This window comes from Stenotrophomonas mexicanensis, assembly GCF_032911605.1.
GTDB classification, from domain to species: Bacteria; Pseudomonadota; Gammaproteobacteria; order Xanthomonadales; family Xanthomonadaceae; genus Stenotrophomonas; species Stenotrophomonas maltophilia_A.
This window is the reverse complement of sequence record NZ_JAWJTG010000005.1, coordinates 57672-113686: the sequence shown is the minus strand read 5'-3', so window position 1 is coordinate 113686 and position 56015 is coordinate 57672. Positions and strand designations below refer to the sequence as shown.

At 63.2% G+C, this 56015-nt stretch carries 51 protein-coding genes, 1 tRNA gene and 3 pseudogenes (1 of these 55 only partly in view); 26 read left to right on the top strand and 29 right to left on the bottom strand.

What is annotated here, in order from left to right:
* Positions 1–394 carry the start of an aspartyl/asparaginyl beta-hydroxylase domain-containing protein gene (locus tag R1L06_RS04355; protein ID WP_029550749.1) on the bottom strand. Its footprint begins 512 nt before the window's first position, so 394 of the gene's 906 nt are visible here — the first part of the coding sequence; its start codon is at positions 392–394; its stop codon lies beyond the left edge, outside the window.
* A gap of 436 nt (positions 395–830) precedes the next feature.
* Here R1L06_RS04355 and R1L06_RS04350 point away from each other — a divergent pair, with 436 nt between their 5' ends.
* A complete protein-coding gene (locus R1L06_RS04350) occupies positions 831–1490 on the top strand; it encodes an RIO1 family regulatory kinase/ATPase domain-containing protein (RefSeq protein ID WP_317217009.1) in 660 nt (219 codons plus the stop codon).
* Positions 1491–1615: 125 nt separating this feature from the next.
* Here R1L06_RS04350 and R1L06_RS04345 read toward each other — a convergent pair whose 3' ends face one another.
* On the bottom strand, positions 1616–1954 hold the full coding sequence (locus tag R1L06_RS04345) for a P-II family nitrogen regulator (RefSeq protein WP_005411374.1): 339 nt from the start codon (positions 1952–1954) through the stop codon (positions 1616–1618).
* Positions 1955–2109: 155 nt separating this feature from the next.
* Here R1L06_RS04345 and ubiK point away from each other — a divergent pair, with 155 nt between their 5' ends.
* The 3 genes from ubiK (at position 2110) to R1L06_RS04330 (ending at position 5619) form a co-directional block, all read left to right on the top strand.
* Entirely contained in the window at positions 2110–2361 is a 252-nt protein-coding gene (gene ubiK / locus R1L06_RS04340) for a ubiquinone biosynthesis accessory factor UbiK (protein WP_065723617.1), read from the top strand.
* A gap of 125 nt (positions 2362–2486) precedes the next feature.
* Entirely contained in the window at positions 2487–2921 is a 435-nt protein-coding gene (arr, locus tag R1L06_RS04335) for an NAD(+)--rifampin ADP-ribosyltransferase (RefSeq protein WP_317217008.1), read from the top strand.
* 529 nt (positions 2922–3450) lie between these two features.
* Positions 3451–5619, top strand: coding sequence for an AAA family ATPase (locus tag R1L06_RS04330; protein ID WP_317217007.1), 2169 nt, complete (start codon positions 3451–3453; stop codon positions 5617–5619).
* Positions 5620–5756: 137 nt separating this feature from the next.
* On the opposite strand, the gene R1L06_RS04325 is transcribed toward R1L06_RS04330, so the two are convergent.
* The 4 genes from R1L06_RS04325 to R1L06_RS04310 form a co-directional block, all read right to left on the bottom strand.
* Positions 5757–6686 carry a restriction endonuclease gene (locus R1L06_RS04325; protein ID WP_317217006.1) on the bottom strand — a complete coding sequence of 310 codons (930 nt, stop codon included), beginning with the start codon at positions 6684–6686 and terminating at the stop codon, positions 5757–5759.
* A 296-nt stretch (positions 6687–6982) separates the two neighbouring features.
* Entirely contained in the window at positions 6983–7780 is a 798-nt protein-coding gene (locus R1L06_RS04320; RefSeq protein WP_317217005.1) for a hypothetical protein, read from the bottom strand.
* Positions 7781–7831: 51 nt separating this feature from the next.
* Complete coding sequence (locus tag R1L06_RS04315; protein WP_317217004.1) at positions 7832–8554, bottom strand: DUF6650 family protein; 723 nt, start codon at positions 8552–8554, stop codon at positions 7832–7834.
* 161 nt (positions 8555–8715) lie between these two features.
* On the bottom strand, positions 8716–9621 hold the full coding sequence (locus tag R1L06_RS04310; RefSeq protein ID WP_317217003.1) for a toll/interleukin-1 receptor domain-containing protein: 906 nt from the start codon (positions 9619–9621) through the stop codon (positions 8716–8718).
* Positions 9622–10362: 741 nt separating this feature from the next.
* Here R1L06_RS04310 and R1L06_RS04305 point away from each other — a divergent pair.
* The 10 genes and pseudogenes from R1L06_RS04305 to R1L06_RS04260 all read left to right on the top strand — a co-directional run bounded on the left by R1L06_RS04305 (position 10363) and on the right by R1L06_RS04260 (position 19488).
* Positions 10363–10719: a hypothetical protein gene (locus R1L06_RS04305; protein WP_153676133.1), complete on the top strand. Its 357-nt coding sequence runs from the start codon at positions 10363–10365 to the stop codon at positions 10717–10719.
* Positions 10720–10919: 200 nt separating this feature from the next.
* A complete protein-coding gene (locus R1L06_RS04300) occupies positions 10920–11582 on the top strand; it encodes an imm11 family protein (protein WP_006399598.1) in 663 nt (220 codons plus the stop codon).
* A gap of 41 nt (positions 11583–11623) precedes the next feature.
* Positions 11624–14299 carry an XVIPCD domain-containing protein gene (locus R1L06_RS04295; RefSeq protein WP_317217002.1) on the top strand — a complete coding sequence of 892 codons (2676 nt, stop codon included), beginning with the start codon at positions 11624–11626 and terminating at the stop codon, positions 14297–14299.
* A 206-nt stretch (positions 14300–14505) separates the two neighbouring features.
* Positions 14506–14622 (top strand): annotated as a pseudogene (locus R1L06_RS04290) (magnesium chelatase domain-containing protein); the annotation flags it as partial.
* 233 nt (positions 14623–14855) lie between these two features.
* Entirely contained in the window at positions 14856–15245 is a 390-nt protein-coding gene (locus R1L06_RS04285) for a radical SAM protein (RefSeq protein WP_317217001.1), read from the top strand.
* A gap of 18 nt (positions 15246–15263) precedes the next feature.
* Entirely contained in the window at positions 15264–15911 is a 648-nt protein-coding gene (locus tag R1L06_RS04280) for an SPASM domain-containing protein (protein ID WP_317217000.1), read from the top strand.
* Entirely contained in the window at positions 15908–16948 is a 1041-nt protein-coding gene (locus R1L06_RS04275) for a hypothetical protein (RefSeq protein WP_317216999.1), read from the top strand. The genes R1L06_RS04280 and R1L06_RS04275 overlap by 4 nt, the downstream gene beginning before the upstream one ends.
* Positions 16949–16961: 13 nt before the next feature.
* Positions 16962–17486, top strand: a complete 525-nt coding sequence (locus R1L06_RS04270; protein ID WP_317216998.1) for a hypothetical protein — start codon at positions 16962–16964, stop codon at positions 17484–17486.
* A gap of 257 nt (positions 17487–17743) precedes the next feature.
* Positions 17744–17956: a hypothetical protein gene (locus tag R1L06_RS04265; protein ID WP_317217018.1), complete on the top strand. Its 213-nt coding sequence runs from the start codon at positions 17744–17746 to the stop codon at positions 17954–17956.
* 35 nt (positions 17957–17991) lie between these two features.
* Entirely contained in the window at positions 17992–19488 is a 1497-nt protein-coding gene (locus R1L06_RS04260; protein ID WP_317216997.1) for a YifB family Mg chelatase-like AAA ATPase, read from the top strand.
* A 262-nt stretch (positions 19489–19750) separates the two neighbouring features.
* On the opposite strand, the gene R1L06_RS04255 is transcribed toward R1L06_RS04260, so the two are convergent.
* The 4 genes from R1L06_RS04255 to yidA all read right to left on the bottom strand — a co-directional run bounded on the left by R1L06_RS04255 (position 19751) and on the right by yidA (position 24524).
* A complete protein-coding gene (locus R1L06_RS04255; protein ID WP_317216996.1) occupies positions 19751–20323 on the bottom strand; it encodes a hypothetical protein in 573 nt (190 codons plus the stop codon).
* Positions 20324–20413: 90 nt separating this feature from the next.
* Positions 20414–20809: a hypothetical protein gene (locus R1L06_RS04250; protein WP_317216995.1), complete on the bottom strand. Its 396-nt coding sequence runs from the start codon at positions 20807–20809 to the stop codon at positions 20414–20416.
* A 119-nt stretch (positions 20810–20928) separates the two neighbouring features.
* On the bottom strand, positions 20929–23247 hold the full coding sequence (locus R1L06_RS04245) for a TonB-dependent receptor (protein WP_317216994.1): 2319 nt from the start codon (positions 23245–23247) through the stop codon (positions 20929–20931).
* Between the two features lie 443 nt (positions 23248–23690).
* Positions 23691–24524 carry a sugar-phosphatase gene (yidA, locus tag R1L06_RS04240; RefSeq protein ID WP_317216993.1) on the bottom strand — a complete coding sequence of 278 codons (834 nt, stop codon included), beginning with the start codon at positions 24522–24524 and terminating at the stop codon, positions 23691–23693.
* A 149-nt stretch (positions 24525–24673) separates the two neighbouring features.
* On the opposite strand from yidA, the gene R1L06_RS04235 reads away from it, so the two are divergent.
* The gene (locus R1L06_RS04235; protein WP_317216992.1) at positions 24674–25336 is read left to right on the top strand and encodes an exopolysaccharide biosynthesis protein; all 663 of its coding nucleotides are present in this window, start codon (positions 24674–24676) and stop codon (positions 25334–25336) included.
* 140 nt (positions 25337–25476) lie between these two features.
* Here the strand turns inward: R1L06_RS04235 and R1L06_RS04230 are convergent, their stop codons facing one another.
* Both R1L06_RS04230 and R1L06_RS04225 read right to left on the bottom strand, forming a co-directional pair.
* Positions 25477–26787 carry a PQQ-dependent sugar dehydrogenase gene (locus R1L06_RS04230; RefSeq protein WP_317216991.1) on the bottom strand — a complete coding sequence of 437 codons (1311 nt, stop codon included), beginning with the start codon at positions 26785–26787 and terminating at the stop codon, positions 25477–25479.
* Positions 26780–27220: a DUF2231 domain-containing protein gene (locus R1L06_RS04225; protein ID WP_317216990.1), complete on the bottom strand. Its 441-nt coding sequence runs from the start codon at positions 27218–27220 to the stop codon at positions 26780–26782. Before R1L06_RS04225 ends, R1L06_RS04230 begins: the two co-directional genes overlap by 8 nt.
* Before the next feature lie 310 nt (positions 27221–27530).
* Between R1L06_RS04225 and R1L06_RS04220 the strand changes: the two genes are divergently transcribed.
* Entirely contained in the window at positions 27531–29297 is a 1767-nt protein-coding gene (locus tag R1L06_RS04220; RefSeq protein ID WP_317216989.1) for a S8 family serine peptidase, read from the top strand.
* Positions 29297–29890, top strand: a complete 594-nt coding sequence (locus tag R1L06_RS04215; RefSeq protein WP_317216988.1) for a DNA breaking-rejoining protein — start codon at positions 29297–29299, stop codon at positions 29888–29890. The genes R1L06_RS04220 and R1L06_RS04215 overlap by 1 nt, the downstream gene beginning before the upstream one ends.
* A 127-nt stretch (positions 29891–30017) precedes the next feature.
* On the opposite strand, the gene R1L06_RS04210 is transcribed toward R1L06_RS04215, so the two are convergent.
* The 5 genes from R1L06_RS04210 to cyoA form a co-directional block, all read right to left on the bottom strand.
* Positions 30018–30689 (bottom strand): SCO family protein, encoded by a 672-nt coding sequence (locus tag R1L06_RS04210; protein ID WP_049421128.1) that lies wholly within the window; start codon positions 30687–30689, stop codon positions 30018–30020.
* 142 nt (positions 30690–30831) lie between these two features.
* Positions 30832–31164, bottom strand: a complete 333-nt coding sequence (gene cyoD / locus R1L06_RS04205) for a cytochrome o ubiquinol oxidase subunit IV (RefSeq protein ID WP_006399830.1) — start codon at positions 31162–31164, stop codon at positions 30832–30834.
* 1 nt (position 31165) lies between these two features.
* The gene (gene cyoC / locus R1L06_RS04200; protein WP_080281857.1) at positions 31166–31801 is read right to left on the bottom strand and encodes a cytochrome o ubiquinol oxidase subunit III; all 636 of its coding nucleotides are present in this window, start codon (positions 31799–31801) and stop codon (positions 31166–31168) included.
* Entirely contained in the window at positions 31798–33774 is a 1977-nt protein-coding gene (cyoB, locus tag R1L06_RS04195; RefSeq protein WP_006474876.1) for a cytochrome o ubiquinol oxidase subunit I, read from the bottom strand. The genes cyoC and cyoB overlap by 4 nt, the downstream gene beginning before the upstream one ends.
* A 5-nt stretch (positions 33775–33779) precedes the next feature.
* Entirely contained in the window at positions 33780–34685 is a 906-nt protein-coding gene (gene cyoA / locus R1L06_RS04190; RefSeq protein ID WP_049421129.1) for a ubiquinol oxidase subunit II, read from the bottom strand.
* Positions 34686–34868: 183 nt separating this feature from the next.
* Here cyoA and R1L06_RS04185 point away from each other — a divergent pair, with 183 nt between their 5' ends.
* From R1L06_RS04185 to R1L06_RS04170, 4 genes are read left to right on the top strand one after another with little or no spacing between them, the layout of a single operon-like run.
* The gene (locus R1L06_RS04185) at positions 34869–36284 is read left to right on the top strand and encodes an aminotransferase-like domain-containing protein (protein WP_049421130.1); all 1416 of its coding nucleotides are present in this window, start codon (positions 34869–34871) and stop codon (positions 36282–36284) included.
* 55 nt (positions 36285–36339) lie between these two features.
* Positions 36340–36618 (top strand): hypothetical protein, encoded by a 279-nt coding sequence (locus R1L06_RS04180; protein WP_317216987.1) that lies wholly within the window; start codon positions 36340–36342, stop codon positions 36616–36618.
* Positions 36618–37217, top strand: a complete 600-nt coding sequence (locus R1L06_RS04175) for a DUF6436 domain-containing protein (RefSeq protein WP_032127099.1) — start codon at positions 36618–36620, stop codon at positions 37215–37217. Before R1L06_RS04180 ends, R1L06_RS04175 begins: the two co-directional genes overlap by 1 nt.
* 9 nt (positions 37218–37226) lie before the next feature.
* Positions 37227–38741 carry an aminotransferase-like domain-containing protein gene (locus R1L06_RS04170; RefSeq protein WP_317216986.1) on the top strand — a complete coding sequence of 505 codons (1515 nt, stop codon included), beginning with the start codon at positions 37227–37229 and terminating at the stop codon, positions 38739–38741.
* A 53-nt stretch (positions 38742–38794) separates the two neighbouring features.
* Here R1L06_RS04170 and R1L06_RS04165 read toward each other — a convergent pair whose 3' ends face one another.
* Together R1L06_RS04165 and R1L06_RS04160 are read right to left on the bottom strand one after the other, a co-directional pair.
* A complete protein-coding gene (locus R1L06_RS04165; protein WP_317216985.1) occupies positions 38795–40096 on the bottom strand; it encodes an aminotransferase class V-fold PLP-dependent enzyme in 1302 nt (433 codons plus the stop codon).
* Positions 40096–42498 (bottom strand): TonB-dependent receptor plug domain-containing protein, encoded by a 2403-nt coding sequence (locus R1L06_RS04160; protein WP_317216984.1) that lies wholly within the window; start codon positions 42496–42498, stop codon positions 40096–40098. The genes R1L06_RS04165 and R1L06_RS04160 overlap by 1 nt, the downstream gene beginning before the upstream one ends.
* A gap of 201 nt (positions 42499–42699) precedes the next feature.
* Between R1L06_RS04160 and R1L06_RS04155 the strand changes: the two genes are divergently transcribed.
* From R1L06_RS04155 to R1L06_RS04145, 3 genes are read left to right on the top strand one after another with little or no spacing between them, the layout of a single operon-like run.
* A complete protein-coding gene (locus tag R1L06_RS04155; protein WP_317216983.1) occupies positions 42700–43527 on the top strand; it encodes an AraC family transcriptional regulator in 828 nt (275 codons plus the stop codon).
* Between the two features lie 13 nt (positions 43528–43540).
* Positions 43541–44620, top strand: coding sequence for an alpha/beta hydrolase family protein (locus tag R1L06_RS04150; protein WP_317216982.1), 1080 nt, complete (start codon positions 43541–43543; stop codon positions 44618–44620).
* 54 nt (positions 44621–44674) lie between these two features.
* Positions 44675–45346, top strand: a complete 672-nt coding sequence (locus R1L06_RS04145; RefSeq protein ID WP_317216981.1) for a VOC family protein — start codon at positions 44675–44677, stop codon at positions 45344–45346.
* Position 45347: 1 nt separating this feature from the next.
* Here the strand turns inward: R1L06_RS04145 and R1L06_RS04140 are convergent, their stop codons facing one another.
* The 3 genes from R1L06_RS04140 to R1L06_RS04130 all read right to left on the bottom strand — a co-directional run bounded on the left by R1L06_RS04140 (position 45348) and on the right by R1L06_RS04130 (position 49181).
* Positions 45348–46688: a TPM domain-containing protein gene (locus R1L06_RS04140; RefSeq protein WP_317217017.1), complete on the bottom strand. Its 1341-nt coding sequence runs from the start codon at positions 46686–46688 to the stop codon at positions 45348–45350.
* A 68-nt stretch (positions 46689–46756) separates the two neighbouring features.
* Positions 46757–48595, bottom strand: coding sequence for a M3 family metallopeptidase (locus R1L06_RS04135; RefSeq protein ID WP_317216980.1), 1839 nt, complete (start codon positions 48593–48595; stop codon positions 46757–46759).
* Between the two features lie 73 nt (positions 48596–48668).
* A complete protein-coding gene (locus tag R1L06_RS04130) occupies positions 48669–49181 on the bottom strand; it encodes a hypothetical protein (RefSeq protein WP_317216979.1) in 513 nt (170 codons plus the stop codon).
* Between the two features lie 82 nt (positions 49182–49263).
* On the opposite strand from R1L06_RS04130, the gene R1L06_RS04125 reads away from it, so the two are divergent.
* The gene (locus tag R1L06_RS04125) at positions 49264–49890 is read left to right on the top strand and encodes a YiiX/YebB-like N1pC/P60 family cysteine hydrolase (protein WP_317216978.1); all 627 of its coding nucleotides are present in this window, start codon (positions 49264–49266) and stop codon (positions 49888–49890) included.
* 54 nt (positions 49891–49944) lie between these two features.
* Here R1L06_RS04125 and R1L06_RS04120 read toward each other — a convergent pair whose 3' ends face one another.
* From R1L06_RS04120 to ubiA, 3 genes are all read right to left on the bottom strand, one after another.
* Positions 49945–50106 carry a hypothetical protein gene (locus tag R1L06_RS04120; RefSeq protein WP_164745118.1) on the bottom strand — a complete coding sequence of 54 codons (162 nt, stop codon included), beginning with the start codon at positions 50104–50106 and terminating at the stop codon, positions 49945–49947.
* A gap of 272 nt (positions 50107–50378) precedes the next feature.
* Positions 50379–51803 carry a short-chain fatty acid transporter gene (locus tag R1L06_RS04115; protein WP_317216977.1) on the bottom strand — a complete coding sequence of 475 codons (1425 nt, stop codon included), beginning with the start codon at positions 51801–51803 and terminating at the stop codon, positions 50379–50381.
* Between the two features lie 187 nt (positions 51804–51990).
* Positions 51991–52884, bottom strand: a complete 894-nt coding sequence (gene ubiA / locus R1L06_RS04110; RefSeq protein WP_317216976.1) for a 4-hydroxybenzoate octaprenyltransferase — start codon at positions 52882–52884, stop codon at positions 51991–51993.
* A gap of 149 nt (positions 52885–53033) precedes the next feature.
* On the opposite strand from ubiA, the gene R1L06_RS04105 reads away from it, so the two are divergent.
* A tRNA-Arg gene (locus R1L06_RS04105) sits at positions 53034–53110 on the top strand.
* Positions 53111–53217: 107 nt separating this feature from the next.
* Here R1L06_RS04105 and R1L06_RS04100 read toward each other — a convergent pair.
* The 4 genes and pseudogenes from R1L06_RS04100 to R1L06_RS04090 form a co-directional block, all read right to left on the bottom strand.
* Positions 53218–53685, bottom strand: a pseudogene (locus R1L06_RS04100) (RHS repeat-associated core domain-containing protein); the annotation flags it as partial.
* Positions 53686–53781: 96 nt separating this feature from the next.
* Entirely contained in the window at positions 53782–54117 is a 336-nt protein-coding gene (locus R1L06_RS04095) for a hypothetical protein (RefSeq protein WP_152904907.1), read from the bottom strand.
* Between the two features lie 709 nt (positions 54118–54826).
* Positions 54827–54994 (bottom strand): annotated as a pseudogene (locus R1L06_RS20470) (RHS repeat domain-containing protein); the annotation flags it as partial.
* Between the two features lie 592 nt (positions 54995–55586).
* Entirely contained in the window at positions 55587–55916 is a 330-nt protein-coding gene (locus tag R1L06_RS04090; protein WP_239667442.1) for a hypothetical protein, read from the bottom strand.
* Positions 55917–56015 lie beyond the last annotated feature (99 nt).

Sequence of the window (56015 nt, the reverse complement as noted above, 5' to 3'; positions counted from 1 at the left end):
CGGTGGTCTTGGGGCACATCGCCTTCGCCGACGGATGCGACGGGCCATACCACTTCAGGTAGAAGCGCTTCCAGCCACGGCGGAAGAACGAGTTGAAGCCGGCATCGTTGAACGTGCTGGAGGCGGCGATCTTCTGTGCATCGCGCAGCGCCAGCGCCTCGTCGCGGATCATCTGCCAGTTCTGGCGCAGCGGCTCCAGCTGCGGGAACTCCTTGGCCGGGTCCAGGAACGGCGTGGTCGGCACCTTCGAGAACATGTACATGACCACGTTGATCGGGGCCATGAAACTGGAGTGGTCCAGCAGCTGGCGCGACCAGCGCGCGCGGACCTTGCCACGGAAGTGGATGTACAGCACGCAGGCGACGAACAGCGCTGCAATGACGATTTTGATGATCAAAACACTTTCCTCCAGCCGCAGCCGGAACGGGAAACAGGGCGATGCACGGCCGGACGGCCAGCACCGGTGGGGACCGCGGCAGGGGACGGGGACGTGCCAGGAAGGGGCGGCCGCCGATGTCGCGAATTAACAGCTTATGGTCGGCAGGCCGTGCGTCGGGGTCAAGCTGGACGTGCGTGACGTTCAGCGGGCCGCGGATGAACGAAGCAGAGCGAAATGCAACCTATTGATTATGAAAGAATCACCGGCCAAGTGAGACATAATTGTCCGATTGGGCGCGACGAACTGTTCCAGCCACGACCCCGACATTTCTCCGACAAATCGTGGAATAGCGAACTGGCGAGTACTAAAATTAACGAAAACTTAGTAACTCCCTGTAACACCGGTTCGCTTGACGCTTTGCGCCACCCACCGGGTCGTCCGAGACCCCGACATGTATCTTCCTGCTCTCCCCCCCTCCTCCTGCGGCAATGACGCCGCCTCCCCGCTGCTGCTCAAGCGCGGCGAACGCTTCCTGGCCCCCGACGTCTACCGTACCTGCCTGGACGGGCGCGAGGCGGTCATCAAGGACTATTCCCGCTACCGCGGAACTCCCGTTTCACTGATCGCGCGGCTGATGGTGCGCCGTGAAGCCCGCATGCTGCAGCGCCTCGGCGGCTGGAAGCATGCCCCCGCGCTACTCGGCACCCTCGGTGGCCTGGCGCTGGGCATGGAGTTCATTCCCGGCCAGACCCTGAGCACCGCACAGGCCGTCGGCAATGAAGTGTTCGAGCAGCTGCAGCACGCGCTCAGCCGCCTGCACGCCGCCGGCATCACCCACAACGACCTGCATGGCACCAACGTGGTGGTCAGCAGCGGCGTACCGGTGCTGCTGGACTTCACCTCGGCCTGGCGGGCCCCGCGTTGGCTGCGCCGCAACCCGCTGAGCCGGCAGATGCGCCGCAGCGACATGAAGAACCTGCTGAAGATCCGCCAGCGCGTAACCGGCCAAGCGCCGAGTGCCGCGCAGGCTGCACTGGTGGCCGACCCGGGTTGGGTGGCGGCGGTGCGGCAGGGCTGGAAGCGGTTCTACAAGTGGGCGAAGCGCCGGTAAGCGCTTTGCTTTGGTAGGGGTCGAGCTTGCTCGACCGCTCTTATGTAGAGTCGAGCCATGCTCGACTGCTCTTCCTGCATCGCGCGAAATGCAGTCGAGCATGGCTCGACTCTACAGAAACCGGGTTACAACGCGTCCGCGTCCAGCTCACCGGTACGAATACGCACCACGCTGCCCAGGTCGTACACAAACACCTTGCCGTCACCAATCTTGCCGGTGCCGGCGGCCTTCACGATCGCCTCAACCACGGCCTCAACCTGGTCATCGGTCACCGCCACTTCCAGCTTCACCTTCGGCAGGAAATCGACCACATACTCCGCGCCGCGGTACAGCTCGGTATGGCCCTTCTGGCGACCAAAGCCCTTCACTTCCGTCACCGTGATCCCGGTGACCCCACGCTCGGCCAGCGCTTCGCGCACGTCGTCGAGCTTGAACGGCTTGATCACCGCCATGACCATCTTCATCGTCTATCTCCTGTCTTCCGGCGTGGAGGATAGCGCCTGAACACGGCCCGTGCGAAGCCGCTGCCGCCTGTCCGGGCAGTGGCTGCCAGCAGTATCCTTGTGCCCGAATGGCCTGCCCGCGCCGGATGCACGGGCCCACCCCCACGGAGCACCCCATGATCGACCTGAATCAAATCGATGACCTCGCCCGTCGCCTCAGCGACCTGGTGCCACCGGGCCTGCGCGAATCGCGCGAGGAACTGCAGGCCACCTTCAAGAGCGCGCTGCAGGCCGGACTGGCCAAGCTCGACCTGGTCACCCGCGAGGAGTTCGAAGTGCAGCGCGCCGTGCTGCTGAAGACCCGCGAAAAGCTGGACGCGCTGGAAACCGCCGTGCGCGAGCTGGAAGGGCGCCGCGCCGCAGAATGAAAAAAGGAGGCGCACCGCGCCTCCCACTACAGAGTATTTCCCGGATGGGGCCTTGCAGCAAGGCCCACCGGGCGCCCTAGACTCGCCGGCCTGTCGATCCGGCAGGACACGCAGGGGCAGTGCCGATGGCGCAGGACACCGAATGGACACCCGTTTCGCATGACACCTGCGACCAGGTCGCCGGGCCGTTCTATCACGGCACCCGCGCCGATCTCGCGGTGGGCGAACTGCTGAGCGCGGGCTTCAGGTCCAACTATCGCGACAGTGTGGTGATGAACCACATCTACTTCACCACGATTGCCAAGGGGGCCGGGCTGGCTGCGGAGGTGGCCAAGGGTGAAGGGCGTCCGCGCGTGTATGTGGTGGCGCCGACCGGGCCGTTTGAAGACGACCCGAACGTGACCAACAAGAAGTTTCCCGGGAACCCGACGCGGTCGTATCGGAGTGCGCAGCCGTTGCGGGTGGTTGGGGAGATTACGGAGTGGGAAGCCTACGACGCGGAGTTCGTTCGGCAGTTGAAGGCGTTTGTTGCTTCGGGGAGTGGGGAGATCATCAACTGATGAATGGGAAAACGCTGACGCGGCAGTTCGGAGGTGTCTAATTTACGGGCTTAAGTTGGGCAATACCTTACAGCGCGTACATCCACACAAATCATACATGGGGTTCTCGCGCAAGCTCATAGCCCTGCCCGCGCTGGAGAGGCCTGAGGGTCGGGACGAGCATCGCCGCCGCCGCCGACTAGCCCGACCCGCAATTACTACTACCGGTTGACTTCTTGACGTGCGGTGCCTGAACGGCCAGCTGGACACGTGACCGACGCGCCGCTCCAAGCGGTATATGTCTTATTGGTACCGGATGCCTCCAGAGGCGCCCACGCCAGACACTCCAGTGCGGGAATGGCAGGTAGTTGGAATACCGTGCCGGGCAGGGGCTAGCATTCGTGACATTGGAATGTGACCGCGAGGAGGGCCGTCGTCTCCTCATACTCCGCCAATGGCTTAGTGTTTCAAAAGACCAAAGCTCCGTCTCAGCGGACGAGAATCGGAACCACTAGACTGATCACTAAATATGACGGGGGACACAAGAGAAATGGCGACGCTCAGCTTTGATCTCGAGAACTGCTACGGCATCCGTAGGCTCTGTCATGACGTCCGCCTGGACCGCAAGGGCTGCGCAGCCATCTATGCCCCAAACGGCTCGATGAAAACGTCGCTAGCGAAGTGCCTTCAAGATCTATGTAAGGGCGTTGACTCTTCCGACCAGATATTCACCGACCGAGTTACGAAACGCAGCATTTTACTTGACCGAGAGGAGTTGCAGAGTACGGGCGTATTCGTGGTACGCAGCTACGACGAAATGTTCTCGAATTCTGACAAGACTGCAATGCTCTTGGTCAATCATGAGCTTCGACTGAGGTATGAAGAACAGATGGGAAGCATCCAGAAGGCGAAGGAAGCCCTTCTGAAGGCGCTGAGGAAGATATCCGGCACCAAACGCGACATCGAGCGCGAAATCTCGCAGATTTTCGTAAGAAACGACAGGGATTTCGTTACTGCGCTGCGCCGCGTCCGAGAAGAAGTGCAAGCCGAGTCGATACAGGACTTCTCGAAGACCCCTTACGAAGTAATATTCGGCGACAAGCCAGCAGCGTTTTTGGAGAAGCCGGAGGTGAAGGCCGCGATCGCTGGTTACATCAAGAACTACAACGCCCTCCTGTCCCGTTCAACGTACTTCCGCAAGGGCGTCTTCAATTACTTCAATGCGAGCACCATCGCGAAGAACCTTGCGGACAACGGATTCTTCAATGCTCAGCATACGGTTAGACTCAACGGTACAGCCGAACCCACCGAAGTGCGCGACCGGCAGCAACTCGAGCTGATCATCGATTCTGAGCGCGATCAGATCCTCAACGATCCAACGTTGCGTAAGAGTTTTGAATCCATCGAGAAGGCAATTAATGCCAACGCGGATCTACGTGACCTGCATGCGTTCCTACTAGACAATGAGGAAGTCGTTCCGGAACTGGAGAACATGGAGAGCTTTCGCCAGAAGACCTGGATCTGTTACCTCAGAGCGTGCGCGTCCGAGTTCAAGACATTCCTTGAACGGGAAGCGGAGGGTGCAGGCGCACTCAAAGAGATCGAGGATCAAGCGGCGCAAGAGAGCACGCAGTGGAGTGAGGTGATCCGCATATTCAATGAACGCTTCAGCGTACCTTTCCGACTCGAAGTGCAGAACCGAACTCTTGTCATGCTTGGTCAGGAAAACGCGCCGACCCTTGGCTTTAGATTTGAGGATGGCAATGGAGATGTTGCGGAAGTCGACCGCAGTCGACTGATGCGCACATTGAGCACCGGGGAATTGAAGGCGCTTTACATCTTAAACGTCATCTTCGAGATCGAAATCCGACGGCAGCAGGTTGAGCCCACTATCTTCGTGGTAGATGACATTGCGGACTCTTTTGACTACAAGAACAAGTACGCGATCATCGAGTACCTACGCGAGATGTCCGAGGACCCCAAGTTCTTGCAGCTCATTCTCACGCACAATTTTGACTTCTTTCGAACCACCCAATCTCGGTACATCGAGCGAAACAGTTGCTACATGGCGGTAAAGGGACCAACCGAAGTGCGCCTCGAGAGCGCCTATGCACTAAAGGGCATCTTCCCCACATGGCGCGACAATTTCTTTGAAAATCCGAAGATGAAGATTGCTTGCATACCCTTCATCCGCAATCTGATCGAGTACATCGCTGACGATCAAGATCCTAGCTACCTAAAGCTCACCTCAATGCTGCACATTCGCGCGGACACGGCTGACATCAGCATCTCCGATCTCGATGGCATTTTTTGCGACCTATTCAATAAGAAGGGCGCGTCAGTTGAGGCGAAAAAAAGCGTAGTTGAGTTGATCAAGGAAACTGCCTCGGCCTGCCTCTATGAGCCTGAGGGCATTAATCTAGAGAACAAGATCATACTCTCACTTGGCATACGACTGGTCTCCGAAGAGTTCATGATTGCAAAGATCAATGACCCTGAGGAAGTAGCCAAAATCACCTCGAATCAGACAGGAAGGTTGTATCAGCTTTACAAACAACGAATAGGCGAGGGTGATAGGGAAGCCGTTGATGTGCTTCGCAAGGTTATGCTAATGACTCCGGAGTCCATCCACCTCAACTCTTTCATGTACGAGCCCATTCTTGACATGGCTGACGACCATCTACGCAAGCTGTACAGGCGCGTTATTGCACTTTCATAATTGACCCGCTCATGCCCCCCGTCACACCTAATGCTCTTCGCTCCTCCACTGCCGCGGGCTACGTCGCCCTAGACTTATCCTGACAAGGATTCAATACAAAACAATCGAACGACTGGTTCGCGGATCGGCCAAGAAATCTATAAAACCCCTTCCAATTGATAAGTACTGAGCGAAGAGGTCACCGAACCATCCTCATCCGGCGTATACACACCAATTAAGGCATTATTATCGCGGATTGGAATTTCGGCACGATCTTCATAGCGGGAAAAGCTTTCGTTAATTCCAGCCTTGAATCGATCGGGCATGAATACATTACAGACCGCACCTCCGACCTCCGTCTGCGTAATTGCGTCTGGAAGGTTGTCAGTGTGTCCGAATAGGTACCAAACATTCAGGTGCAGGGTGACATCGAATTGAACAACCTCCACCGGCACACCAAACGCGTCGCGGATAAAGAATGGCGGAGCCAGATCTTGTGGGGACCATTTCATGACCATCGACGCGTCAGGATGCTCAATACGCCCGTCCCTGAGCTCTTTGATGACAAGTTGACGAAGTGGAACATCATTAATCGTAGTCCACGCGCTATTGGAAATTTTCCTTGCTGTGTCGCGACTGGCCACTAGCGTCCTGGCTTCCAGCGTCGGATGAACCACCTTAACAATTAGCGGGACCTGCACAACAAGGCCTTTCAGGACAGCATCAGCATTATCCACGACGCAAAGCCCTATCCCAAGCCTATTTGCCTTTTGGATAGCGGTTTTGCTGAAGCCCTTCCTAGATACCAGCACGCCCCTACTGGCCTTTATGTCCGTGACGACCGATGCAAAGGCATCAACGTGGCTGACAGTAAGCTTCGCCGCATAGTCTCGACATTCAATTGCAGTCACATACTGGATGCCAGCATGGGTGTGTTTAACTAAAACATCGATTTGTCGATCACCATCAGGGCCAGCAAGCAAAACATTCATAGCAACGGATGTAAGCTTCTCATCCTTACATAGACTTGAATAGACAAAATGAACCATGGATTCATATGCCTTTCCGTCCTTATTTTTATGATTCATTGAATAACCCGAGGATATTGCACGCAATTAATATTATAACGACACTTTGGCGAATCACTTGATCCTGGCCAAGGCCGGCTAAGAGAGCCTTGCCCATCGTGAAGGTCAAGAAGCTCTGCATAACGGACCATTGAGGACGCCTCGAAGAACCTGAGCGATGTTCGATACTGATCGAGATCCTACAACTATTCTCGGAGCTTGATTGGCCCGAATCCGCTTTCGGCTAAGAGCGGACCATACGAAAATACCAAACTTGACGTTCTCACGAGGCAGCTTCGCTGGGACGCACTATGGAACTAGCTCGCAAGATCGAGCACCGGCTTTAGCTTAACTAGACCGGCCTGCACCAAAGCAAGAAGCACTGTCGCCAACGTAAGTCCTGCGACAAGCCACTGAATCTTAATTACCTGGCTATGCCTTCTCTCTTGCTCAGACCGCTCCTCGACCAATCTAAGGGCCTGACCATTTAGGCGATAGTTCATCCCGTCTTTTGTCAACTCGCCAGTGTCTACTAGCGAATCCAAGTAGAGTTTTAGCCTACTGCGCACAGACTCTCCGTCTGGATGCGTCACCCAACGGATAGAGTGCATGTCTGTCATGAGATCAAGCGAGCTGAATGAGCTTTTTCCTTCTGCTGCCTGCTCAATCATAAATGTAAGGAGATCAAGTCGCTGCTTCCGCACTAGCCGTCTTCGGTTGTAAAGAAGCGCGCCCGCTCTCTCGAGGATACGACGAAGATGAATCATTACGTAAGGGAGCTTTAGATAGTAGCCGCGCGCGTAATCATTTAGCCCCTCATAGTATATGGTATCCGAGCCATAGTAGTGCTTGATCTTGTATTCCCCGCTCTGGAAATCGCCAATGGGGTAACGAGCCTCTCCAGCGTGCGTGTCTCCGTTCCAAGTTGAACAGACAAGATCTTCTGCTTCTCTACGCTCAACGATAAGCCATGGCCCACCATCCTTCTGAAACAAAATAATCTTCGAGTCGACCTTTTCGACGCCCGCCCCCATACGCAAGACGCCACCCTTGGATATAGGCTTCCTAAGGATGGAGTCAATAAGATTGATCTTGAGCTTGCCCAGAGCACTCATTCAGCACAACCTCTATCAAGCCGCGACGCGAAGCGTCATGAATTTAGCCAGCTATGGCAACAAGTGAGATACATTCTGGGGGACGATAACGCCAAACTCTCTGTTGAGCGACTTTACCTGTACCCAGATGCGCATTCTTAGAACGGGTAGATAGCTTTCCCACAAAGAGTTATCAATAGATACTTCATTCATGTAGTCACGGCAAGCGTCGTGAATGGCCCTGGCGATCGAGCGAAGCCTAGCGTCCCCCTCTATCAACCTACTCTGCCGCTCTATCTTAATTCGCGCCAACTTGATGGAATTACCCACAGCACTTGGATCCTCTGAGGCCACATGCCTGAAGAAGGCACCATGGCTGTCAATGATCTCGACAATATTCTGTGCAATTTTCGAGTTAGAGCTCGCCCGTTCGTAGAGCGGGAGAGGGCTTTGATGCGCCTTAAGTATTGCCGCAATTCTCGCCTCAATATCTGACTTCCACTGCCTAAGAAGCGACTCCGAATGATCAACCCCCTTGTTCTTGTCAATCTCGGCATGGCAACTGGCGCAAAGCCAAATGGCATTCGTCACGTCATTCAACACACTGTCGCCCAAGGGCTGATGACGCGCAGATCCCGGATTCTCACCAATGATATGTGCAGCTTCACCAATTTTAACCCGGAGCGCTGCACCTGCCAAGGATGGTCCAGCGGTAAGCCTTAGGCAATCTGGGTTTGAGCAGACATAGGCAGCACGGTACGCAATGAGATCTTTGACGCCCTGCAGAAATGGCATATATCTATTATCTCATGAAGAATGGAATGCATTTGATGTATATACTGCCAGATACGCAAGGTTTTCATCTACTCTCGCTTGAATGCCCCTTCCGGGCCAAGGCCGATACCGAGAAACTCGGCACCGACCCAAGTGCTCCGCACGATTCGGCTTAGCGGGCATTAGAAGCTTGGCCTGCGCCCAATCGGTGGTATCGGTGGTATCGCGTTGTGCAAGTCTCTTACCAGCTCTTGCAGGTTCGCGTTGAAGTTGGGACCACCGGACAGGTCGACGTACAAACGGCCTCTAAGGTTGGTGGGCATGTGCGCGGCGTCCCTGATATCGCGAATAACCGGAATGAACCTCATCGACAGTGGGTCGCTCGCGAGTTCAGAAGCAGTCACAAGGTGTTCGTAGCCGACACCTCCTACGCGCCCGTTGGCTCGGTTCATGTAGTTCTCAGTGCAGATTACAATCACACGTTCGCAAGATGCAGTCTGCTCCATAAAATGGGGCAGGTTCTGGCCAAATCGAAGGTGCGTCCTGTCAGATATAGCGTCAATGCCGTTCGCGCGCAGAGTGTTTACTAGGCTTCTCACCCATTCAATGTGCTCATGAGAGTCCCAAGAGTACGACACGAACACCCTGGGGGGTGGCATTGGATTATTCTTGAGATGGCCATATCGCAGTAGCACATCGTAGAGGTCAACGTCCTTCACCGCCCAGTGGCTCCTCGTGTGCTCCCACTTCCGCTCTGAAATATCTAGTGAGCCAAACATTTCGCGCAGCGCTAAGGCGGGAATCGGCCCCACTCCAGCGTCGAAAGACCACTTTATTCGCACTCCGCCGTATCTCACCTGGATGTCATCTACTCTTCCGACCCTGGCGGAAATACCGACATCACGTCCTCGGTCCTCGTACGCGAATAGAGTAGGAAGGGATTTGAGATGTTGGACAGTTGGCCCATCAAGGGAGCCGAACCGCTCAATAAGAGGCTGGGCGGTATATTCAAGAAATCTAGGTAGCTCGAGGAAAAATTCGTCTTGATCCCATGTTCCCTCTTGGTAGACCATCAGCAAGTTGTACATCCGCATTCCTGGCGACTGGCTTCACAACAGTATGCGCCCAGGGAATGCTCAGGCAACCTGTAAGTCAGCGGAAGGGCGCAAAGAGAGTCACAGTTTTATATGCAGGAGAAGGGCACGAGCATCACGGGCCCCGGCCTCAAGCCAAGGTGGTCTCGGCGCAACCGCCGGTGTAGCTCCACGATGGCTACTTCTTCAGCCACGGCCAAGTGAGCAGAATTGTCAGGACAGCTCCAGAGAGAACGCTGGATCTGGAGTTCCCTGGGTTGTTGGCGAGCCTAAGCAAGCAAATTCGTCGCGTCTGCCGGCAGTCCCACCATGAGGGGGATGTCGTATTTGCCGCACACAGCGCCTCTTGCTGAAGGAACTGACGACTCGGTTCCAGAGAAGCCGCTCCTCCCGCAACACAAGGCTCTCTCACCACCCCACGCTATGCCAAAATGCCAAAAGCGTCCCGGGCTTTGGCGGCATTGACCCCAACCCCTTGGCATTCCCAACAACATCAGGCAACTCTGGTAGAGCCACCGACAACGGGTGGCCGGGCGTCGAAAACCCGATTGCTGTTGTTGTTTACGCTTGTCAGCCGGCACCGCGCGTGGTGCCGGCTGGCAATCCGTCTGCCGGCTATGGCGGGCGGGGCGTGGGGGTCTTGTACCCGCCGGTTCCCAACATCCGGTTTTCGAGCCACGCTCTGCCCGCCACCTTTATCGGTGGCGGCTTCCCCCTGCTTGCACGGAGCCCGTCATGACCACGCCGCACTCCCCGCCCCCGCGCCCCATCCAGGAAGCGCGCTCGAACGCTCCGGCCCCGGACCCCAACAGCCTCATCGCCATCCTGCACGCCATCGGCGCTGGCGCTGCGGCCGACGGACAGCCTTGGCCCGAGCGGCATCACCTGCGCAGCCGGCAGATGCAGTTGTCCGACGCCGACTGCGCGCTCACCGGCCAACGCATCGTGCAGGAGATCCTGCTGGCGGCCGAGCGCACGCGCCAGAACGGCGAGCCGGAGCAGTACGTGGGCGACCGGGTGATGGAGGGGCTGGTGATGGCCGACCTCGCGCTGACCGCCTTCATCCACGAGCGGATGCGACCCAAGGACTGAGCGCGCATATGGCGCGGCGTTTTCTGTCTGTGTGCGGAGTGACGAATGAATCGCAGCGCCCTCTTCTGCATTGTTCCGAACTTTCTCGGGATTCACGCGAATCGGGCACCTCGGGCACCGTTTCGGCGCAACTTGTGGCTGCACTGAAGCCCAGCTAGCATCGGTCCAACGGCTTTCCCGTTCTGCCCCCGCATCCATAGATGGACGCCCCCGTGACCGAATCGACCGCCACTGAAGTTTCAGCCGAAGCCGCATCTCACAAGGGCGAATTCTTCCTGATCGACGCCGGCCTCCTGGGCAACGGCAGGGTTCCAGGCATAGAGATCGCCAACGAAGAGAAGCTGATCGATCCAGGGATGAATGTCATCTCGCGTCCTGATGGAACGCCAGGCCAGTATCCGGAGCGCCCCCACCTGATTCATGTGCCCCAGAAGGGAGCAATGCCACGCGATCTGGAAGAACTCGCTGGCATCTGGATTGTGTCGGAACCGTTGAAGCAGCTGTTTGAGCGGATGGACCCCGAAGCGTTTGCCTTTGTGGCCTGCGACTTCAGCCTTGCCGACGGCAGCCCCGGCCCTCGGTACTACCTGGGCAATGTGCTGCGCAGGCTCGATGCCCTGGATGAAGCCGCTTCCCGCGTGAGAATCAAGCTCGACCACAACTATCAGACCGGCGAGGACGAGAAGCTTTACAGCCTTGTCGGCGGAGCCAGCCTGGTGTTCAAACAGGACGTTGTGGGTGATGCCCATATCTTCCGCCAGGATCGAATGGGCGCACCGCCCATCTGCGACCGCGCGATGTTTGATGCATTGGCTGCGGCCAACTTCTCCGGCGTACGGCTGCGTGATGTAGCCGATCTCTAAGACGAGCTCCTTCAAACGGATTCTTGAACGAGGTGGTGCGCATGGCCGACACGCCGGTTTTTCAGGGACACCATCTGATCGAACAGAATGCGTTCGAGCAAAGCCAACTGCTGAAGTCGCTTGCCAGGAGTGGTCATTTCACGCTCCACGGACCCGACAACATTCTCAACCTGCCCGCGAACCCCGCGCTGGCAACCCGCCTGGGTATTTCGCCACACTCAGGCGGCCCGTTGAGTGCGTACACGGATCAACTGAAGTTCGTTCTCGACGACCTCACGGAAACCTACGATGGCCGAACCCTGCTGGCGAAGGATTCTCCGCCGGATGTGCGCGCTGCCGCCGCCGAGCGTATGGGTGCCCGCATCCAGAACCTGGAATACACCCTTCGCGCCGGCATCCTCAACGGCGACCTGGTCACCAACACGCCCGAGAACATGACCGCGGCGGAAGCCAACGCCAAGATCCGCACATTCTTCTCCGATCTGGACGGCTACCAGCGCACCCACGCCGCGCAGATTGCGGAACTGAAGACCCTCAACCCCTCCGAGTTGCGCTGGCGCGCTGTCACCCAGTCCGAAGCCAACGTGAAGGCGGCGCTGGATGCCATCGACGAACCCGGCAACTCGACCCTGAGCGAGCGCTGGGGTGGCCGCGCATCGATGGGCACCGCGATTCAGGAGGCCAACCAGGGCGGTCGCCTGCCGCTGACCGAGCACACCGCTGCCCGCGTACGCACTGCGTTCAACCCGGAAATGCCACTGACCATCGTGCGCCCTGGCCCGGCAAGCACGGCCCCGGAACTGGCTGGCTCTGCAGGGCGAGCGGGCGCTGCAGAAGGTGCCGCCGAAGCTGCCGCCGCGCGCGGACAGATTACCGGCGCCCGCGTACTCGGGGCCGCGGGTGTCGCCGCACTGGCCGTGGACTTCGCCATCACCGGCCACCGCGTGGCCGAGTTGCGCAGCGAGGGCAACGACGCCGGCGCAAAATCTGCGGCCACCCACTTCGTGGGGCGTACCGCGGGCGGCTTTGGCGGCGGCTTCCTGTTGGGCGCAGGGTACGGAGTCGTTACCGGCTCGTGGACCGGACCAGGTGCGCTGGCTACCGGGCTGCTGGGCGGTGTGGCCGGCGGCTTCGCCGGTGAGTACTGGGCCCAGTACCAGGACAAGAAAGCCGTTTACACCCAGGTGGACCGCAGTGGCAACGAATGGAGCCGCGACCCGGAGGATGCAGAGGGCACCTGGAGCCGCAGCGTGCGCACACCGCAGCCCGACGGAAGCTACCGCGAGATCACGATGGTCGCCGGTGGCCGGCTGGTGGACGAGCTGAACTACAAAGCCGCCAACGACTCATATTCACTGGGCATGGCCAACCTGCCCAGGCCGCAGCCCCCCTTCAAGCTCGATGCAGGCGGCGAGAGCACGCCGCCGCGCGAGCCGTTTGAAACCAACCGCCACTACGTGCGCAATCCGAACAACGGCGAATGGAACCTCTCCATCCACTCAATGATTGATGGACGCGTTCCCTTTGACTACAGCGTGCCCGTCGGCCCGGAAAAGTCCGGCCAACTGGAACGGGAATCGCAGCGCATCATTGCCCAGAACGCGGCAAACACGCCCGAGGCGCTCGCCGCCCGTTACCAGGTCGCGTTCAACCAGTACAACTGGCACGAGTTCGCCACCATTGAGCCGGTACCGGAGGTGATCACCAACGCGCTGACCCAGACGCAGCCCCTGCGCGCTTCCAACGGCGAGAAGTACACACAGGACGCCAACGGGCAGTGGCAAACGCCGGGTTGGGTGTATGGCACCAACCCGGCCGAGGGCAGCATCATCGAGGAGCTCAATCGTACGCGCCAGAGCCAGCAGGCCGGCGTACGGGAGCTGACGTCCATGGCCGACATCGCCCGGGCCAACCCCACGCCGACCGAGTACGGCCTGCGCAGCCAGGTGGTGGACGCCTACTGTAGTGCCGGCATTGTGCGCAGTGCCGAAGAGATTGATGACGCCGTAGCCGCCGTTGCCCAGGATCACGCACGCGCCGTGCCCGACTTCGGCACGTTCACGCTGCAGGTACAGAAGGATGGCTCGCTGGCCACACTGGCTGGGAAAGATGACGAGCGCATGCAGATCGTTTCCGTCACCACGCCAGAGGAGATTGCTCAGGCACACGTGCGGCGCTCGACCGCTCCGCAGGAACAGCCATCCGCAGTCGCTCCTCCGAGCGCACCCTCGCCACATACCACCTCGCCTGCTACACAGAACAGAACTGAAGTAGACCAACACCACAGCACAGCGCCACGCCCGGAGAACGCCGGGCTGCTGGGGCAGTTGCGCTCGTCGGTGGCCATGCTGGATGAAAAGAACAACAAACCGTGGGACCAGAGCAGTGATCGCCTGCTGGCCAGCGCCTACAGGCTTGCGGCAGAGGCCGGGTTCAAACCCGGCGACAAAATAGACATGGCGTTGAATGAGGCCACCGAAACCCGTGCTGCGGGTACCACATTGTTCGTGACGCGCTCGGGGCCGGGCGCGTCATCGGACCCCGCCGCCAACCGGGTGCAGATGCCGACGCAGGACGCGCTGGCGGCGGCACCGGAGCAGCAGTATGCCGCGGCCAACCGGAGCCTCGGCGCTCAGGACCAGGAGCGGTCACAGCAGCTGGCGCAAGCGCAGGAGCGGCAGCAGGAAGAGAGCCGGCAGGGACCGCGGATGGGATGATGGCAGCGGTTCTGGCTGATCAACGTCGATCCACTTGATACCGGGCGAGTTCCGGCGCTGATGTTGCAGAGACTGGGTGCCGCGAAGGGAGAAGGCTGGCTCCAGGCACCTGTCGGAATCCTCCTAGCCACTTCGCCAGCAATTCCCGATAGCTCCCCGCAGAGCACCTGCCGCACCATCAAGCGTCTCTTCGCAGGAACCCACACATGAGCCTGGCACTGGTGCGCATCGAGGTATATCTCTCTGGTGGCCTGCCGGTCACCCAGATTGTCGGCCTAGCCGAGACCAGCGTGCGCGAGTCGCGCGAGCGTGTGCGGGCTGCGCCACGGCATGTTCGTCAGCCCACGGAATGCATCGGGCGTCGGACCCGTCGACTACTGGGATGTAAATCTGGTCAGCATGACCTTGCCCGAGGATGGGCGAACGCCGTGGATCTCGACACCTCGAGATTGGTTTCTGAAAATCACTGTGATAGAACTAATCATGTAGTAGCCGCAGAGCGATGCTGTTGATAGCTCGAAATGGATCTTCTCTGTCTGACAAGGAGGTTACTAACGTGTCGCTTGATCAACATCTTGCGCCTCGCACCATCACGCTTCTCACGACATATGGTTGCACTGCCGAGTGCCGTCAGTGCTGCTTCGAGTCGAGCCCGCGCGTCAAAGGCAGGCTTTCTCTTTCAGAAATGACCGAAGCAATATCGGATGCCAAGCGCAGCTATCCATCGCTGATCGTAGCTGTCTTCAGCGGTGGCGAAGCCACGATGCTTAAAGCAGACCTCACAGCAGCGATAGCGCATGCTACGCAGGAGGGCCTTTCCACCAGGATCGTAAGCAATGGATCCTGGGGCAAGACAGCCGCCGGCGCACGAAAGAAGGTCGCTGAGCTCGTGGGAGCCGGCCTGAAAGAGCTAAACCTGAGTACTGGCAAAGACCACCAGGAATGAGTACCTGCCCAGAGCATCATGCACTGTGCCGTGGCGGCGGCTGAGCACGGCTTGTTCTGCCTCATAACGGTAGAGGCGGACGTCGAAGGAAATCCTCACTTTCGCGCAGTGGTCGATCAGCCTGAGATCCAATCGCTCCTGCAATCGAAGAAGGTTGTCATACAGTCCAATTCCTGGATGCCCTTTCAGGACATCGACGATGTCCGAGGCGGGATTGTGGCGAAGCATACGCTCCGCAAGGGCTGCGGCCAGATCTTCGACAACATCGTGATTACGCCTTATCGGGAGGTCTCGGCGTGCTGTGGCCTGACGCTGGAACATATCCCAGAGATGAAGCTTGGCAGCATTCTGGATGAGTCTGCCTCTCAGCTCTATCGTCAGCAGACAGATGACTTCCTCAAGTACTGGATCCACGTCGATGGGCCATACCAGATCATCGAGCAGATGCTTCCGGGGCACTCATCAGAGGAGCTCCTCAAGGACGTGGTCCACATCTGCCAAGCCTGCGTGATTCTCCACAAGAACGAAGAGCTTCGTGCTCGATTGCTGGAGCGGCACAAGGAGTTCATGCCCTCGGTGATGACCCGATTCTTCCTGGCCAAAGCCATCAACACAGCAGGCCTGAACAGAACTACGAGCGAACCCGCCATGGAGGCATTGCAATGAAGCGCCGTCGTTTCATCCAATCCACACTGATCGCTGCAACGGTGGCGCCAGCTGCCGCCGGCTCCGCCGCCTCTAGCACAGGCACCCGACTCTACGGAACACCAGGCAGCCTGACAGGAGGCTCTCGAGGAGCCGATCGCTTCCTGCTCCCTATCTCCAGAGCTGGCGTGCCGGTGGAGGGTTGGCTCGAGTACTCCCGATTCAGTTCTCTGATCGAAGATTTGCTGCTTGATCCAGCAGCCAGCGCCGAATTCAATCGCAACCCTTCCGCCTTCTTGAAATCACGGGGCATGGATGGCTCAGATCTGGTCAAGAACGACGCCAACGTTGCGCTGCTGATTGCACTGTCTCAGCCGGAGGTCAAACAGGCAGTTCTGAGCAAAGACTATCGCTCGGTCATTTCCTATCTGCAGGCGGCAGGCACGTTCTCCCCGGTGTCCACTGATGCGCTGACCAGAAGTGTCTCTCAGGTCATCAAGCGCAATCGTGACTCCATTGTCAGCGAACTTAAGCTTCCCCCAGGAACAAAGCTCGACATCGAATCCTACAAGGCGCTGCTCACTACTTCTGGCGGCGGCGCCACGCCACTGGATGCCGCTGCCTTGGCGGCGATTGGTGGCAACAATGATGCTCTGGTTCTCGGTGCGTTTGCCTTGCTCGTCTCCGCCGTTCTTGCAGCGGTTGGGGTCCACTCGGCGGTCGTTGTGTTTACATGGGCGGCAGTGGTTTCAAGCGTCAAGGTTGAAGGTGGCGGGGACGACAATGAAGAGAGTCGCGCGGCACGCTCCTATGGCGACCTCCTTCAGCGCTCCGATGCAGGCGCTCAACAGAACATCGAAGTAGCCGGACGTCTTGCACAACTCACGGGTTCTGTCGCGGTGTATGACCTGACCAAGGACGACCTGGCAAAGGCAGAGCTCGGGGCATTCTTCGTGGCGATGAAGGAGCACAGCCTACTGGACTACGATGACGTCGACCTCCCAGGATTGGTCGAAGCGACGCTGTTGTACACCCAGAAATCGCTGAGCGTGAATTAGGAGGTCAGAGCGAATGCAGTGCACGATACCCGTCTCGCTGGTCAACCGCGGCATGCTCCTTCAAGAGCTCATTCCTGCCTTCATCCTCTTCGCCTGCGCCATAGGCCTAGCCCTCTACGGTGGTCTTGATCCCAGGAAGAAGTTGTTTGGAGTGGGCCTGCTTTGCGTCATCGGAATGATGACTTCGTTCTCGACCGCCATGCTGGCATTCCGCTCCAAGATTGTCGTCGAAGAGGATGTCGTCACCCTCTATGCCGGCATCTACAAGGCCAACGTTCCCCTCTCGGGTCTGGCAAATGCAGAGGCATCCGATCAGATTGGTGCTTCGCTGCGTAAGCGCACCAACGGAACAAGCTCCAGGGGAGTGAATGCCGGCTGGTTCGAGGACCCCAGCGGCCGCAAGGTCTTCGCTATTTCATCAAGCCCTGGACGCGTGCTACTTACTACTTCCGGTGAGTTCAGCCTGGTCATGGACAAGGCTCTGTACGCCGAGCTCGGCCGCTGCGGCGTTCTATCGCCCCCCAGTGAGGGGCCATAGGTCGGATTGTGTCAGCGCTGCCTGAGCCCGATTTTCGCTCAGCTGGGGCGCGCCTCGACGCCCCCCCACTATTCAGGCCGAGGGGGCATCGGTAGATCACCGGAAAGCCAACAAAGACAAAATCGACCCACGTAGCTGCTCTGCGGGCGACATCGACATCTACCGCTAGGATCACTACATCTGGTTGGCTGACGTCCCCCCGTGATTGAGTAGCGCGACGGTTTGGAGTCCAATCCTCAACGACAAGGAGATTGGACGTGAAGAAGCGTTTTTCCGAAGAACAGATCATCGGCCTCCTGCGCGAGGCCGAACACGTCATGTGGCGGACGCAGTCGCGGCTGATACCAGCAGTTCTAGAGGAAAGCGGAGTTGGGCGAACACTCATGGCCAGTCGAACCGGGCCGGGGTTGGTCGGAATCTTCCTAGCCACCTCAACACCAAACCCCGATAGTCCGCTGCAGGTCACGTAAAGCACCATCAAGCGCCCCTCTGCAGGAAACCACACATGAGCCTGGCGCTGGTCCACAGCCGTGCCCGCGCCGGGGTCGATGCCCCACTGGTGCGGGTGGAAGTGCATCTCTCTGGCGGCCTGCCTGTCACGCAGATCGTGGGCTTGGCCGAGACCAGCGTGCGCGAATCTCGCGAGCGCGTGCGTGCTGCCCTGCTCTGCGCGCGTTTCGACTTTCCACAGCGGCGCATCACCCTGAACCTGGCGCCTGCCGACCTGCCCAAGGAAGGCGGTCGCTATGACCTGGCGATTGCCTTGGGCATCCTCGCTGCCAGTGGCCAGGTCGACCCACAGTCGCTGCTGCAGTACGAGTTCCTCGGCGAGCTGGGCCTGACCGGTGAACTGCGGCCGGTAGCCGGAGCGCTGCCGGCGGCGATTGCGGCGGCCGAAGCCGGGCGCATTCTGGTGGTGCCGCCGGGCAATGCCGCAGAGGCAGCTTTGGCCGAGCATGCTGATGTGCGGGTGGCCCGTACCCTGCTGGAATGCTGCGCGGGGCTTGGCAATCCGCGCCTGCTGCCACCCGTGGAGCGCGTGGACACGACGCCCCTGCCACTGCCTGATTTGGCCGACGTGCGCGGGCAGGCGCATGCACGGCGCGCGTTGGAGGTCGCCGCTGCGGGCGGACACCACCTATTACTGATCGGTAGCCCTGGTTGCGGCAAGACGCTGTTGGCCTCACGCCTGCCCAGCCTGCTGCCGGATACCGAAGAAGCGGAGGCGTTGCAGCTGGCGGCGATTGCCTCGGTGAGTGGTGAAGGGTTGGACCCACGACGCTGGCGGCAACGGCCTTTCCGTTCTCCCCACCACAGTGCAAGTGCGGCGGCGCTGGTGGGTGGCGGCAATCCGCCCTGCCCCGGTGAAATCTCGCTGGCCCATCATGGCGTGCTGTTCCTGGACGAGCTTCCGGAATGGAATCGAAGTGCGTTGGAAACCCTGCGCGAGCCGCTGGAATCCGGCCATATCCGCATCGCCCGCGCGGCGCGCAGCGTGCAGTATCCCGCGCGGTTCCAACTGGTGGCAGCGATGAACCCTTGCCCGTGTGGCTGGGCCGGTGACCGCAGCAACCGCTGCCTGTGCAGCGACGAACGTATCAACCGCTACCGCGCGCGGGTGTCCGGCCCGTTGCTGGACCGCATCGATCTGCATATCGGCGTGACGCGCATGGATGCGGTGGAGCTGCGGGAAAGCACGCCGCTGGGTGAGCCCAGTGCATCGGTGCGTGAGCGGGTGGAAGCCGCGCATGCGCGGCAGCAGGTGCGTGGCGGGCTCAATGCACATCTACCGCCGGCTGCGCTGCGTGCGTGCACAAAATTGAGTGAGGCCGATCAGGATCTGCTGGAGCAGGCGATTGAGCGTCTGCAGCTGTCCGCACGGGCGATGCACCGCATTCTTCGGGTGGCGCGCACGATTGCTGATCTGGCTGATTGTGAAACGATCCAGACGGCGCACCTCGCCGAGGCGATCGGGTATAGGCAGCTGGACCGTGGACGGTAGAATCGGCTATTGCGCCAAGCGCAGGCTTCTCAGGTAAAGCTAGAAGCATTTGACTAGCAACTGGCCCTGCCAGGAGCTCCCTGCCCGACAGGCCGACCGGAGCATGGCGCGCATGGCTATCTGATCGGGCGAATTGCGGAGGCTTGCGGAGCGTCGGCCAGTTGAAAGCTTCGCCCCCGCCAACTGGCCTTGAACGGGCCTTAGCAGAGTTGATCCTTGCGGCCAAGGCAAGTCGAAATACAAACCAGTCCTGCATCTGCATCTAGCGGAGCGGGCGTTGATTCGCCGGCTGGGCAAGGCTGGATGCGATCTTTTCAATGCCATCCGCCAGCGAAGTCCTCACCTCCGCAAGTCGATCAAGCAGCACATCGATATTCTCGTCGGAACCACCGAACCACATTTCGGTCTCCAGTTCCGCAGTGATTGCGTGAAGTTCGTAGGCCTGCGGGCGCAACTCCGGGAAATGCAACAGAGCGATCCCATAGACGTCACTGGCGGGTTTTGACGCCAGACCTTCGGCGGGCGGAGGAAGAATGGCATCGCCCACGCGAGAATTGATATGCCCGTCCACGCAACGGATCCTGACCAGCTCCATCCCAGCCCATAGTTCCGCAAGCTTGGAATTTTTCACATCACGGGCCGCCTGCCCCTGTGCCAGCTGAAGCTTCTGAAGCTCTCTGGCATGTTCACGTGACATCTTTCGGGACTCAGCTACGGATACACAGATCTGTGCGATCACCGACGAAACGACCGTTACGAAACCCGTTGCAATGATTACAACAGCTTCTGAAGGCATCTGGCTCATCATGCGTTCACCCAACCAGTCAAGTTGCATTCTCCTGATACCGGTATCGCACCGGAATCCCAACCGGAATGATAGATCTCGCAGTGAGAAGTCGCAGCAAGCAGTTGGTTCCCAACAACATCAGTAGCCCGCGCTGTGCAACGGCAACCTTTGTTGCTTGCCCAATAGCACCAGCCGCCGGCTGACCAACCCGTACAGCGCTTCCAGCTCCGCCGCGCGCTCGGCGGTCATGTTGGTACCGAACAACACCCGCGACAGCGCCGTCGGGTGGGTGTCGTCGGGGAAGCGCATGCGGTCGCGATAGACCTTCTGGCAGGCCAGCCACGCCTGCGGCAGCCCACCACCGGGTAGCGGGCGGACCACGCGTTCGTAGACCTGCCAGAACTGGTATTCGGCCCGCAGGTCGATTGCAGGCGCCACGGACAGCGCCTGCCGGGGCCGTCCTGGGCCCCGGATGCCGAACAACGGGGTTCGCGGGTTGTGCTGAGCCATGCCGACAGCATGACCCAGCAACATTGTGGGAACCTTGCGTCGCCGCCAGAAAATCCCTGTTGATTGCGCAAGGCGGGTTTGTGGACGGACCTGGGCACCTGCCTGGGGACCGCCAGGTGCATCCACGCATGGCGTGGATCTACTTAGAAGGTCATCGAGGTGCTGAACATCAGCTGCCGTGGCGCGCTGCGCTGCAGGGTCTGGTAATCCCCCGAGAACGACGAGCCGGCGATGGTGGCAGTGCCGATGTTGTGGCGGTTGAACAGGTTGCTCACGTCCAGCCGCAGCTCTAGGCCGGGCACCACACTGTCCGCACCGAAGCGATAGGCGGCATAGGTGTTGACCTGCCAGAAGGTCGGCACGCGGATGTCGTTCTCGTAGGTGAAGGGCTGGCGCAGGTAGGAGGTGCTGGTGGCACCGAAGCGCCAGTCACCGAAGTGCGCGGAAAGATCACTCACCAGCGAGATCTGCGGGTAGCCCGGTTGGGCGTTGCCCTTGATCGGGTACACCGTGTCGCCCACCACGAAATCGCTGTCGTAGTACGAACGGGCCACGGCCACGCCCTGGTAGAACTGCAGGTGGTCGGTCAGGTCGGCGGTGATGCCGAGGTCGGCACCAATCACGTGCATCTTCGGCATCAGCCGCACGGTATTGATCTGAGCGAACTGGGTGCCGATGGCGGCCGACAGCAGGCGGTTGCGGATGTCGTTGTAGAACACGTCACCGGTGATCGTCAGCCGGTCGAAGCGATGCGACGCGCCGACGGTCAGATTCCAGTTCTTCTCCGGGCGCAGCGTGCCGGCCACGCGGTCGAACTCTTCCTGGTCGGTGATGGTCCACGCCGAGGCGGTGTAGCCGATGTTGCCGCGCTGGGCCACGCGGTAGCCGTTCATGGTGTTGGCCAGGTCGATGAAGGCATCGGTGGATTCGGTCGGGCTCCAGAACAGCGAGACATGCGGCAGGAAGTTGCTCTTCGCGCGCAGCGTGCCGTTCACCGGCCGGTCCTTGGCATCGCCGAGGCCGCCGCCGCTGGTGCGGAAGTCCACGGCCTTGAAGCCGACACCCAGCTTCAGTGTGTCGTTCAACACGATGTCGTCCTGCAGGTAGAACTGGCGCGAGCGGGTCACCCAGCTCGATGCGTTGTCGGTCTTGAACGCGGGGCCGTACACATCGAACGGGCCGGTGGCCTTCAGCGGCGGGCCCTCACCCAGCAGCGGCTGCTGGTACCACTCGGTCTTGGCCGCGGCCTTGCTCTTCTCCTGCCAGACGCCAGCAGTGAAGGTGTGCGCGCCGGTCTCGAACTGCAGGTTGAGCATGCCGCCCAGCCGATTCACGCGCGGCGTCTGCACCTGTTCGGAGAACGGTGCGCCGTTGGGCGACGGCACGGTCGGATCGGTCAGCGTGGCCTGGGTGTGGCTGTTGGCGTTGTAAAGCTGCACGTTGCCACTCAGGGCCGGGGTAATCTGGAAGCGATGGTTGATCGAGGACACGCGGTCGCGGGTGATCTGGCCGGTGTCGTACGGGATCAGTTCGGACAGCTCACCGCAGGTGTAGGCGCCGCAGGATTTGTCCGCATTCTCCGGCGAGGCCACGTACCAGGCCCACGCATAATCGGGATAGAAGATGTCGGCCTTCCAGCCCAGCTTGCGGATCATGTCGAAGGAGATGTTGTTGTAGCCCCAGACCTTGGCCTTGCTGTCGGACAGGAACACGGTGAAGTCACCCCAGGCGACATCCTGCTGCAGCTTCAGGTCGCCGCGCAGGAAGTTCTGGGTGCCCTCGCCCTGGTACTTGTCGGCAGACACACGCTGCAGGTCGACCAGCACTTTCGGGCCATGCTCGCCGAGCTGGCCACTCTGCCCGGACACGGTGGTGACCAACGTGTTGTTGCTGCCCACGCCCTGTTTCACGCGCAGGCTGGGCGTGTCCTGCAGCTCGCGCAGGCGGTATTCCAGGCTGCCGCCGTTGACGCTGCTGGAGAACACGCTGACCGGTGCGCCACCGGGGCTGACCGTGATCGCGCCGATGCCATCGGGCACGCCCACGTTCACCACGCTGGTGCCGGTGAGCGAGAGGAAGCCGTTGTCGTTCAGCGGCACACCCTCGAAGGTGATGCCCATTTCGTTCATGCGAAAGCCGCGCACGAACAGGCTGGTGGCCGAGATATCCAGGCCAAGCCCGTCGGTGGCGGTGTAGCTGGCGCCCGGTACCTGCTTGAGCATGGCCAGGCCGTTGTTGCCGGTGACCATCGCGTCGAGGTCTTCAGCCTTGATGATGTAGCGGTTGGGGCCAACCACCTGGGTAGGCGCAACGGCCGCGCCGCGTGGCGTGGCGATGACCTGCAGCGCGTTCAAGGTGGTGGGGGTGTCATGTGTGGCATCGTGCGTTTCTGCGGCGTACGCAGGTGCGGTGATGGCCGTGATGATGGCCAGAGCGAGGCGCGTCGTGGGTGGGGTGTTCATGGGCAGATCCAGGGTGCAGGGAGAGAGCGGCGCCGGCGCACGCCCAGCGCGTTGCAGCACCGGTGTCGGCGCCCTGGCTGGCGATGCGATTGCGTTGGGGGTGTGACGGCGCAGTGCGCGCCGGTCAGCAGCAGAGGAAGACAATCCCCTGCCTCAGGATTCGATGGCGTGATTTCGACGTGCGAAATTCTTGCATCGCAGTGCCGCATCCGCCATTGCACCGTGGTACAGCGCCAATGGCGGTGGGGATGGGTGGGTTATACGCGGGTATAGCCCTGGCGTGGTAGAGGCCGACCTTGGTCGGCGCATACGGCGTGCGTGTGCCAACCAAGGTTGGCAACTACCTGGGCAGAGGGAGCCTGGTAGAGGCCGACCTTGGTCGGCGCTTGCCGTCTGCGTGTGCCAACCAAGGTTGGCACCTACCAGGGCAGCTGGGCGCGCGGTTACTGCAGCACGAAGCGCTCGATCGCGCGCGCCACGCCTTCGTCGGCATTGCTGGTGGTCTCGAACCGCGCCACCGCCTTCACCGCGTTGATGGCATTGCCCATCGCCACGCTGGTACCGGCGTACTGCAGCATGGTCAGGTCGTTCTCCTGGTCACCGATGGCCATCACGTTGGCGCGGTCGATGCCCAGGTGCTCGGCCAGCTTCTGCAGGCTCGGTCCCTTGCCGGCGCGGTGGTCGAACACTTCCAGGAAGAACGGTGCGCTCTTCAGCACCGCAAAGCGCTCGGTCAGCTCGGCGGGCAGGCGCGCGATGGCGGCATCCAGCACGTCGGGCGCGTCGATCATCATCAGCTTGATGAAGGACATGGACGGGTCCATGTCGGCCACGCGGCGATACGACAGCGGCATCCGCGAGAGATGCGAGTCGGCCACGGTGTAGTAGCTGATGTCCTGGTTTGGCGTGTACATGCGCTGGCTGTCCAGCGCCTGGAAGTGCACGCCCAGGTCGCGGGCCACCTGCTCGCAGAACAGGAAGTCGTCGAAGCTGAGCGGATACTCGACCACGGTTTCGCGCGTGCCGATGCGCTGCACCAGGCCACCATTGCAGGCGATGCAGTAATCATCGTCGCCGGTGATGCCCAGCTCGTGCAGGAACGGTGCCAGGCCGGGAACGGGGCGGCCACTGGTCAGCACGATGTGCACGCCCAGCGCGCGCGCCTGCGCGATCGCCCGCTTGGCCCGGGCGGTGAGCGTGTGGGTGGGGTCCAGCAGGGTGCCATCCATGTCGATGGCGACCAGTTCGATGGTCGATTGCCTGCGGCCCATGTCCATTGCGTTCAACTCGTGCGGGGCACGCCAGTTTAACCCCTCATGCCCGGTTCACCTCTTTGCCCACGTTGGCCGGGATACTGCGGGAGCCTGTGCGTCCCCCACCGCAGGACGGCCCGCTGACCGCCCTTCCCTGGAGAACCTTGCGACGCATGACCTACCGTGCCCCCGAAACCAATGACAGCGCGCCCCTGGCCCAGCAGATCGAGCAGATGATCGACGAATTGCCCGGTGAGCAGGTCAGTATCGGCACCCTGCTCAGCGCGCTGGGCGATGAAGGCCTGCTGCTGATCGTGATCCTGCTCTCGGCCATCTTCATCATTCCGGTGTCGATTCCCGGGCTGAGTACGGTGTTTGGTGCCTCGATCCTGCTGATCGGCCTGAGCCGCGTACGCAACCGCCCGCTGTGGGTGCCGCAGAAGCTGGCACGCCGCGAGATCGCCACCGACAAGCTGAAGGCCAACCTGGGCCGTGCGCTGAAGTGGGTGCACCGCATGGAGCGCCTGTCGCGGCCGATGCGGCTGGCGGTGATGGTGCGCTCGAAGAAGATGATGCGCCTGAACAACCTGATGCTGGTGTTCGCGACCCTGCTGCTGATGGCGCCGGCCGGGCCGATTCCGTTCAGCAATACCTTGCCGGCGCTGGCGCTGATGTCGTTTGCGATTGGCTTCATCCAGCGCGATGGTGCGGCGGTGGCCGCTGGTTATGGTTTCGTGGTGGCTACGGTGGTGTATTTCGGCGTGCTGCTGGGTGGCGTGGGGTTTGCTGCCGAGTCGGTGTTCAGCGGGCTGCGCGCGGCACCTTCGGAAGTGTAGAGCCGGGCCCAGGCTCGGCGGCTTATGGCTTTTTGTAGAGTCGAGCCATGCTCGACTGCTGCTGGCAAAAGCAGTCGAGCATGGCTCGACTCTACAAGGGCCAGATCCAACGCAGTCGAGCGTGGCTCGACGCTACAGAACTACTTGGCTGACACCCGCCACACCACGTCGCCCACGTCATCGGCGACCAGCAATGCACCCTCGGCATCCATGGCCATGCCCACTGGCGCGCCCATCAGCGTCTTCTCGTCCTTGGAGGCGAAACCACTGACCACGGTCTGCGGCCGCCCGGTCGGCTTGCCGTCCTTGAACGGTACGTAGACCACTTCGTAGCCGCTCAATGGTGAGCGATCCCAGCTGCCATGCTCGCCGATGAAGGCGCCGCCGTGGTACTGCGCCGGCAGTGCCTGGCCGGTGTAGAACAGCAGGCCCAGCGGTGCCACGTGCGAGCCGATGGCGTAGTCCGGCGTGATGGCTTTCGCCACCAGGTCCGGCCGCTGCGGCTGCACGCGCTCGTCCACGTGCTGACCGTAGTAGCTGTAGGGCCAGCCGTAGAAGCCATCTTCCTTCACCGAGGTGAGGTAATCAGGCACCAGGTCGGCACCGATCTCGTCGCGTTCGTTTGCCACCGCCCACAGCTTCCCGGTGCTCGGCTCCCAATCCAGCCCGGTGGGGTTGCGGATGCCCGACGCAAAGATGCGGCTGCCACGGGTGGCCACGTCCACTTCCAGCACCACCGCGCGGCGGTACTCAACGGCCAGGCCATTCTCGGTGATATTGCTGTTGGAGCCCACGCCCACGTACAGCTTGCTGCCATCGCGGCTGGCCAGCAGTTCCTTGGTCCAGTGGTGATTGATGGTGCTGGGCAGGTCGGTGAACTCGCGGCCCTTGTCGGACATGCGGGTTTCGCCCGGCACGTAGTGGTACTGCATGATGTTGCCGGTGTTGGCCACGTACAGCGTGTCACCGATCAGCTGGATGCCGAACGGCGAATGCAGGCCTTCGATGTAGACATGCTGGGTCCAGGTGTTCGTGCCCGGCGTGCGGCGCAGCAGGGTGACCCGGTTGCCGCCCTTGCCGGCCTTGCCCGAGCGTGCCTTCACCTTGCCGGCAATCCACTGCTTGGGCGTGGTGACCGGTTCTTCGCCGGGGCCATTGCCCTCCACCACCAGCACATCGCCGTTGGGCAGGGTCAACAATCGCCGCGGATGCTGCAGGTTGGCGGCGATGCGTTCGATCTTCAGGCCTTCGGCCACCGTGGGTGACTGCCCATCGGCCCAGCCCACGCCACGTGGCACCTGCATCGGCGGCATCAGGAAGTTCTTCGGTGCCGGCAGCGGCGGCTGCGCACCGGACTGGTCGGCGGGATGGTACTCGGCCTTGCCGGCACAGGCCGACAGGGTCACGGCCAGCGCCAGCGCGGCCACGGTGGGCAGGATGTGCTTAGCCATGACGGCCTCCCTGCAGCATCGGCGGCTGCAGTGACAGCAGGATCAGGCCCAGGGCGATCAGGGCCACGGTCAGCGCCGACAGGATCGTGCCCGGCACGGCAACGGCATACGCATCGCGGCTGTGCACGAAGGCGTTCCAGATGGCCAGCACCACCGCGACCAGGTTGAGGAAGAAGTCGATGCGGTCGATGCGGGTGCCGGTACCGTTGCGGCGCCAGACCGCGAACAGGTTGATCAGGCGCGGAATGATGGCGATCAACAAGCCGAAGGTGATCAGCCAGGCAGCGGCCTTGCCCCACATCACCTCGGCGCTGTTGAGATAGATCGCGTCGAAGATCAGCGCGCCGACGAAGAAGCCGAAGGGTATCGGGTTCAACAGGCTGAACAGCGTGGTGCCGAGGCCGCGATGGGCCTGGGCCAGAGGGTTGACCATCATCGTGCTCCGATGCGGAAGGGTGCACGCGCTGTAGTAGCACAGCCGGATGTGAGGGCGCGCGATGATGCCGGGTAGATCCACGCCATGCGTCGATACGCGTGCCAACCAAGGTGGGCACCTACCAGATGCTGGCCGCTGCAGTCGTCATTACCCCACGGCATAAGCGTTTGTGACGCAATCGGCACATCTGCAGATTGGGAGTGTGAAGAGGTAGGGGGTTGTTCGTTGTGTCGCGTTTGGCTCGTTGCGATGGGGCAGTTCCGCCCCGCCGTCCTGCCATGCCGATTCACAACAGAAGGATTCGTGTATGAAGCGACACACGCAACGCTCCGCGCCACCGCGCTCCGCGCGCCTGGCCCTTGCCACTGCCCTGGTGCTGGGCAGCCTGGCCGCCACCGCCCAGGCCCAGCAGGCCGATCCGCTGGCCGGGCGTCAGTGGCATCTGCTCAACACCGGACAGGCCGCACTGGGCGATACCCTGCCGGTGGCTGGCAACGATCTGAACGTGGATGGCCTGTTCCGCAATGGCATCCGTGGCCAGGGCGTCACCATCGCCATCGTCGATGACGGCCTGCAGATCGCACACCCGGACCTGGCCGCCAACGTTGCGGCGGTCGCCGGCAAGAACTTCGCCAATCAGAGCAACAACCCCTCACCGTCCAATCCCGACCGCGACAATCACGGCACCATGGTCGGCGGCATCGCCGGTGCAGTAGGTGCCAACAACCTGGGCGTGCGCGGCGTGGCCCCGGCGGCCACCCTGAAGGGCTTCAATTTCCTGGCCTCCAATGCCCAGGGCAATTCGAATTCCAACATCGAGTACTCGTGGTGGGACGGCGCCGAAGTGGCCGACGTAGGGGTCTTCAACAACAGCTGGGGCTCCAGCCCGGGCAACCCCAACCTGCCGCTCGCCTATAGCCAGAACGACATCGCCGCCTATGAGCAGGCCATGTCCGGCACCCGTGGCGGGCGCGGTGGCATCTACGTGAAGGCCGCCGGCAACAATCACAACAACGGTGCACGCTCGGATGGCACCGACATCTGCTCGGCAGACACCAAGAACCGCAACACGGGTTGCATTCCGGCGGGCCGCGACCCGCGTAACAACCTGTTCAACGTGATCACCGTTGCCGCCGTGCGCGCCGATGGCGTGCGCTCGTCCTACTCGTCCACCGGCTCGGCGCTGTGGGTGTCCGGCTTCGGCGGCGAGAACGGCTGGCAGCGCCAAGTCGTGCCGGGGCAGCTGGCGATCCGCTACGATCCGGCCATCCTCACCACCGATGTCACCGGCTGCGCGCAGGGCAGCAACAAGAACACGAGCCTGCGCAACACCTTGGACGGCGACCAGTCTGCCATCGACAGCACCTGCAACTACACCGGCAAGATGAACGGCACCTCGGCGGCCACGCCGATGGTGTCGGGCGTGGCGGCACTGCTGCTGGAGACCAACCCGAACCTGTCCTACCGCGATGTGAAGTACATCCTGGCCACCACCGCCACCCGCACCGATCCGAACCGGGCAGCGGTGACCCACTCCGACGGCCGCGTGCTGGTGCCGGGCTGGACGGTGAATGCCGCCGGCCGTGCCTACAGCAACTGGTACGGTTTCGGTGTGGTCAACGCGGCACGCGCGGTACAGGTCGCAGAAGACTTCCAGCCGCTGGGTGCACTGGTGGATAGTGGCTGGCGCAACACGACGCGCACCGTGGCCATCGGCAATACCTCGGCGGCCGCGGCGCGCCTGACCTTCCAGCTCGCCAACGGTGCGCGCAACATCGAGAGCGTGCAGCTCGGCTTCCGCGTCAACCACAGCAACACACGCCAGCTGCAGTTCGTGCTGATCTCGCCCAGTGGCACCCGCAGCGTGGTGCAGCCGGCATTCACCGCCATCGGCTCTGGCCTCAACGGCGTCCAGCGCAACTTCACCAACTGGGACCTGCTGTCCAGCAATGCCTTCCTGGATGAGAACGCCACGGGCACCTGGACGCTGGAAGTCACCGACCTGGGGCAGGCCGCGAACGCTGCATCGCGTGGCAACCTCGAATTCTTCAAGATCCGCGTTCTGGGGCACTGATGATGAAGACGACCATTCTGTTGAGCACCCTCGCCCTCGCGGCGATGACCACCACCGCCTGGGCACAGAGCTCGGGCCAGATACCTCCGGCGAAGACCTTGTCGACCGTAGACACGCAGCAGTTGAAGGCGGAGGCCACTGGCCGTTCGTTCAATGTGGGCGGCTCGCGCTTCCAGCTGGCACCGTCGGCAACCGTGCAGCAGGCCAGCGGCGGCCAGTTCCGGATCACCACCGGGGCTGATGCCAGCGCGGCGGCCGTCGGCACCCGCAGCAAGCGGTCCACGGATGCGTCTACCGGTGTGGCCGCACGTGCGGATGCCGGTGCCAGCAAGTTTGCGGCCGCTGTCTCCAACGATGGCGCACCGGTCGTGGCGACCTCGCGGGTCAAGGTGTTCTTCACCGATGCGGCTTCGGCGCAGCGTGCGGCCACCGCCACCGGCGGCACCGTGGTGAAGGTATCCAAGGCCTCGGGCCGCGCGATTGTGGAGTATCCGTCGGTGAACGCGGCACTGGATGCGACCACCAAGATGCTGTCGACTGCCGGCATCAAGGCAGCCGAGCCGGACGTGGTGCAGTGGGAAGAAACCAAGTAAGGCGTTGAGTGGTGCCCCCGGCCGGTTGGCTCTCCTGGCCGGCCGGGGGATTGGTGTGTGGGGGGTGTGCCGACCAACGGTCGGCACCCACCAGATTCATTCACCGCGTGTCGACCAAGGTCGACACCTACCGGGCAGCGAGCGTGTCGCTTTGCTTGAGGTGGCAGCTGGCCAGCGGGCCGTTGCCGGCGGCCGGATGGCCAGGCTCGAGCAGCAGGCGCTGCACGTCCGAGAACAGCTTGTCCACCGGCATGCCATAGGGCGCGAACAGGCGCAGGCGGCCTTGGCGATCAAACACGTAGCCGCCGGCGATGTGGCTCATGGTGTAGGTGTCCGGCACCGGGCCGGGTTCCTTTTCGTAGAACGCCTTGAAGTCGCTGGCCATCGCGGCCAGTTGTGCTTCGTTGCCGACCAGTGCGATCGCCTTGGGGTCGAACGCTTCCACATAGGTGCGGGCGACTTCGGGCGTGTCGCGTGCGGGATCGACACTGACGAACACTACCTGCAGCTGGTCGGCATCCTTGCCCATCAGGTGCTTGACCTGGCTGAGCTCGACCATGGTGGTCGGGCACACGTCCGGGCAGCTGGTGAAGCCAAAGAACAGATAGGTCACCTGCCCCTGCAGGTCCTTCGGCCCACGCACGGTGCCGTGGCTGTCGGGCATCGACCACTGCTGGCCGAGCTCTTCGCAGGCGATGTCCTTGGAATAGAAGTCCATGCGCGACTGCGCACTGCAGCCGGCCAGCAGGCCGATGGCCAGGCCTGCCAGCAGCGGCAGGCGGAAACGGGGAGAGAACAACGAACGGGCAACAGCAGCAGGACGCTTCACGGGTACCACCAACGCAGACGCGGGCGGGGTCTCGGTCAGGCCTGCCCGTGGGGGAAAGAGGACGGAGGTGCCGGGGTGATCGCGCGGTCCATGCCAATCACCCCGGCCACGGTCAGTTGATCATCATGTGGTAGTGCATGCTCCAGATGATCCAGACCGACAGTGCGACGACGATGAACAGGATCACCAGGGTGAACACGAAGCTGGCCAGGTTCCAGCCACCTTCGGACTTACGGTCCATGTGCAGGAAATAGACCAGCTGCACCAGGATCTGCGCCACCGCGAAGCCGACCAGCAGGAACAGCGTGAGCGGCCGCGACAGCACCGGGTTCATCACCAGCGCGAACGGCACCACGGTCAGCAGCGCGCACAGCACGAAGCCGATCAGGTAGGACTTGGTGGAGCCGTGCGCATTGCCGGCGCGCGAGGTTTCGACGTGGGCCATGTCAGAAGGCTCCGATCAGGTAGACGAAGGTGAAGACGCAGATCCACACCAGGTCCAGGAAGTGCCAGAACAGGCTCAGGCACGACACGCGGGTGATGTTGGTCGGGGTCAGGCCGCGGCGGTAGACCTGGTGCATGACCACCGCCATCCAGATCAGGCCGCTGGCCACGTGCAGGCCGTGGGTGGCGACCAGCGCGAAGAACGCCGACAGGTAGGCACTGGTGCTGGGGCCCGCGCCTTCGTGGATCAGGTGCGAGAACTCGTAGATCTCCATGCCGATGAACGAGGCACCGAGCACGAAGGTCACGCCCAGCCAGCGCAGCACTGCCGAGGTGTCGTGACGATGCATCGCCAGCACGGCCTGGCCGTAGGTGATGCTGGAAACCAGCAGCAGGAAGGTCTCGGCCATCACGAACGGCAGCGAGAACAGGTCCTTGCCGGTGGGGCCGCCGGCGTAGGCGGTGCTGAGCACCGCGTACGAGGCGAACAACGAACCGAACAGCACCAGGTCGGACATGAGGTAGACCCACATGCCGAACACCTTCATGCCGCCCTGTTCGTGGCCATGGTCGTGTTCGTGGTGGTCCTCGTGCGCCTGCGTGTCGCTGGCCAGCTCGGGGCGGGTCAACAGGTTCATGCGCGTACCTCCTTCAGCTTGGCAAGGTTGGCCGCTTCGGTGCGCGCCACCTCTTCGGAACTGACGTAGTAGTCCACGTCCTCGTCATAGGACCGCACGATCAGGGTCACGATCATCGCGATGAAACTGGCCGCGGCCATCCACCAGATGTGCCAGACCAGGGCGAAGCACAGCACCAGGATCCAGATGTTGAGGATCAGCGGCACGCCGGTGTTCTTCGGCATGTGGATCGGTGCGTACTTCTTCGGCGGCGGCGGCAGGCCGCGCTTCTTCGCTTCGTGGAAGGCATCCAGCTCATCGGCCTTGGGCACCACGGCGAAGTTGTAGAACGGCGGCGGCGACGGCGTGGCCCATTCCAGCGTGCGTGCATTCCACGGGTCGCCGGTCAGGTCCAGGTTGCGCTTGCGGTCGCGCACGCTCACGTAGATCTGCACCAGCATCAGGATGATGCCCGCGAACACGAACAGTGCACCGATGAAGGCGGCGATCAGGTAGGGCGTCCACGCCGGGTTGTCGTACTGGTTCATGCGGCGGGTCATGCCCATGAAGCCGAGCATGTACAGCGGCATGAAGGCCAGGTAGAAACCGATCACCCAGCAGGCGAACGACCATTTACCCAGGCGCTCGTTGAGGGTGAAGCCGAACACCTTCGGGAACCAGTAGGCGAAGCCGGCCAGGTAGCCGAACAGCGCGCCGCCGATGATGGTGTTGTGGAAGTGCGCGACCAGGAACAGGCTGTTGTGCAGCAGGAAGTCCGCGCCCGGAATGGCCAGCAGCACGCCGGTCATGCCACCGATGGTGAAGGTGACCAGGAAGGCAATGGTCCACAGCATCGGCACGCTGAACTCGACGCGGCCGCCGTACATGGTGAACAGCCAGGTGAAGATCTTCACGCCGGTGGGAATGGCGATGATCATCGTCATGATGCCGAAGAAGGCATTGACGCTGGCACCGGAACCCATGGTGAAGAAGTGGTGCAGCCAGACGATGAACGACAGGATGCCGATCGCCAGCGTGGCGCCCACCATCGACTTGTAGCCGAACAGCTTCTTGCGCGCGAACGTGGCGGTCACTTCAGAGAAGATGCCGAACGCCGGCAGCACCAGGATGTACACCTCCGGGTGGCCCCAGGCCCACACCAGGTTCACGTACATCATCGGGTTGCCACCCAACGTGTTGGTGTAGAAGTTGAAGTCCAGGTAACGGTCCAGGGTGAGCGCACCCAGTGCCACGGTCAGGATCGGGAAGGCGGCGATGATGATCACGCTGGTGACAAGCACGGTCCAGGTGAACACCGGCATCTTCATCAGGGTCATGCCCGGCGCACGCATGCGCAGGATGGTGATGAACAGGTTGACGCCGGTCAGCAATGTGCCGATACCCGAGGCCTGCAACGCCCAGATGTAGTAGTCCACGCCCACGCCTGGACTGAACTCGATGCCCGACAGCGGCGGATAGGCCACCCAGCCGGTCATGGCGAATTCGCCAACGCCCAGCGAAATCATCATCAGCGCAGCGCCGACCACGAAGATCCAGAAGCTGAAGGCGTTGAGGAACGGGAACGCCATGTCGCGCGCGCCGATCTGCAGCGGCACGATGATGTTCATCAGGCCGACCACGAACGGGGTGGCCACGAAGAAGATCATGATCACGCCGTGCGCGGTGAAGATCTGGTCGTAGTGCTCAGGTGGCAGGAAGCCATCACTGCCCGGGCCAGCCGCCGCCAGCTGCGCGCGCATCATCAGCGCATCGGCAAAGCCACGCACCAGCATGACCAGCGCTACCACCACGTACATGATGCCGATCTTCTTGTGGTCCACGGTGGTGAACCAGTCACGCCACAGCGGGCCCCACAACTTGAAGTACGTCACTGCGCCGAGCAGCGCGAGGCCACCCAGCACCATGGCCGCCAATGTGACCACGACGATCGGCTCGTGCAGCGGCACGGCCTCCCACGTCAATTTACCCAACATGTTCGTTACTCCTGGGAAACCTGGGCACCACCGGCAGCGCCCGCCGGGGTAGCAGCAGCGGTGTTCTCACCAACGCCGATGAACTGGTCGATGACCTTCTTGAACAGCAGTGGTTCAACACTGGAGAAGTGCTGCACCGGTGCGTTCTTCGACGGCGCGGCCAGCGCCTTGAACTGCGTGAAGCTGAGGGCGTCCGGCGCGCTGCGCACCTCGGCCACCCAGCGCTCGAACTCTTCGTTGCTGCTGGCGGTGGCGATGAACTTCATGTTCGAGAAGCCATGCCCGCTGTAGTTGCCGGACATGCCACGGAACTGGCCGGGCTCGTTGGCGATCAGGTGCAGCTGCGTGCGCATGCCGGCCATCGCGTAGATCTGCCCACCCAGCTGCGGGATGAAGAAGGTGTTCATCGTCGAGTTGGAGGTGATGTTGAACGCCAGCGGGCGGTCGACCGGGAAGTTGAGCTGGTTGACCGTGGCGATGCCCAGGTCCGGATACACGAACACCCACTTCCAGTCGGTGGCGATCACGTCCACATGCAGCGGCTCACCGGCCACGTCCAGCGGCTTGTAGGGGTCCAGCTCGTGGGTGGACTTCCACACGATCACCGCCAGCACCGCGATGATGATCAGCGGCACGCCCCAGACCACGATCTCCACCTTGGTGGAGTGCGACCAGTCAGGCATGTATTTGGCTTTGGTATTGCCGGCGCGGTAGCGCCAGGCGAACACGAAGGTCAGCACGATGGCCGGTATCACCACGATCAGCATCAGGCCGATGCAGATCAGGATCAGGTCGCGCTGGGCGAGCCCGACCATGCCCTTCGAATCCAGCAGCACCCAGTCACAGCCCGACAGGCCGACGCAGGCCAGGGCGACCAGCGCCAGGCGGATGCGGTTCCAGCAGATATTCATTGGAGGTCAACCCTGTTGAAGAAGCGCGCTTGACCGGCTCGCCTGCGCGCAGCGCCCGGGCGTGGAGCGGCTACACTGTGGGTACGAGGTCGCCTACAAGCAGGCGAACCACTCCAATCAAGCCCATACAAGATACATCATTGTATGGAATTGTGCATCTGTACGTATGGAAAAAACTGACCGATGACGCCACCTGCCGCCGGCCGCCGCCTGAAACACCCAAATCGCACCTGGGTTCGCCCCTTCCGCGAGGGCGCCGGCCCGCTGTATCTGCAGATTGCCCAGCAGGTGCGTGAGGCGGTGGATGACGGCGTGCTGCGCCCGGGCGACCGCCTGCCGCCGCAGCGCGACCTGGCCCAGCAGGTGGGCGTGGACCTGACCACGGTCACCCGTGCCTTCGCCGAGCTGCGCCAGGCCGGCCTGCTCGATGCGCAGGGCGCCGGTGGCACCTTCATCGCGCTGTCGGCCGGCAACCGCAGCACCTCGGTGGACCTGAGCATGAACATCCCGCCGCTGCTGGGCAGCGCGCCGTTCGCACAGGGCATGGAGGCCGGCTTCCAGCACGTGGGCCAGCAGCTGGGCCAGGGCGAACTGATGAGCTATCACGTCGGCGCCGGCACCCGCGAGGACCGCGCCGCTGCAGTGCAGTGGCTGGCGCCGATGCTGGGCACGGTGGGGGCCGACCAGGTGGTGATCTGCCCCGGCGCGCAGACCGCGCTGTGCGCGCTGATCCTGGCCCGCACCCAGCCGGGCGAGCTGATTGCCGCCGAGCAGCTGACCTATCCGGGCCTGCTGGCTGCCGCGCGCGTGCTGCAGCGGGGCGTGGTGCCGGTGGCGATGGACGCCGAAGGCATGCTGCCCGAAGCGCTGGAGGAGGCCTGCCAGCTGCGCCGCCCGCGCCTGCTGTACCTGGTGCCGACCATCCAGAACCCGACCACGGCGACGATGTCGGCGCAACGCCGGCAGGCCCTGCTGGCGGTCGCCAAGCGCCACGATCTGACCGTGATCGAAGACGATCCCTACTGGTTGCTGGCCGGAGACGCCGCGCCGCCGCTGGCCGCGCACCGCGATGCCGGCTGCCCGGTCTATTACATCTCCACCCTGTCCAAGTGCCTGGCCCCGGGCCTGCGCACCGCCTACCTGGTGGTGCCGGCCGGCGAGCCGATGGAACCCGTGCTGGATGCGCTGCGCGCAATCGCACTGATGCCGACCCAGTCGATGGTAGCGGTGGCCTCGCAGTGGATCCGCAGCGGCCAGGCCCAGGACATGGTGCAGCGCTTCCAGCAGGAACTGCGCGAGCGCCAGGCCATTGCCGCCCGTTACCTGCCGGCCCGCGCCCAGGCGCATCCGGCCGGCCTGCATGTGTGGCTGCCGCTGCCGCCGCGGCTCGACCAGTACCGGTTGATCCAGGCCGCACAGGAGCAGGGGCTGGGCATTGCCAGCTCCGATGCCTTCAGCGTGGAAGAACCGCCACCGGGCAACGCGATCCGCCTGTCGTTGGGCGGCGCGGTCGACCAGGGCGCGCTGGCCGGGGCGCTGGCCAAGCTGAACGAGATCCTGTCCGAGGCCCCCGAGGCACGCCACAACGCCATCGTCTGAACGGGGCGCATGGCGCTTTATCCATACAAGATGATATTTTGTATGCAATGTATGGATGAAGGGACGTGCATCGATGCGCGCCGAGAAAATGAAATTCCACCTGGTGATGGCCGGGTGCGGTGGCTTTGTGGCGTTGATGCTGGCCGCGCTGGCCTGGGTCTGCCTGCAGCCGCAGACCGTGGATGTGCAGGCCGCCGAACGCCACGCCATCGAGCAGTGCGTGCAGCGCAGCGAGGATCCGTCGCGTAGCGAGATCCAGCGCCGCGCGCAGGCCGATTCCTGCCGCGAGATGCGCAAGCAGTACGTGCACAAGTTCGGCCGGGAAGATTCCTGATGGGCGCAGCCGCGCCGCGTCGCCGCTGGCTGCTGCCGACGATGATCGCCCTCGCCTGCCTGTTCATGGCCGGCGTGGCAGCTGCGTTGTGGCAGTACTTCGGCTACAGCGCGCAGTCCACCTTCACCGAACAGGCCATCGTCTTCGACGATTCGCAGCTGCGCCTGCCGGCCGATCTGGCCGGTGATACCGGCCGCATCCGCGTGGTGCATTTCTGGGACCCGGCGTGCGCGGTCTGCAACCGCGAGACCGGTGCGCACCTGAGCTACCTGATCAGCATGTACCGCCGCGCCGGCATCGACTTCTATGCCATCCGCCGCCCGGGTACGCAGGGCGAGCTGCCCGAGCCACTGCGCAACAAGGTGATCAACCTGCCGACCATCGACGGCATCGAACACATTCCGGCCAGCCCCGCCGTAGCCATCTGGGATCGCCAGGGCCACCTCGCCTACGCAGGACCGTACAGCATCGGCATGGTCTGCAACTCGGCCAACAGCTTCGTCGAACCGCTGCTGGACAGACTGGTGCGCGGCGAGACCGTGCGCCCGAAAGGACTGCTTGCCGTGGGCTGCTACTGCCCCTGGCAGGCCAAGCGCTGAGGACGCGCAATGACATCACTGACGCTGGCCGGCGTGGTCGCCGCAAACAACAACGGCGGTCACCTGTCCGAACCGACCGATGGTTATGGACAGGCTCCCGCCGTTGGAAGCAACGATACGCCCCGACATGCTCCGTACATGCCGCGACCGGATGTCGCAGCCCGCGAATGGGTGCAGGACGTACTCGCGCACAGCGGGCCGATCTACCTGCGCATCGTCAACTCGCTGGAACGCACGGTGCGCCGCGGTGGTCTCGCACCGGGACAGCGCCTGCCTTCGCAACGCGCGTTGGCGCAGCAGCTCGGTATCGACCTGACCACGGTCACCCGCGCCTTCGATGAAGCACGCAAGCGTGGCCTGATCGAAGCGCGTGGACCACAGGGCAGTTTCATCGCACCGCCCAAGGCCGGCTTCGACCAGGTGGTGGACCTGAGCATGAACGTGCCGCCGGTGCCCGATGCCGATGCGCTGGCCGAGACGCTGCGGCGTGGCGCGGCCGCCGTGCTTGCGCGCAGCAACGCGCCGAACCTGATGACCTATCACCTGGGCGGTGGCAACCCCACCGACCGCCACGCAGCGGCGCGCTGGCTGCAGTCGATGCTGGGAAAGGTGGACGATGCCTGCCTGCTGCTGACCGAAGGCGCACAGGTGGCGCTGGCGTCGATCCTGGTCAGCCAGGGACGCGACGACGACGCGATCCTGTGCGATGCGCTGGTCTATCCGGGCCTGCTGCAGGCCGCTGCCGCACTGGGCCGGCGCCTGCTGCCGGTGGACAGCGACGAACACGGCATGTGCCCCGATGCACTGGCCCGGCTGGCACGCGAAAGCGGCGCGCGGTTGGTCTATCTCAATCCCACCTGCCAGAACCCGACGGCACTGACCCTGCCGCTGCATCGGCGCGAAGCGCTGGCGCGCGTGCTGGAAAGCGAACGCCTACTGGCGATCGAAGACGATCCGTACTGGCACCTCGCCGAGGATGCACCGACACCGCTGGCGGCGCTGGCACCGCGCCATGTGTTCTACGTGGCGACGCTGTCGAAGGTGATCAGCCCCGGTCTGCGCACCGCCTTCGTGCGCTGCCCGAGCGCGGCGCATGCCGAGGCGATGACCGCTGCGTTGCGGGCGACGCGGTTGATGGGTCATCCGCTGGTCTCGGCGCTGGCCAGCCAATTGCTGCTGGATGGTTCGGCGCAGTCACTGCTGGCGCAGGTGCGCACCGAGGCGCGCGAGCGCATGCGCATGGCGCGCTACCTGCTGGCGCCGTCGCTGCTGCAGCGGGCAGAGGGCCTGCATGCGTGGTGTCGGATACCGGCACCGTGGACCGATGCCACCCTGGTGCGTACCGCACAGCTGCAGGGGCTGGCGATCGCGCCGTCATCGGCGTTCTGCCTGCCGGGGGTATCGCACCAGAGCGGCGTGCGGCTGTCGTTGGGGCTGGCGGCGGATCGCCGGCAGCTGGAAAGTGCGCTGCGGCGGATTGATCGGTTGTTGTTGTCGGATGCGTTGCCGGCGATCGAGCGGTAGGCCTGGTAGCAACGGCATGCACGGATCATGAGGTTGCCGGCCAGCGGCCGGCACTACCCCAATGCCACCAGCGCCTGCACCAGCGCATCCATCTGCTCCGGCCGGGTGAACACCGACGGCGTCACCCGCACGCATGCGCCGGAATCCAAACCATCGCGATGGGTGGTGAACACGCGATGCTCATCCAGCAGGCGCTTCTGCAGCGCGAGGTTGTCAGCCACGCTGGTGCGCCCGCGCAGGCGAAAGCTGGCCAGCGCACTGGCCAGCGCCGGGTCCGGCGAGGACAGCACTTCGATATGCGCCATCTGCCGCGCCGGCACGGTCCAGCGCTCACGCAGGTAGCGCAGGCGCGCCTGCTTGTTGGCCACGCCGATGCGCTGGTGCAGGGCAATGGCGTCCGGCAGTGCCAGGTAGGCGGCGAAGTTGACCGTACCGGTATGCACGCGGCTGCCCACGCGGCCGTCGTCGGTCTCCCCCATGTACGGGTCAAGATCGGCCACACGGCCCTTGCGTACGTACATCGCGCCGACGCCGACCGGCGCACCGATCCACTTGTGCAGATTGATGCCGACGAAATCAGCCTTGAGCTGCGGCACCGCGTAGTCGATCTGGCCGAACCCATGCGCCGCATCGACGATCACGTCGATACCACGTGCACGCGCACGTTCGGCGATCTCGGCCACCGGCAGCACCAGCCCATGGCGATGGCTGACCTGGGTCAGCAGCACCAGCTTCAGGCGTGGCAGCCGCGCGAATGCGGCCTCGTAGGCCTGCAGGATCTGCGCGTGGTCGGGCACGGCCGGTAGCGCGATACGCTCGACCTGCACGCCGCGACGCTGCTGCAGCCAGTGCATCGCGCCGATCATGCTGTCGTAGTCGATGTCGGCGTAGAGCACCTGGTCGCCAGGCTGCAGGCGGTTGTAGCCGCCGATCAGCGCCAGCATCGCCTCGGTGGCACCACGGGTCAGTGCGATCTCGTCGGCACCCACGCCCAGCAACTCGGCCACCTGCCGCTGCACCGCCATGTACTGCGCCGGAAACTCACGACGACCGTACCAGGCGTTGCCACGGTTCACTTCAGCGGTATGGCGCTGGTAGCTGGCCAGCGTCTCGCGGCCCATCGCGCCCCAATAGCCGTTCTCCAGGTGGTTCACTTCGTCGGTAATGTCGAAGTGGCTGGCTACGGCGGCCCAGTAGCCTTCATCGTGGGCCAGCACGTTGGGCGCCACGGTCGTTGCGGGAATCTGCATGGGCGCAGCGTAACGCGCGGCCGCCTTGGCCGGCAGTGAAGACAGCGCGGCTGCGGCCGGCAGCAAGGTGCCGGCACGTAGCAGGGAGCGGCGCGTGCGGTCCATCAGAAGCTCAGCCGGTACTGCGCGTAGAGGTTGGCACCGTCGGTGTCGTACGGCGCGTTGCGCGAGTAGACCAGGCCACGGCTGGCCTGGAAGACCGCCTCGTCCGGGTAGCGGTCCAGCACATTGTCGGCGCCGACGCGCAGGCTGTGGTGCTCGTTGATGCGATAGCCCACGGCCAGGTCGAGGAAGCTCATCGCGCCGAAGCGCTGGTAGATATCGCCCACCGCATTGCCGCTGGCGTCGGTCCAGGCGCCGTAGTAGCGCATGCGCGCCATCAACGACCAGGCACCGATGTCCCAGCTGCCGGTCAGGCTGCCCTTGTGCTCGGGCAGGCGGTCTTCGAACAGCACACGCTGGGTTTCGTTGGTGGCCACCGAGGTGCTGCCGTTGTCCACCCGCGTACGGTTGTAGTTGTAGGCCAGGGTCAGCGTCATGCGGCCCGCGCCGAGGTCGCGCAGGTAGTTGCCGACCACATCCACGCCGGTGGTGGTGGTATCGAAGTCGTTGGTGAAGTAGTTCACCGAGGTATAGCCCAGCGGATTGGGAGTACCAGCCGGAATGACGAAACTGGCCGACTGGCTGAAGCGATCGGTGAGCTTGATCTGGTAGACGTCGACCGAACCGGACAGGCCCAGGTCGGTGCGCCAGGTCAGGCCCAGCGACGCGGTACGCGATTCCTCCGGCTTCAGCGGCCTGGCACCGAGCAGCTGGGCCAGCGGATCGTTCGGCGACAAGCGGCCACTGGTGAAGATCTGCAGCGTGCGCGTATCCAGGCCCTGGGTGGTGCTGGTGGTATTGAGCTGCGCCGGTGTCGGTGCGCGGAAGCCCGTGGACACCGTGCCGCGCAGGGCCACGTCCGGGGTGATCGCGAAACGTGCCGACAGCTTGCCGTCCAGGGTGCTGCCGAAGCTGGAGAAGTCCTCGTAACGGCTGGCCGCACCGATGCTCCAGCGCTCGCCCAGCGGCATTTCCATATCCACATAGGCCGCCTTGCTGCGCTGGCTCCACTGCCCGGCCTGGCTGGCCGAGAAGCCCGGTGCGCCGTTGGAGTTGGCCTCCAGGCCCGCGGCCGCGCCCGGGCCTACCGCGTACGAGGCCGGATCACCGGCGCGCACCTGGTAGGTCTCCTGGCGGAACTCACCACCGAAGGCGACGTTGATCGGCTTGGACAGCGCGGCCACGTCCCACTCGTAAATGAAGTCGGCGTTGGCGTTCTTCTCGGTCTGGGTCAGGCGGCCGAGATCGAACGCGGTCGGGCTGGCCGGGCCGAGCGAGGCGTTGATGGAGTTCTTCAGGCTGTAGTCGATGGCGTTGCGGCCATACGACGCGCTGACATCCCAGCGCAGCTTCGGGGTGATCTCGCCACGCAGGCCACCGACCAGTTGCAGGTCGTTCTGGACGTTGCCGTACTGCGGGCTGAAACCCACCGGATAGATCGAACGCAGGTTCCAGCCGGGGAAGATCGCAGTGGTGCGGTAAGCACCGGTGGTGGTATCCGGATTGCGCCAGTTGAAATCGCTGACGCCATCGCTGTGGCTGTACAGGCCGAACGCATACAGCTCCAGCGTGTCGCTGGCATTGGCCTTCACGTTGAAGCCGACACGGCGGCTTTCCAGTTCCGGCTGGCCCCAGCGCTGTACCGGGTTGGGCACGTCCAGATCCGGATGCGCGGCCTGGAAGGCAATGGCATCGGGGCGTTGGCGGGTGCGCGAGGTGGCGTCGGAGTTGGACGATTCGGCGAACAGCACCAGGCTGCCGTAGTCACCCAGCGACCAGCCGGTGCGCGCACTGAAATCGCGCGACGTGCCATCGCCCTGCGCATACTGCGAATAGCCGGCAGTGATCTCGGTACCGGGGCCATCCTCGAGAATGATGTTGATGACGCCGGCGATGGCGTCCGAGCCGTACTGCGCCGACGCACCATCGCGCAGCACTTCGATGCGCTTGATCGCGCTGGTCGGAATCTGTGCCAGGTCGGCCGCCTGCGCGCCACGGTTGCCGAGCAGCGCGCTGCGGTGGAAGCGACGACCGTTGACCAGCACCAACGTCTGGTCCGGCGACAGGCCACGCAGCGTGGCCGGGCGCACGAACACCTGGCCATCCGCCATCGGCAGACGCTGCACCACGAACGACGGCACCAGCTGCGCCAGCACGTCCTTCAGGTCGGTGGATTCAACGGACTTGATGTCTTCCTTGGTGAACACGTCCACCGGCGCCAACGTTTCGAACTGGGTGCGGTTGGAGGCGCGGGTGCCGGTGACCAGCATCGCGTCGAGCTGGGTGGGCGCCGCACGGCTGCCCGCCGGGGCATCGACCGCATCGGCCTCCGCTGCGATCGCGCCTCCTGCGCTGGCCATGGAAAGGGCGAGGAGGATGGAACGCGAAAGCTTCGAACGATGCACGGCAGGGCTCCGGGAGGACGCGACAGGGCCAGCACCTGCTCGGACACAACAGGCGTGGACAAGGCGCGCAGTCTCGGCGCGATCTGTGAAGGAGCCATGACGTCAGTGCGACAGCTTGATGCCGCTGCAGCGCAAGAACTGCTAAACGAAGCGCCACGCGATCCGCTACTGTGCCCGGCATTGGATTCGGGGAACGGCAGGATGAGCGCGGCAGGCAAGGCGTTGTGGTACATCGAAACCCATGCGGACCGGCCATTGGCACTGGCCGATATTGCCGCCGCAGCGGGGCTTTCGCCGTTCCATCTGTCGCGCCTGTTCCAGGCCCGCACCGGCACCTCGGTGGTGCGTTATCTGCGGGGACGGCGCCTGACCGCTGCCGCGCAGCGGCTGGCCAACGGGGCGGGCGACATCCTGCAGGTGGCACTGGGCGCGGGCTACACCACCCATGCCGCGTTCACCCGCGCCTTCAGCGAACAGTTCGGGCAGACCCCGGAGCGGGTACGCGAACAAGGCACCGATGGGCTGGCGCTGGTGCAGGCGATCCGCGTGGACGATGCGCCGACTGCCTGCGGTGAAGCGCCGCGCCTGCTCGATACCCCTGCCTTCCAGGTCGCGGGTATCGGCATGCGGCATACCCGCGACAGCGGCGGTGCGATACCCGGACAGTGGGCGCAGCTCAACCGGGAATGGCCGACGCCGGCGCCGATCAGCTTCGGCGTGTGCTGCAACAGTGATGACGATGGCGGCTTCGACTACATCGCCGCACTGCCGGCCAGCGCGGTGCCGAGCGTACCTGCGCACTGGCAACGCGTGGACATTCCGCCGCGCTGCTACCTGGTGGCCTGGCACGGCGGGCACATCTCGACCATCCGCTCGACCTGGTTCTGGCTGCTGGACCACTACCTTCCCGGCTCCGGGCTCAGCCTGGCCGATGCCCCGGACCTGGAACGCTACGACTCCCGCTTCGATGAGCATACCGGCAACGGCGGCGTGGAAATCTGGCTGCCAGTGGACGAACGCCCACGCTGACAAGGAGTTGAGGATGCGCATGACAGCCACTGTGATGGGAATGATGCTGCTGGCCTCCGCGGGGGCCGTCAGCGCTGGCGAGCCTTGGAAAGCAGGCGAACGCCACGGCACCACCATAGTGGCCAGCGCCGCGGTTCGCGATGCGCAGCATCGCGACGCCCTGCGCTACACGGTCTGGTATCCCGCGCCCGCTGGCAGCACGGAAACCGCCCTGACCATCGGTCCGCCCGATGCGCCGCTGTTCGACGTCGGCCGCTCAGCCATGAATGCCCCGATCGCGGGCAAGCGCCTGCCGACGATGCTGCTCTCCCACGGCAACGGCGGCAGCGCGCGCATGATGGGCTGGTTGGGCACGGCATTGGCGCGCGCCGGGTATCTGGTAATCGCGGTCGATCATCCCGGCAACAACGGCGTGGACGAGATGACCCTGCCCGGCAGCGTACTGAGCTGGTTGCGTGCGGATGACCTGCGCTCGGCACTCGCTGCAGTACAGGCCGATCCGCTGCTGGGTCCGCATGTCGACCCTGAGCGACTGGGTGTGGCCGGGTTCTCGGCCGGAGGCTACACCGCGCTGCTGGCCGCCGGTGCACGCCCCGACCTGCAGCGGCTGTTGGCCTTCTGCCGCGCGCACCCGGATGACGGCGTCTGCCGGCCACAACAGGAAACCGCCACGCACACGATGGACGCGCGTGTTGCCGCTGCGGGCTCACCCGCGATGTCTCCCTGGATCTCCCACGCCAACGACTCGCGCGCGATCCCCGGCGTGCGTGCGGCATTCCTGCTGGCACCCGCGATCGTGCAGGCGTTCGCGCCCGAGCAGCTGTCCTCGCTGAGGCAGCCAGTGTCGATCGTGCTGGGCGAGGCTGACACGGTTGCGCCACCGCAGAGCAATGGCGAGGCTGCACAGACACTGATTCCGGGCGCTGTGCTGCAGCGTCTGCCGGATGTCGGTCACTACGACTTCCTGGCGGCCTGTACAGCGGTTGGTGTGCAGAGGCTGCCCGAGCTCTGCAGCAGTTCGGTTCCGAAGGCGGACACCCACGCGCAGGCAGTGGATGCCGCGGTGCGATTCTTCGCCGAAGCACTGCGGTAGTGGCCGCCGGGCATGGCCCGGCGCTACAGTGGGCGCATCCACGGAGGATCGGCCATGCGCCTGCTTCACCTCACCCTGCCAGTGTCCGACGTCACCACCGTCGCTACGTATTTCCACGATGTGCTGCAGCAGCGCGTGGTCGGCAATCATGTGCACATCGGCTGGAGCACGATCGAGTTGCAGCCCACTGAAGGACGTCCGGTCGGTGGCGTGCACCTGGCCTTCAACGTACCGGACAACCGCTTCAGCGAGGCGATGACCTGGTTGCGTGAGCGCACGCCGCTGCAACGCAATCCGGCGGGACTGGACTACTTCGCGCTGGAGAGCAGCTGGCAGTCGCAGTCGGTGTACTTCACTGGCCCTGACGGCCTGATCCTGGAACTGATCGGCCGCCGCCGTTTGCCGGCCAGCGCGCGCGAAGGTGCGTTCCACGGCAGCGAACTGACCTGCCTGAGCGAAGTCGGCCTGCCCAGCCACGATGTCGACGCTGTGCGCGAACAATCCAGCCTGCGGTTCGGCCTGCAACCGATCAGCCCGCCGTCGCCGCAGTTCGCGCCGATGGGCGACGACGAGGGCCTGCTGATCGTGGTTGCGGCGGATCGTCGCTGGTTCCCCGAGCAGAAGGACCTGCCGAACGCGCGCGGCTTGCAGCTGCAGGTCGGCGACGTGGCCGGCCCGGGTGTTGTGGAGGACGCCGCGCTCGGCTGGCGGGTACAGGCGACCTGAACTACCAGCTGCCGGACGCGCCGCCGCCGCCGCTGCGGCCGCCGCCTCCAGACCAGCTGCTGGAGCTGCTCGACGACGAACTCGACGAGGACGACGAACGGGACGACGTGCGTTCGCGGGATGATGAAGCCCGGCCGCGTGCGCGCTCGCCCGGCAGCATGGTGAACAACCACACGAAGTACAGCAGTACGCCACATACCCCGGACACGATCATCGCCAGCAATCGTGGATCGTCACCTTCGGCACGATGGACCGCCAGCAACGCGCCCGCGGCATAGCCGAGGGTCAACAGCACCAGCACCGTCATGCGCACGATGAAGCTGCTGCGGTTCTTCTTCCAGCGTGTGCGGCAGGCCTGCACCAGCAGGAACACCATCAGGGCAACAACGCCCGCGGCGGCCTGCAGCAGCAGGTGCCGGGCCAGGCTCGGTGGCAGCTGGCCACGCAGCAGCGCCTGTACCAGGAAGACTGCGCTGAGCATCAGCATGCCGCGCAGCACGATGCGCACACCTCGGCTGCGGCGCCAGCACCAGCCCAGCAGGGCAGCCACCGGCACACCCAGCGCCAGCACGAAGCACAGGCCCGGCAGCACATGGCGTGGCAGCAGCAGCGCCACGGAGAGCACGCCCGCACCCACAACAGCGGCCAGCAGCATCGGGCGCCCCCAGGCCGGCAAGGTCGGCCAGGTTGGTTTTGGTGCCGATGCATTGGCGGCCAGTGCCTTGCGCCGCCGCTCCCGACGGCTGCCGCTGAAATCGGCCTCGGTCTTCGCCAGTGGGAGAGGCGGCGGCGAGCGCCACAGCCCGGCCAGGAAACCGGCCAGCAGGGTCAACGCCAGCACCGAGTCTGCGCGTCGCCAGTCCGCAGGCAGCAGGTTGCTGGCCGTCGGTTCTTCCCATGCCGGCAGGTCCTCGCCATCGATCAGCGCCACCATGATCGTCGTGCCATCGAGCACGCCCTGGTCGACATCGCCCTCACGGAAACGCGGCACGATCGCGTTGTCGATGATGCGAGCGGCGTACGCATCGGGCAGCGCACCTTCCAGGCCGTAGCCGGTCTGGATGCGTACGCGGCGGTCCTGCACCGCCACCAGCAACAGCACACCGTCGTCGACACCGATCCGGCCCAGCTGCCACTGATCGAACACCCGCTGTGCATAGGCCTCGATGCCTTCGCTGCCCACGCTGGGTACCACCAGCACCTGCAGCTGTGCACCTTTCCGTGCCTGCAGCTGCAGCGCCTGCCTGCGCAGGGTGGCGCGGGTGTCGGCGGACAGCGCGTTGGCAGTGTCCACCACGGGATCGTCCAGCGCCGGGACCGGGATTGCCGCCAGCGCTGCCATCGGCAGCAGGCACAGCAGCAACAGCAGCCACACGGTGGCGGCCGCCTGCTGCAAGGCGCGCGCCGGGTTCACGTACCCTGCCCTGCCTCGATCTGCGCATGCAGCGCCTGCAGCTGCGCCGCCGTCTGGTTGAACACCTGCAGATCGGCATCCACCAGGGCCGCCCAGTCAGGCGCGTGCCCCAGCAGTTGCGCCACCTGCTCGTTCGGCGCGCGGTCGAAGCCCTCGCCAAGCACGGCAAGATAGCGCTCACGGAACCCTTCGGGGTCGCGCTGGTCCTGCACGTACAGCTGCACGGCCAGCAGCCCCGCATACAGGTAGTTCACCAGATAGTTCGGGTCTTCATACATCAGACGCTTGCCGATCCAGGTGTTGCGCAGCTGCGGGTAGCGCTCCGGTTGCTGGCCGAAGCGCGCCAGCACCTGCCCGGTCAGCGCGTCCAGGTCATCGGCGGTGCCCAGCGTGCCGGCGGCCACGCCCCGATAGATCGACTGCTCCAGCTGCGCTTCCTCGGAAGAGGTGAACAGCTGCAGCACCATGTCGTCCAACAGCGATTTCAGGTAATAGGCTTTGGCGCGCGGATCCTCTGCCTGCTGGTACAGCTGGTCGCGGAAGCGCAGCTCGTTGTAGATCGCGAACGCCTCGGTCAGCCACTGGCTGCCATTGCGCTGCAGCGGCGACGCATGACCGCGCTGCATCCACTCGCCGTGCACGGCATGACCGGCTTCATGGGCGATCTCGACGTCGCTTTCCAGATCACCACGGCGCAGGCCAACGAACAGCATTGCCGGCACACCGGGAGCGCTCACCGGGAACGCGTCCTGGCTGCGGTCACCACGTTTGGTGGCCAGATCCATGCGCTGGTTGGCCGGATCGAGCAGCGCGCGCAGTTCGGCGACGTACGCCGGCCCCAGGTGCTGCATGGCATCGGCGGCGTTGTCACGCAGCTGCGCCAACGTCAGCACTGGTGGCGTATAGCCGGCATCGGGCACGGTGGTATCCCAGATCTGCGGCGCGTCGATGCCGGATCGCGCAGCGTGGCGCAGCAGCATGTCCTGGTAGGCACGGCGGTCCCCGGCGTGCTGTTCGATCGCCACCAGCGTTGCATCCACTGCGGCAGTATCCAGGCCCATGCGCTGGTAGCCATATGCCGGCGCCGAGCCGTCACCCTGCAGGCGTGCGGCGGCGTCATTCACCTGCACCAGCCCCAGCAGCACCGAGGCCATCGGCTCACGGCGCGAGTGCAGCCCCTGCCAGTAGCCCTTCCAGCCGGCCTCGCGCAGGGCGCGGTCGGGCTGCTGGGCCAGCAGCTGCTTGTCGCGTCCGGTGTCCCAGTGACGACCGCCGTGCTCGATCTGCGGATACTCGGCGCTGCGCAGGATCTGCCCGCGCAGGCGCGCGAAGCTGTCCAGCGCCGGATCGGCCAGTGCCTCCACGGCCTCATCAAGCGCGGCGTTGGCCGGGGTGGCAGCCTCCTTCAGCGCCCGAGTGCGCAGGAAGCCATACGGTGCTGCCCACGCCGCATCTGCGGGCGCCTCGCGCAGTGCGGCGCGACCACTGCGAGCGATGCGGCTGCACAGCCCCGCTGCCTGCTCCATCGCCTGTGCCGGTCGAAGATCGCGCGCGTTGCGGGCGGACTGCAGATGCAGGTAGCCGAGATGACGCAGGCACAGCGCCTCCAGTGCCTCGGCCTGCTGGAAGCGTTCCGCCGGTGCGAGGGTGGACGCCTGCTGCAGGGCCTCGACGCGCTTGCCCAACGCGTCGCGCGCGGTCTGTTCGGACGCGGCGCTGGCGAAGTAGGTGCGGTCATCGGCATGCACCGACTGTGCCTGCGCGCCGCTGAAGGGGGCTATCGCCAATACGGCGGCAATGGCGGCGGTGGTGGTGCGCTCCCTGAAAGCCTGCATCGGCGTCTCCCTGCCTGGACCAGGGATCGAGCCTAGCAGCCGCCGGCCCGCCGCGCCTGTGCCGGATCAGCCATCAGATCGACTCATCCTCACGCTTGACCAGCGTCCAGCACGGCGCCTGCGCAAAGGTATACGTCTGCTGGTCGCTGCTGTCCGGCGTACGGATCTGCACCTGCCGCTGTCCATCGGCCAGGAGGCTGACCTGCATTTCGCGGCCCTGCCCGGCCAGTGCGGCGGGATCAGGCATCACCGGCCACTCGACATCGGCCCGCGCCAGCCGGCTTTCCACCTTGCGTGGTTCCGGCTCGGCCTCGGCATCGATGTAGCTGTCCAGCAGCGGATCGGCGGTGGCCTTTTCCTGCAACGCGATCTCGTTGCCGAAATGCTTCAGGAACGCATCGAAGTCCGGGTAGAGGCATTCACCGCGTGCAGCCACAGCTGTGGGCTCGGCGGGGGTGGTCGCCGGCGCCGCTGCGGTAGGTGAGGCTTCGGTCGCGGTATGCGGTGCCTGCGGCGCTGGCGTGCAGGCAACCAGCACCACGGCGCAGGCGAGCATCAGCACTGCGGCAGAACGGTATCGACACATGGGCTCATCCTGAATCCGGTCCGGTCGCTCCATGCTACCGCGCACCCTACAATTCAGGCATTCCGCTTGTCCGAGAGTCCTCATGCATCGCCTCCTGCTCCTGATCGGCCTGCTGCTGCCCGCCCTGTGGCCGGCGGTGGCGAGGGCCGTCGATGTCCACGAAGGCGACCTGCTGTTCGTCACCGCCGGCCGCAGCGGTCTCAGTGCAGCCATCGACGATGCCACCGGCAAGCAGGGCGCGCCCAGCTTCGATCACGTCGCGCTGGTCGCTTCCGCGCCGAAGGACTGGGAGGTATTGCATGCAGACGAGAAAGGATCGCGGCGGCAATCGCTGTCCGAGTTCCGCCAGGACGCGAGAGCAAAGCAGCGGCAGATCGTGGTCTATCGCCTGCACGCACCGCAGCAGCCGGCAATCAAGGATGCAATCGCCACCGCGCGCACGATGCTCGGCAAGCCGTACAACACGTCGTATGTGTTGAACGAGGACAGCTACTACTGCTCGGACTTCATCGAACGCGCCTTCCGTGCGCACCACGTGTTCGCATTGCAGCCGATGAATTTCCGTAACCCGCAGACCGGGGAGATTTCCCAGCACTGGATTGAGCTGTACCGCGGCATGGGCATGGACGTGCCGCAGGATCAGCCCGGCACCAATCCCAACGACATGTCGGCGGCGCCGGTGCTGCAGCGTATCGGCGTGCTGGAATAAGCAAAGCCCCGCACGGGGCGGGGCTCTGCGTATTACAGGAGGTGGGTACCGACGTCACTCTTCCTCGTCCTGCCCACCCTGCTGCTGGTTCTGGTTGCGCTTCTGCTGTTCCTGCTGCTGTTGCTGCTGCTGATCGCGGCCACGGCCCTGCTGCTGATCCTGTTGGTTCTGCTGGCCCTGCTGCTTCTGGTTCGGGTTCTGGTTCTGCTGTGCCATGTCCGATCTCCAAAGCCACTCGCGGAATGCGGTGGACGTGGCCATCGTCTGCAGCGAATGGTTAATCACGCGTGGGGGGGCGGCTACATCTGTGTGTACGCCTGTGAATGAACGCGCGGAAGCCCTTGTGGCACAAGCGGCTGAAGGATTCATGCGGGATCGGCATGTGCTCATGCCATCTTCAGCCCGCACGCATTCATGGCGTTCGCAGCCGGAAACACGCGCTGAACCAGGTTGGCTTCCCGGCTCACGCAGGGAAGCCAACTCTGCCTTCAGGGCATCACCGGCGGCACATAGGCCAGTGTCATGCCCAGCAGCCACAGCAGGCCCAGCACCAGCGGGATGTGCACCAGCAGCTGGATGAAGGTGAAGCCCACGATGTCGCGTGCCTTCAGGCCCAGCACGCCCAGCAGCGGCAGCATCCAGAACGGGTTGATCAGGTTCGGCAGCGCTTCGGCTGCGTTGTAGACCTGTACCGCCCAGCCCAGGTGTGCCTTCAGTTCGTTGGCGGCCTGCATCACGTACGGCGCTTCGATGATCCACTTGCCGCCACCGGAGGGCACGAAGAAGCCCAGCACCGCCGAGTAGACGCCCATCACCAGCGCGAACGTATCGGTGCTGGCTACGTGCACGAACAGGCTCGACAGCCGGTGCGCCAGCGTCTGTCCATCGCCGCCGGCAGCGTGGGTGAGGATCATCGCGATACCCCCGTACAGCGGGAACTGGATCAGCACGCCGGTGGTGCTCGGTACCGCCTTGGCGACCGCGTTGAGGAAGCTGCGCGGCCGCCAGTGCAGCAGCAGGCCCAGCGAAATGAACATGAAGTTGTAGGTATTGAGGTTGGCGATGGCGGTGACCACCGGCTTGTTGGCGAACTCGTTGAACAGCCAGCCGAACGCCAGCAACGAGAGCAGCACGGTCAGCAGCGGGCTGTATTCCAGCCACTCGCCCGGGCGCGTGCGCCGCTGCAGCGGTTCCGGCTCGGCCTGCGCGGCGCCCGGGAACTCCTCGGCGGTGCGGGCGCTGCCGGCGGCCGGTGCGGTCAACCAGGCAATCAGCAGCGAAACCAGGATCAGCGCCGCGGTCAGTGCGATCGACTGCCACAGGAAAATGGTTTCGGTGAACGGCAGGACGCCGGTGATCTCGACCAGCCCCGGCGGCATGCTGGCCGGGTTGGCCTGCAGCTGCGCGGCCGAGGAACTCAGCCCCATCGCCCACACCGCACCCAGACCGAGGTACGCCGACGCACCGGCCGCGCGGTAGTCCATGCGCAGTTCGGTACGGCGGGCCAGCGCGCGCACCAGCAGGCCGCCGAACACCAGCGAGAAGCCCCAGCTGAGCAGCGAGGCCAGCATGCTGACCAGGCCCACGTATACCACCGCACCACGGCCGGTGCGCGGCACACGGGCGAGGAAATCGATGAAGCGTGCGACCACCGGAGCGGTGGCCACGGCGTAGCCACCGATGACCACGAAGGCCATCTGCATGGTGAACGGAATCAGGCTCCAGAAGCCATCACCGAAGGCGCTGGCGGTGGCCTGCGGGGTGGAGCCGAAGCTCATCGCCGCCAGCGCGACGATGACCACGCCCAGTACCGCGAATACATACGCATCGGGGAACCACTTTTCCGCCCAGGCCGCCGAGCGCAGCGCAGCGCGCGCCATCCAGCCGTCCTGTACTGCTGCCGTCGAGGCCATCGCCTACCCTCCCAGGTTCGATGGACCGATTCTGGGCGGTGGGGTGCGGGCTGTCTGCCACCTATTGGTCGTAGGTGGCGGGATACCCGGCGCTGCGCGCCGCCGCCCGAGCATGGGCTCGGGCGCCACGGATATCCGGTTTCGGGGTTGCCACGTGTAGAGCCGAGCCCACGCTCGGCTGCGCTTCTCAGCGCAGCGCCAGATCCACGGCGATGCCAGCAAACAGCGCCGCACCCACCCAGTTGTTGTGCAGGAACGCCTTGAAGCACGGGCCGCGCTCGCGGTTGCGGCAGATCCAGAATTCGTACACCACCAGCACCGCGGCCACGGCCACGCCGGCCAGGTAGTAGCCGCCCAGCCCGCCGCGCACGCCCACCAGCGCCATCGTGGCCAGGAACAGCGCGTACAGCACGCCCTGGATGACCAGGTCGAGATCGCCGAACAGGATCGCGGTGGAGTGCGAGCCCATCTTCAGGTCGTCCTCGCGGTCGACCATGGCGTACCAGGTGTCGTAGGCGGTGGACCACAGGATGTTGCCGGCATACAGCAGCCAGCCCAGTAGTGGCACCTCGCCCTGCACGGCGGCGAACGCCATCGGGATGCCCCAGCCGAACGACATACCCAGGTAGACCTGCGGCAGATGGGTGTAGCGCTTCAGGTAGGGGTAGCTGGCGGCCAGGAACACGCCGATGAAGCTCAGGCCGATGGTCAGCCCGTTCAGGGTCAGCACCAGGCCGAACGCCACCAGCATCAACACCGCGAACAATGCCAACGCAGCGCGGCCACTGATCGCACCGGTGGCCAGTGGGCGCGCTTTGGTGCGCTCCACGTGCGGGTCGAGCCAGCGGTCGGCATAGTCGTTGATGACGCAACCGGCCGAGCGGGTCAGCCACACGCCGGCGGTGAACACGAACAGCGTCCACAGCGGCGGCAGGCCGCCCGCGGCCAGCCACAACGCCCACCAGGTGGGCCACAGCAGCAGCAGCGTGCCGATCGGGCGATCAGCGCGCATCAGACTCCAGTAATGCCGCCAACGCGGCGTCGCCGGCGACTGCGGCGAAGTGAGGGGGGTATCAGCCATGGCGATAGGATACTCCTGCGCCTCCGGCAGGGCTTTGCCCGTGGGGGGAGATTTGTTCGGCGAAACTGGATAGAATGCCGGTCCCGCACCGCCTCATGGCGCTGCGATGCCCGCCCCGGCACTGGTCGGTGGTGCGGCGGTTCTACAACGCGCCCGTAGCTCAGCCGGATAGAGTAGTGGCTTCCGAAGCCATTGGTCGGGGGTTCGAATCCCTCCGGGCGCGCCATCTTCCCTCTGTCTTCTGCCATCACCCGTCACCACGGTATGGTGCGCTGGTCGTGGATTCATTCGGCTTCCCGATCCTCCATTGACGTTCCGCGCGCTGCCTGCCCGATGATCCGCCTGGGCGTAGGTCAGTTCCGGCACGCCGGTACCCGGTAGATTGATCAGCGCTACCGGGTAGTTGTCCAGCCAGATCGCCCGCTGCTGCGCCTAACTCGTGGTCGAGTAGTCGCCAAGGCACTGCCCTGCTTCGTCATACAGAGTGGTCTGAGTCGCGCCACCCACCGGGGTGCGCAGCGGGCGCTCACCACGGTGGTTGTAGGCGTAACTTTCCAGCACGGCATTGCCCTGCCTCACCGCGCTCATGCGGTTGGCATCGTTGTAGGTGAACACCTTGCTGCCGATGCTGGTGGTGTTGCCTGCCGTGTCATGGTTGCGCGCTTCTCCGTCCACCGCCGTCAGCCGATGGCTGGTCGCCGGATAGGTATAGCTGGCGGTGCCTGCCGAGCGGGTCAGTGCGGTGCAATTGCAGGTGGCGTCATACGCCTAGGTTTCGATCGGCGTGCCGGTCGTGCCGTCCGGGCTGGGCTGGGCTGGGCTGGGCTGGGCTGGGCGTACGTGGTCAGGTGGACAGAGCTTAAGGCAATGATTTCAGACCAATGGAGGAGGGTTTGATCACTGCATAACCCAGATCACGACCAAGGGAATCAGCAATATAAGATATACAAGGGACGAGGCCCAGAACGCCAAGAGTAACAACCTGCGCGCTCCTGATGCGCCGTTGCACACCCGCTTCCATCCGCAGATCGGGTACTTGGTCAAGAAATGATCTCGCTCCAGGATCGCAGGCCTGCCAAGGGAATCCCACAGTTCAGGCGAATTTTTCTTTAACTCCCAAACCAGAAAAATTCGCGCAACGAATGCCATCAACAACGTTGCGATAGCAAGCATGCAAAGGGCTTCGAAAACTGATTCCAATGACATTCGAAGAACTTCCTTGTCGAGTTCCATCGTGACAGGGTAGCGGACTGCTTTACCGAGGTCATCAGTCGCTCGACATCATGGCTACTTTGCGTTCCAGACTGCAGCCACGTTGCCGAAGGCAGAACAACTCCCATCCTTACCCCGCTCTGCAGCTAAGCCACGAGCAGAAGAGCAGTCGAACGACTTTCAATTCATTCGCACTGAACGATGCTGACTCCAGCCTACTTGAATCCCTTACAACCGCGCCTTCTTTCCGCCTCGGCGAAGGGGAGTTTTTCTCTTCCCAATCAGCATCGAAGCAACAATAAACATGGCGCCACCGATGATCCACGCCACCCCAATCATTTTATTGTAATGCTCCTGCCCTACAAGTCGAATAATCGACATGTACAGATCACAGTTCACTCGGCAAGGCCCAGTCCCAACCAATGCGCCGCCGATTACTGCCAGGCCAAACGCTATGGTAACAAGCCCAACCACTACTCCGAATGCTCGCAGAATCATTCAGCTACCTCCGCGACCGCCAGTTTGTTATGGAGTCTCGAACCAGATCAATCAGATCAAGAGGACCCGTCTCGGAATTAGATAGCAGAGGATGCGAGAGATCTGAATAATATGGAGTTAGACACTGACACCCTATTGAATGGACCTGCGCAACGGTGGGATTCGATGGAAAGCCACCCCTCATGACGTCGCCACTTGTGCGCCCCTGGGTATCGCGCACGTAGTCAGCCACACTGGCCGAGTAGTTGCCCAGCCACTGCCCCGCCTCGTCATACAGGGTGATCTGTGCCGTGCCACTGGTCGGGGTACGCAGCACGCGCTCGCCGCGATGGTTGTAGGCGTAGCTTTCCATTACAGCATTGCCTTGTTTCACCGCGCTCATGCGGTTGGCACCCAAATACTTACGGTAAAACGGGAAACAGCTGAAAATCACTACTTACACATTTCTCTCGCTCTGGCGAGAACGGCCGCACTTGCTCGTCTGACCTCGAGCTTCCGTACCAACGCGGAACATTCAGGGAGATTTCCAGTCTCCGCTCCATAGATCACGAGTTCACCAGCCCAATCTACCCCATCCAAGTAGAGCACTGCACAATCACCAGCGACCGTACTAATGCGCATCGCACGAACACTCTCCGCGCTCGTGCCTGGCCCCACTTCACCCTCGCACATCCCACCGTAGTACGAACTACTCAGATCCGCATAAATGGGCTTCAGCTGCAGCTCTCCTAAACGGTCATTCTCGCATCCGCCAAGGGCGAGCACGCAGACGGATGAGAGGGATAACGAGCGCAAAAATAGATCTCCTGCATCGAGACAACCCCTGCACAGCCCCGATTTGCGCTGATTATTTACCATTACCCACCGCCAGAGGGACAGGTGGAATCCCCCCTCCTTCCGGCATGAATCAATAATCTGCACTCTCCATGCGCTCGCAAATGAAATTCCCAATTTCCTCTTCCCGCCTCAAACCCACTTCACATAACAAATCTTCAGAGCGCCCCTGAGCACCCTCCGAAGATCTTGGCAGGCTTCTTATTCAAGCTCACAGCAACCACTCGATGCACCTGCTCCCCACAACTTCCCATTACCCCATACAAGATGAGAATCCCACTGTCATTTACGTAGCCGACAAAATTTCCGCCTCCTGCATCCGAGGCCGCTCTGACGAGATAAATAGTCTCCCCCTCTGCCGGCACTAACCCATTCAACTGTAGAGGCGCGAATTTCTCAGCAGCATCCGATGCGTGAACGATGCTCAAGTTTTGAGCGAGCATCCACTGAGCAATCGAATTTTCACTCTGCGGATTCAAGGTGGCCAAGCGATCACTCCGAAGTGTCGTGGAGTTCCCAGGAATGATCTCATCCGATGAAACATCCACCCAATCTGAACTCCATTCAGCGTGTTTGAACTGACTAGT

Excerpts from the sequence above, each read along its gene's own strand:
- R1L06_RS04350 (WP_317217009.1), top strand. The coding sequence starts at position 831 with ATGTATCTTCCTGCTCTCCCCCCCTCCTCCTGCGGCAATGACGCCGCC.
- R1L06_RS04345 (WP_005411374.1), bottom strand. The coding sequence starts at position 1,954 with ATGAAGATGGTCATGGCGGTGATCAAGCCGTTCAAGCTCGACGACGTG.
- ubiK (WP_065723617.1), top strand. The coding sequence starts at position 2,110 with ATGATCGACCTGAATCAAATCGATGACCTCGCCCGTCGCCTCAGCGAC.
- arr (WP_317217008.1), top strand. The coding sequence starts at position 2,487 with ATGGCGCAGGACACCGAATGGACACCCGTTTCGCATGACACCTGCGAC.
- R1L06_RS04330 (WP_317217007.1), top strand. The coding sequence starts at position 3,451 with ATGGCGACGCTCAGCTTTGATCTCGAGAACTGCTACGGCATCCGTAGG.
- R1L06_RS04325 (WP_317217006.1), bottom strand. The coding sequence starts at position 6,686 with ATGAATCATAAAAATAAGGACGGAAAGGCATATGAATCCATGGTTCAT.
- R1L06_RS04320 (WP_317217005.1), bottom strand. The coding sequence starts at position 7,780 with ATGAGTGCTCTGGGCAAGCTCAAGATCAATCTTATTGACTCCATCCTT.
- R1L06_RS04315 (WP_317217004.1), bottom strand. The coding sequence starts at position 8,554 with ATGCCATTTCTGCAGGGCGTCAAAGATCTCATTGCGTACCGTGCTGCC.
- R1L06_RS04310 (WP_317217003.1), bottom strand. The coding sequence starts at position 9,621 with ATGTACAACTTGCTGATGGTCTACCAAGAGGGAACATGGGATCAAGAC.
- R1L06_RS04305 (WP_153676133.1), top strand. The coding sequence starts at position 10,363 with ATGACCACGCCGCACTCCCCGCCCCCGCGCCCCATCCAGGAAGCGCGC.
- R1L06_RS04300 (WP_006399598.1), top strand. The coding sequence starts at position 10,920 with ATGGACGCCCCCGTGACCGAATCGACCGCCACTGAAGTTTCAGCCGAA.
- R1L06_RS04295 (WP_317217002.1), top strand. The coding sequence starts at position 11,624 with ATGGCCGACACGCCGGTTTTTCAGGGACACCATCTGATCGAACAGAAT.
- R1L06_RS04280 (WP_317217000.1), top strand. The coding sequence starts at position 15,264 with ATGCACTGTGCCGTGGCGGCGGCTGAGCACGGCTTGTTCTGCCTCATA.
- R1L06_RS04275 (WP_317216999.1), top strand. The coding sequence starts at position 15,908 with ATGAAGCGCCGTCGTTTCATCCAATCCACACTGATCGCTGCAACGGTG.
- R1L06_RS04270 (WP_317216998.1), top strand. The coding sequence starts at position 16,962 with ATGCAGTGCACGATACCCGTCTCGCTGGTCAACCGCGGCATGCTCCTT.
- R1L06_RS04260 (WP_317216997.1), top strand. The coding sequence starts at position 17,992 with ATGAGCCTGGCGCTGGTCCACAGCCGTGCCCGCGCCGGGGTCGATGCC.
- R1L06_RS04255 (WP_317216996.1), bottom strand. The coding sequence starts at position 20,323 with ATGCAACTTGACTGGTTGGGTGAACGCATGATGAGCCAGATGCCTTCA.
- R1L06_RS04250 (WP_317216995.1), bottom strand. The coding sequence starts at position 20,809 with ATGTTGCTGGGTCATGCTGTCGGCATGGCTCAGCACAACCCGCGAACC.
- R1L06_RS04245 (WP_317216994.1), bottom strand. The coding sequence starts at position 23,247 with ATGAACACCCCACCCACGACGCGCCTCGCTCTGGCCATCATCACGGCC.
- yidA (WP_317216993.1), bottom strand. The coding sequence starts at position 24,524 with ATGGACATGGGCCGCAGGCAATCGACCATCGAACTGGTCGCCATCGAC.
- R1L06_RS04235 (WP_317216992.1), top strand. The coding sequence starts at position 24,674 with ATGACCTACCGTGCCCCCGAAACCAATGACAGCGCGCCCCTGGCCCAG.
- R1L06_RS04230 (WP_317216991.1), bottom strand. The coding sequence starts at position 26,787 with ATGGCTAAGCACATCCTGCCCACCGTGGCCGCGCTGGCGCTGGCCGTG.
- R1L06_RS04225 (WP_317216990.1), bottom strand. The coding sequence starts at position 27,220 with ATGGTCAACCCTCTGGCCCAGGCCCATCGCGGCCTCGGCACCACGCTG.
- R1L06_RS04220 (WP_317216989.1), top strand. The coding sequence starts at position 27,531 with ATGAAGCGACACACGCAACGCTCCGCGCCACCGCGCTCCGCGCGCCTG.
- R1L06_RS04215 (WP_317216988.1), top strand. The coding sequence starts at position 29,297 with ATGATGAAGACGACCATTCTGTTGAGCACCCTCGCCCTCGCGGCGATG.
- cyoD (WP_006399830.1), bottom strand. The coding sequence starts at position 31,164 with ATGGCCCACGTCGAAACCTCGCGCGCCGGCAATGCGCACGGCTCCACC.
- cyoC (WP_080281857.1), bottom strand. The coding sequence starts at position 31,801 with ATGAACCTGTTGACCCGCCCCGAGCTGGCCAGCGACACGCAGGCGCAC.
- cyoB (WP_006474876.1), bottom strand. The coding sequence starts at position 33,774 with ATGTTGGGTAAATTGACGTGGGAGGCCGTGCCGCTGCACGAGCCGATC.
- cyoA (WP_049421129.1), bottom strand. The coding sequence starts at position 34,685 with ATGAATATCTGCTGGAACCGCATCCGCCTGGCGCTGGTCGCCCTGGCC.
- R1L06_RS04185 (WP_049421130.1), top strand. The coding sequence starts at position 34,869 with ATGACGCCACCTGCCGCCGGCCGCCGCCTGAAACACCCAAATCGCACC.
- R1L06_RS04180 (WP_317216987.1), top strand. The coding sequence starts at position 36,340 with ATGAAGGGACGTGCATCGATGCGCGCCGAGAAAATGAAATTCCACCTG.
- R1L06_RS04175 (WP_032127099.1), top strand. The coding sequence starts at position 36,618 with ATGGGCGCAGCCGCGCCGCGTCGCCGCTGGCTGCTGCCGACGATGATC.
- R1L06_RS04170 (WP_317216986.1), top strand. The coding sequence starts at position 37,227 with ATGACATCACTGACGCTGGCCGGCGTGGTCGCCGCAAACAACAACGGC.
- R1L06_RS04165 (WP_317216985.1), bottom strand. The coding sequence starts at position 40,096 with ATGGACCGCACGCGCCGCTCCCTGCTACGTGCCGGCACCTTGCTGCCG.
- R1L06_RS04155 (WP_317216983.1), top strand. The coding sequence starts at position 42,700 with ATGAGCGCGGCAGGCAAGGCGTTGTGGTACATCGAAACCCATGCGGAC.
- R1L06_RS04150 (WP_317216982.1), top strand. The coding sequence starts at position 43,541 with ATGCGCATGACAGCCACTGTGATGGGAATGATGCTGCTGGCCTCCGCG.
- R1L06_RS04145 (WP_317216981.1), top strand. The coding sequence starts at position 44,675 with ATGCGCCTGCTTCACCTCACCCTGCCAGTGTCCGACGTCACCACCGTC.
- R1L06_RS04140 (WP_317217017.1), bottom strand. The coding sequence starts at position 46,688 with ATGGCAGCGCTGGCGGCAATCCCGGTCCCGGCGCTGGACGATCCCGTG.
- R1L06_RS04135 (WP_317216980.1), bottom strand. The coding sequence starts at position 48,595 with ATGCAGGCTTTCAGGGAGCGCACCACCACCGCCGCCATTGCCGCCGTA.
- R1L06_RS04130 (WP_317216979.1), bottom strand. The coding sequence starts at position 49,181 with ATGTGTCGATACCGTTCTGCCGCAGTGCTGATGCTCGCCTGCGCCGTG.
- R1L06_RS04125 (WP_317216978.1), top strand. The coding sequence starts at position 49,264 with ATGCATCGCCTCCTGCTCCTGATCGGCCTGCTGCTGCCCGCCCTGTGG.
- R1L06_RS04120 (WP_164745118.1), bottom strand. The coding sequence starts at position 50,106 with ATGGCACAGCAGAACCAGAACCCGAACCAGAAGCAGCAGGGCCAGCAG.
- R1L06_RS04115 (WP_317216977.1), bottom strand. The coding sequence starts at position 51,803 with ATGGCCTCGACGGCAGCAGTACAGGACGGCTGGATGGCGCGCGCTGCG.
- ubiA (WP_317216976.1), bottom strand. The coding sequence starts at position 52,884 with ATGGCTGATACCCCCCTCACTTCGCCGCAGTCGCCGGCGACGCCGCGT.
- R1L06_RS04095 (WP_152904907.1), bottom strand. The coding sequence starts at position 54,117 with ATGGAACTCGACAAGGAAGTTCTTCGAATGTCATTGGAATCAGTTTTC.